Source organism: Dermabacter sp. (assembly GCF_032550575.1).
In the GTDB taxonomy this organism is placed as follows: Bacteria; Actinomycetota; Actinomycetes; order Actinomycetales; family Dermabacteraceae; genus Dermabacter; species Dermabacter hominis.
The window spans coordinates 1-57,671 of the sequence record NZ_JAWFZC010000009.1 but is presented as its reverse complement, the minus strand read 5'-3'; the positions used below and the strand labels follow the sequence as shown (position 1 = coordinate 57,671).

Sequence of the window (57,671 nt, the reverse complement as noted above, 5' to 3'; positions counted from 1 at the left end):
CGGCCCGGCGTCGGAGGCCGCGGCGTTGAAGTGGAGCGCACGAGGTGGTGTCAAGAGCGCGCTGATCGCGTCGAGCAACGTGGACTTGCCGGTGCCGGGACCACCCGTGAGGAAGTAGCCCTTCGAACTAATCTCGAGGTCGTGGGTGCCGTGGAAGGTTCCCCAGTTGCTCAGCTGCACGTGGTTGAGGCGCCATTGGCCCGGGTGCGGGTGCTCGGGGTCGCTCGGCTCGCGGCGGGGGTTTTCGGGGGCGGTTCCGACGCCTGCTTCGCCCAAGCCGTCGAGGGTGTTGTGCACGTCGCTGAGGGGCACTTCGCCGGTCGCGTTGCTCACTTCGCCTGCCCTTCGTTCGTGGCTCCGGGGTTGTCGAGCGCATTGGCTGCGCCCGTGATGTCGTCGCCCGCGCGCTCGTAGAGGTCGATAAAGGTGCGCGCCGTATCGGGGTTGATCATAAGTTTGAGAACGGGGGAAACCTCGAACGAGTCACCCTGTTCCTCGAGGAGGCCCGCGCGCTGAATTTTTGCGATTGAGGCCCGGATGTCCTTCGTGAAGCCGGCTTCATCGGTCGAGGTCGTGCGCCGATACGGGGCGATGTTGGCGATGAGTTCCGCCTCGCTCACAACGGCGCGCTGGCCGCGCGAGGACTGCGTAAGGAGGTGCTGACGCAGCACGAGGAGGAGGACGGAGTCGAGTCGGTTGAGGCCCGTGAGTCGACGCAGAAGCTTCGGGGCATCGGGGTCGTCCTCGCTCTGGCGCACGAATGCGACCTGCGCGTCGTCGTCGAGAACAAGTTCCAGGAACATGTCGGCGAGGCGCTGCTCGATGTAGGCGCGATCGCGAAGGAGCTGGCCGTAGCGCTGGGGGTCGCGTCGACCGTCCAGGTAGGGCCCTTGAAGCAGGGCAACGAGAACGCGGCGGGAGTCCTCGACGAGCGCTCCCCCTGTGGAGCCGGCGTAGGTGAGGTCTTCGTCGTCGCTTGCGAGCGCCCATTCGTCGCGGTCAGTGCTCGGCGTTGCCGCCGGAGCAGTGCGACCGTCGGTGGCGGTTTCCTCGTGTTCACGCATGCGCGGACCCTTCTCGTTTTCCACGCCCTCAAGCCTACCGGCCGCACAAGAGTTATCCACAATTTTCACCCGCCTCTATCTGGCCTGCGTTTGAGTTCATAGGTTGACTACGTCCGCTCACCTCACTCGAAGGAGCCGCCGTGTCCCTGCCCTCGCTTATAGCCGACAACCATCGCAGCCCCGCGAGGATCTGGGTCATTCTTGCGACGATCGCGCTCGTCTGTGTCGTTTTGGGGCCGCTCCTCGCCCCTGGCGCGATGTGGCTCGTGCCTGTCGCCCCCTCGTCTCCTGGGGACAGCAGTCCACTGGCGGGGCTCGACGAACTCCTCTCGCGCGCCGCCGCGTTTCTCTTCGTGTTCGGTGTGTTCTTCGGCGCAGGGAACTTCGCCGGGCTTACTGCGGTCCCGTTTGCGATCGTGGCACTGACGCGGTGCGAGGGTGCGGGGCGCATCGGTTTTGCTCTCACGGCGATTATCGTCTTCGTCCTCGGGCCGCTCCTCGCCGTTCTGAGCGCAGCCGCCATGGTCGCCCTCTCCTTGACCCTCCCGACCGAGGTCTCCAGCAATCCCGCCACAGGCGCGGTGAGGGCCGAGTGGGAAGGGCTCAGAGCTTTGCTCGTCTTTGGAACATTCGCTGTCCCGCTCGCCATCGATCTTGTGCGATTCGCCGTCCTGTCGTTTGCGGGGGTCATCGTTTACTCCGCTGATCCACGCTCTGACCCCACCGGCTCTGCTTTAGCGCGGTAACCGTCTGCCTCCCCCACCCCGCGCGCGTGCCGTAAGGTTGTGTACGTCACCTTCAATGATCCCAGGGAGGTAGCGTGACGGTGCCTGCACCCCCCTCACACCGACGCCCCACTGCGCTATGGATACTGTTCAGCGGTCTCGCACTGGCGATAATCCCCCTGCTGCCGATTGTTCTTGTCAGCTTTTCGCTCGACGATCCCGCCTCGCCCTTACCCAAGAGCGCCGGAAGTGTGGCCATCTACGCGCAGCAGTTCGATTATCTCGTGGAATACTTAAAATCGGTCGCCTTTCTCCTCATCATCGGGATAGTTGGTGCGAACCTTCTCGCTCTTTTCTCGTTCCCCTTTGCCCTCACCGCTCTCAAGCGGTGCACACGTCAAGTTCGCCAAAAGAACATTCACTCGCTCATATACTTCGTGTTGGGCCCTATTATCGTGGTCCTCAGCTTCATCGCGCTCGTCGTTCTCGACGTCGCGGTGATGAGTGTGGTCGATGCGGTCACGTCAAAAAGCGAGGCTGCGCGAAGCGTCGCGTTGCCTTTCGTGGTCGCCGTTTTCGTAATCCCCCCACTTCTCGACATCGCCAGGTTCGTGTATCTCTTCTTCGCGAGCATTCGGGTGTACCTCGTCAAACCCTCCGCGCTCGAGGAGGCGCCGTGATCGCTCCGGTTCACGCGTATACAGGCGACACTCATCGCGCTCCCGCTCGCGTGTGGGTTCTGATGACGTCTATCGCGGCCGCCCTTCTCGTTCTCGCGCCCGGCGTGGCACTCGCCCTCTTGGCGTTTCCCATCTTCATCGAGGACCCGCCGAACACGATGCCGGCCTTCCGAGGCGTGAACACCCTCACGTATACCGTTTTCCGCTCGGTCCTCGTGTGCGTCGTGGCGGCGCTGACGGCGAATGTGCTCGTCTTCGCGGCCACCCCCGCCATCGTTCGCGCCCTTAAACGCTGCCCCTCAAAGGGAGCGGCCCGATTCGGGGCGATCGCGGCGCTCCTTTTTCTCGCAGGCGCACTCGTGAGCGCGGCAATCTGGGCCCTGGTCCTCGCCCCGGTGGTTGTCGCTTTTTCACCGGATCCTGAGTCGCTTCGCGACCAACTTCCCCGGTTCAACCTGCTGTTGATTTTCGTGCCATTCGTGATCGATTCGGTGCGATTCCTCGTGATGCCGCTCGCGGGTATCGCCGTCGCGGGAGCGCGGCAACGAGGCGCCGCGCCTCCAGTCGAGCCCACTATGGCTCCGGTACCTCGCTGAGGAAGAAGAACGCGGGCACGCGCGCTGCGTAGTCCGTGCCACCTGCCTCAAGGGAATCTTCGCGCCAGCGCACGATCTCCGTGTCCCCCTCGCGAGCGTTCGCGTGTGCCGTTGCGAGAAACATGAGGCCGATGACGCTCGCAAGCCCCTGAGGTGCTCCCTGTTCGCGAACGACCTGCCCGATGCTCGCTTGACCTTTCGCGTGAACGACCTCGTTCACGGACGATGTGAGCCCCACGAGGTCAATGTCGTTCGTGCGGACAAGCTCATCCAGAACCTCGACGCTGAGACGCGAGGCATCGTGGACCTCGGCCTCTGGCGGCACGCCGGGATCGCTCGGATCCTTAAGAAGGTGCTGAGCGACAGAGCTCATCTGCGCGCGCGAAAGCCCCAGATCGACCTCTTCGGTCTTGCGGTGGCTCACACTGTCTTTTTGTGCGAGTGCGATGCCCTGTGCCTCTTGAAGAAGGTCGAGAAGGACGCGGTGCTGGCGGAAGTCCTGGCTGCGCACAAAACGCGCAAGTGAGCGATACAGCTCGGTCTTGACGTCGAGGACCTCTTGCGCGGGCTCGTACAGGTCGCTGAAGACGTTCGCGAGGCGGTCGCGTTCGCGGCGCGTAAGAGTGCGCGTAAAGTCGCGCGAAAGGAGGCGATCCACGAGGTCCTGGGCTCGCTCGTTTTGTTTGGGGTCGTTGAGCATCCTGAAGAACGCCGTGAAGGTCTTGCCCACCTTGGATTGACCGAGGAGGTCATCGCCCGCGAGGAGCTGCTCGAGGATTTCGCCGCGCGAGCCTTCGGGCGAAAGGATCTGCTCACGAAGATGCAGGTCAACGGCGCGAAGGTCCTCGCGGTACTGAAGGAAGTCTCCGCTCAGTTCGTCGGCGACCTGGAGGATATCGCGAAGGCGCTCCGCGGAATGCTCGGCCGGCGGGAGCATGAGTTCGCCTTCGCTCAGCGCCTGGATCTCTCTTTCGATCTGCGCGCGGCGAAGCTGCAGGCCGCGAAGGCGCACATCTCGATCGCCCTCGGTGTCCTCGGCAAGCCGCTCAAACTGCTGCATGACGAGCGTGAGGCGGGATTCCGTCGTCGTAGGTCGATGCTCCTCGAGGCTCGAAATGAAGCTGATCGCTTCCACGGTGGACACCGACAATTCGAAGGTCGTTTCGACCGTCGTGGGGTCGTCGCGTCGCGTGAGATAGCCTTCGCGCACCCACGAGTCGACGTACTCCGAAGCGCCGCGCTGAAGATCCTCGTCGCCGCGCAGGAGGTCGAGGTGGCTCGCCACGCGGGCCACGAGCTCGGAGCGGTCGAGCCGACGGTCGCCCGCGGGGAAAACCGTCTGCAAAATCGCGAGGGTCGCGGGCGCTTTCGTGGCGGATAGGAGCCGCCACGTGGACATGCGGCGAAGCCGCTCGTAAGCCTCGGCGCGCTCGTTCGCGCTATGCCCGCCGAAGGTTTGAAGATCGCTCACACTCACGCCTCAACACTATCGAAGCCGGGTACGGCCTAGCGGTACTCGCCGTAGTAGGCGCCCGTGCGCTCCTCGCGAAGCGCCTCAAAATCGCCGCTGAGAATAGCTGCGCGAATCTCCTCAACGAGACGCACAACAAAGCGCTCGTTGTGGATCGTGCACAGGGTCGAGGACAGCATCTCCTTCGCCTTGAACAGGTGGTGAATGTAGGCGGCCGTGTAGTGGGTGCACGTATAGCAATCGCAGTTGTCGTCGATCGGCGCGAATTGAGTGCGGTACTTCGCGCCCGTGAGGTTCACCCGCCCTCGAGCGGTGTACACGGCGCTGTTGCGCGCGACGCGCGAGGGAGAGACGCAGTCGAACGTGTCGGCGCCCGCGGCAATGCCCGCGAAGAGGTCGTCCATCTCCGAAAGGCCAAGGAGGTGGCGGGGCTTCTCCTCGGGGAGTTCATCGGTGACCCAGCCGACGATCGTGGAGAGGTTCTCTTTCTCGAGTGCACCACCGATGCCGAAACCGTCGAACTGCCATTCATCGACGGTCATTGCGCCGAGGTCGCGCGCGGCTTTGCGTCGAAGATCCTCGTACTGCGCGCCCTGAATGACGCCCCACAGCATCTGGTAGGGCTTGCCCTCGCGCTCTTCGGTAAGCCGCTTGTGCTCGGCGATGCACCGCTCAGCCCAGAGCCTCGTGCGCTCAAGCGCCTTCTCCTGATAGCCGCGAGAGTTCATGAGGGTCGTGAGCTCATCAAATGCAAACATGATGTCCGCGCCGAGTGAATGCTGGATCTGCATCGAGAACTCGGGGGTGAACCGGTGTTCGGAGCCATCGATGAAGCTGCGGAAATTCACGCCATCGTCGTCCACGTGGGCGAGGCGCTCCTTGCCGATCTTGGTTGCGTGGTCCGTGCCGTCGGGCGTGCTCGCGCGGTCACTGCCCGCGAAGGATTCGGAGAGCACCTTTTGAAAACCGGCACCGAGGCTCATGACCTGGAAGCCGCCCGAGTCGGTGTACGTGGGGCCATCCCAGTTCATGAATGCGCCGAACCCACCTGCCTCATCAATGAGGTCGTGGCCCGGCTGGAGATACAGGTGGTAGGCATTCGCGAGGATCGCCTGCGCGCCCAGCTGTGCCATTGACTCAGGAAGAACTGACTTAACGGTCGCCTTCGTGCCGACCGGGATAAACGCAGGGGTGTGAATGTCGCCATGCGGCGTGTGGATCACGCCCGCGCGGGCCTTCTCTCCGTGACGCGCGGCAATATCAAACCCCGCGCCCTCCTTTTCGCTCGTGCTCATTCCGCTATTTTCCCACGACCCCGCGCCCGCAGTCGACACGGCGAGAGGTGGCACCGCCGCCCGCACCCGGTAAAGTGCTGTACCGTTCCACAATTACTCCTCTGGAAGGGCACATGGCGAACGCACGCGGGCACCGTGCCCATTCACCGGGCGAAGACGCCCCCAGCTTCTCGCTTGAGGATTTCGTTCAAGACGCGCAAGAATCCGCGCTCGAGCCCCTCGACGACTTCTCGTGGGTGCAGGAGGCCGAAGAGCGCGAAAGCGAAGACATCGCCGCGTGGGGCGCCGCCGAAGACACCGGCGAGCCGTTCGTGTGGTACCAGGAACCCCAGGTTGCCGAGCAGGCGTCGGACTCCCCCGCCCCTGACACTCGCCCCCAGACCACTCCCGCGAACGCGTCCAAGCCCTCGCACTTCCGCCCCGAAATCGAGGGCCTTCGCGCCGTCAGCGTGCTCATGATCGTGATCTACCACGTGTGGCTCGGGCGCGTCTCTGGTGGGGTCGACGTCTTTCTTTTCATCTCCGCGTTTCTCCTCGGTTCCTCGTTTGCGCGGCGTCTCGATGCACGCAAGCCCTTCGGGCCGGTGCGGTACTGGCTGCGGACCTTCACGAGGCTCATGCCGCCCGCAACCATCGCAATCCTCGGTACGCTCCTCGGCAGCTTCCTGATCCTGCCCGAATCCTCGTGGCAAACCGTGATCTCGCACGCGATTGCGTCCGCGACCTACGTCCAAAATATTTGGTTGTCGATCACGAGCGTTGACTACTACGCGCTTGATGCCTCGACTGCCTCGCCGCTGCAGCACTTCTGGTCACTCTCGCTCCAAGGGCAGGTGTTTCTCACGTGGCCGCTCCTGTTCATCGCCGCTAAATTTGCCGCGAGAAAGAGCGCGCATCCGCGCCGCGTAGCCTTCGGATTCTTCTCCGTGATCGCGGCCGCGTCATTCGTCTTTTCTATCTACTACACGGCAACGCACCAGTCGGCAGCCTACTTCTCCACGCCCGCGCGCGCGTGGGAGGTCGCGTGCGGAACACTGCTCGCGCTCGCCCTTCCCACCCTCGATCGTCTGCTCGGGTCCGCCCGCCCCGGATCGCCCGAGGCACCCCGCCACCGCACGCTGCGCGCACTCGCCGGTTGGGCCGGCTTCGCCCTGCTCGTGTCGCTTGGGATCGTGCTCAACGTCCAGGGGCTCTTCCCCGGCTGGATCGCCCTGTGGCCGCTCACAGGCGCGGGCCTCATCATCATCGCCGGCTATTCCGGAACCTCGTGGGGATTCGACCGCGTTCTCACGATGAAGCTGCCGCGGGCACTCGCGTCGAGTTCCTACAGCCTCTACCTCGTCCATTGGCCGATCCTCATCCTGTGGCTCGCCCACTCCGGGCAAAAGCGCGCAGGCGCCCTCGACGGCCTCATCGTCATCCTCGGGAGCATGGCCCTCGCGTGGGTCCTCTCGACGATCGTCGATTCACGCTTCCGCAAGCCCGCGTGGAAGACCGCCCCCTGGTGGCGCTCCCTCACGGTGATCGGTACGTGCCTCGCGCTCGTTCTTGGCGGCGCTCTCGGGCTCCGTGGCTACCTCGCGAGCCAGCAAACGTCGGCCCCCATCACCGCCGGTGCAACCGAGAACTCGAACGCCCTCACGGCGACCTTCAACCCGAATACCCTTAGCCCGAAGGGCTTCGAGCTGGACGGCCAGTGGCCGAACCTTCCACACCTGTGCGATGACCCCTCGGGAGTGCTCGTCGCCACGAAGGACATTCCGTGTGAAACCCTCCGGCCGCTCGGCTCCAAAGCCAGCGCAACCGTACTCGTCGTCGGCTCGTCTCACTCACGCCAGTTCATCCCCACAATCCTCGACGAAGCGAAGGCCAAGAACTGGCAGATCATCAACTTCACCAAGAACGCGTGCCCATTCCGCGAAGACTCCATGCTGGGTGACGGCGAATACTGCAAGGGGTACTTCGACCAGGTCATGAAAGCCATCGATACACACCACCCCGATCTCGTACTCATGACATCGACCGCGGCGACCCCGACCGGGACGGAGGAAACCGTCCCACCGGGCACTCGCGAAGGCATCCAGGCTGTCCTCGACAAAGGCGTCAACGTTCTCGCCGTCCGCGATGCGCCGCGCTGGCCCACGAGCCTCTACACGTGCGCCGAAGCCGTTATTGACGCAGGCGGCACCCCGGAGCTCGCCGATCAAGCATGCGGCGCCGACCTCAGCACCAAGCTCGCATCGACCGACCCGAGCGAGGTGCTCGACAACATGAGCGGCGCGGGCGGGGCCAGGGTTTTCCGCATGGATATCAGCGACCTGATCTGCCCGGACGGGCACTGCGCCCCCATTCAAGGCAACGCCTACGTGTACATGGACGACAACCACCTCACTCGCGTCTTCACAAGCGGGATCGCGAAGGAGGTATCGGCCAGATTCGAGCAACTCGGAATCCGGCTCGGATCAAACACGGGAGGATCAGGGGCCGACGGTAGCAGGCCATAGATTCTGCCCAAGCAACACACGTCACCCTCGAGCTGACGGATTAATGCTGCCTGTAGCATGTACGCTCGTGCGTGGGCTTTGCCCCGCAGTTCGTTAACATTCACTATCCGAGGCGGCTCATGACCTGGCAACCACTCCTGCTCCCCGCGATCGTCGCGTGCCTGTGGGTGACCATGCCAGGTTTTCTCGTGAACATCGCGCTCGGATGCCGCCGTATCACCGCCTTTTTGCTGAGCCCGCTTTCATCCGTAGGACTCATTGTTGCCGCCGCAATTCTTGCGCCGTTCGCCGGCATAGGCTGGGGCCCCCTCCCCGTTGGTCTCCTTACCGTCGTGTGCGCTCTAAGCGGCTTTGGCCTCCGTCTTCTCCTGCAGAAGAAACGGGGAATTCCCGTGACGAGCCGACGTAAGGTTCGAGCCTCTTGGCGCACCCGCCTGCTGTCTCCACCTATCCTCGCGCTCATCACAATCGTGGGATCGTTCGCGCTCATGCTCCGCCACGTGAGGAACATCCTCGGCACTCCCTACGCTTTTTCGCAGGCGTTCGATGCGGTCTTCCACCTCAATGAAGTGCGGTGGATTCTGGAGCATCACAATGCTTCGAGCCTCGACGCGCAGGCGATGACATCTGCAAGCTGGGCATCGCACTTTTATCCTGCGGCCTGGCATGGCATTGCCTCACTCATCGGCCTCACCACCGGCGTCCACCACGTCTCGCTCCTGACCAATGCCACGATCATCGCCACCGTGTGCGTCATTTGGCCAGTTTCGATGATGGCCCTCGTATACGTTCTCACCCCTGGAAACTTGCTGCGTTACACGCTCTTGCCAACCGGAGTCGTGCTCGCCGCTCTTCCGGCATTTCCTCTGACGTTCGTGGAGCATGGTGTTCTCTACCCGAATCTTCTGGGCTACTGCCTGCTCCCCTCTCTCTACGTTCCCTTTCTGGCTCTTGTAGGGCAGGCGAAGCGTCTCAATATGTCAAAAATCCAGGTCTTTGGCATCGGTGCGCTGGGTTCTGCCGGGGCTGCGTTCGCCCACCCGACAGCAGCACTCATGATGCTCGTGGGGTCAACACTCATAGCCGTCTACTTAGGCGTGCGTTTTGCCGTGAACCGTCGTCCCTTGCGGCCAACCCTATTGCTTTCCGGGACCGCCCTACTATTGGGGGCGATCACCGTGATTGCATGGATCAAAATTCGCCCGCCCGGTGAGGCCGCCGAAACCTGGGGCCCCATCACTGATACCGTCGGTGCGGTAGGTTCAACCCTTATCCATAACACTGTCAACGGAATCCCCCAACACATCGCCTTAATCTTGACAGTGCTCGCGATTGTTGGCGCGCTCCGGACTCGGTTCTACCTCCCCCTTATGCTTTGGGCAGTTTCGGCCTTCCTCTGGGTTGTCGCCGCTTCGTGGCCTATGGGTCCCGGCCGCCGCGCCCTCGTTGGAGTGTGGTATTCGGATGTTCCTCGCCTGTATGCGCAGATGGGGCTCTTCCTCATTCCCGCTGCCGCTATTGGCGTGGGATACGCATGCAAGTGGATCGCGAGAACTTCGCGGGTCATCGCTCGCACTCCCTTACGACGCACCGGCCTCGCGGCGGTCGTTGCTGCCGTTCTCGTCACCACCTCGCAGGCGAACCCGATGATGGACTCGTTCATTGATCGAGTCGAAAAAACCTACACCCTCGGAGCAAGAACCAACTCGGTCAACCGACAAGAGCTGGTTTTTATGACTCAACTCCCGGGAGTCGTGGGGCCGAACGATAAAATCTTTGCGAATCCATGGCGCGGTGAAGCCCTTTCGTACGCGTTCTCCGGCGTCAACATTTCCACGCGTCACTTATTGGCGTATGAGTCCCGCGCTGACGTGTACCTCGTCAAACACCTGAACGAAATCGATACCGATCCAATCGTGTGCGAGGCCCTCAAAGCGGGCGGTTACACTCATGTCATGTACTTCTCCGGTCCCGAGATTGACTTCACCTATGCCGCCTATCCTGGCCTGCAGCATCTGGAGAAGGCCAAAAAACTCGAGCTCGTTCTTCAGAACGGCAACGCATCCCTCTATAAAGTGACCGGCTGCAATGCCTGATACACCCTACGAATTTTTGTCTTCACAACATTTTGGAGTCGAACATGACAGTTGACATTCTGTTCCCTTTCTACGGTGATGTCGCGCTGATGAAGCAGGCAGTCCGCTCGATCATTGGGCAGACCAACCCCGACTGGCGACTGGTTGTCGTTGACGATGGCTACCCTGATGACTCGATCCCCGGCTGGTTCGAGTCCCTCGACGATTCCCGCATTACCTACATGCGCAACGAGAAGAACCTCGGTGCGAACGGGAACTACACAAAGGCCTTGAGCTTCGTGGAAAATGACCTGGTGACGGTCATGGGTGCCGACGACGTGATGCTCCCGAACTATATTGACTGGCTCGTTGAAGCTGCGTCTGCGAACCCCGACGCCGAAATTTTCCAGCCCGGCTGTGTGGTGATCGATGAGCACAATGCTCTCTCGAACACTCTCGTGGAGCGAGTAAAAGACCATTACCGCCCGTCGACGGCTGTGGTGCTGCGCGGCGAGGAGCTCGCCACGTCAATTCTGCGTGGCAACTGGCTCTACTTCCCCTCGCTTGGGTGGAAGGCAAGTACGATCACCAAGATCGGCTTCCGTAAGGGCCTGAACGTTGTTCAGGATGCAGCTCTCGTGCTTGATGTCGCTATGCATAACGGTGGCCTGTTCTACGATCCGACGGTTGCTTTCATGTATCGCCGTCATGGCGGTTCGGATTCGTCGTGGCGCGCCCTCGAAGGTACCCGCTTCGACGAGGAGCGGGCGTTCTTTAACCAGATGGCTGATGAGATGACCGCGAAGGGCTGGCCTAAGGCCGCACGAGCAGCGCGAGTACACCTTTCGTCGCGACTTCACGCTCTTAGGCTCTTGCCGAAGGCCGCTTTGGCTAAAAAGTGGCAGGGCGTCAAGAACCTCGCCACGCATGCCGTCAAGTAAGAGCGACACTCCCACTGTCACGAAGCGTGATTCTGCCGCAATTCTGGTCGCGTCAGCGTGCGCAGCAGTCTCCGCTCTCCTGGCCACATGGCTCGCGAACCGGTATCTCGAACCGGCCGAAGTCACCGAGTTCCTCCTGTTTTGGTCGGTGCAGTTTGGGATTTTTGGTGTCGTTGCCGGAATTCAGCAGGAAGTCACTCGTGCAGTAGGAGCCGCGCGCCTTTCACAATCAACCGATGGAGCTCCTGTCGTTTTGGCAGCGGCAACGGTCGGCGGTCTATGCGCGATCGCGACGATAGCTACTTCCCCGTTGTGGGGAAAATCCACACTGCCAACAAACACCACCGCATCGGTCGCGCTCTTGGCGCTAGGAGTCGCACTGTATGCGTTTCATGCTGCGTTTAGTGGGGCGGCTGCGGGTTCTCAGAAGTGGCTCCTTTTTTCTATTTTTGGTGGTGGGGAAGCGCTTTGGCGCCTCGCCGCGCTCGCGGCTGTCTCTCTCCTCGCTGCTTCGCTGCTTGGGATGGAGGCGGCGGCGATCTCGCCAATTCTGTTGTGGGTCGCGCTGGCAGCGGTGCATCCGGGCACGCGAAAGATCATTCGTGCGCGCGCTGATGTCCCTTATGGCAGGCTCATGCGAAATGTCTTCATCGCTATGGGGTCGTCCACGGCTTCGGCTGTCTTGATGACTGGGTTCCCGGTCATTCTCAACGCGAGCGAAGATGCACCTACGGGTTCGCATACGTTCCTCGTCATGGGGGCACTGATCCTAGCCGTGTCGATTTGCCGGTCTCCGATCATGATTCCGCTCCAGGCATTTCAGGGTGTCGCTATCGCGGCGTTTTTGCGCCAGCGCCACCGCCCGCTTGCGGCGTTCGCTCGTCCGGCTGGCGCGCTGCTTGGTGTTGGTGCTGCCGGGGCGCTTGCCGCGTTCTTTTTGGGTCCTTGGCTTTTCCTTCTGATCTATCCACCGAAAGCAGAGGCAGAAGCCGCTTATCTTTCGGTCGCCAACGGTCCTGTGCTCGCGGCGCTTACGTTCGGTTCTGCGATCATGGCCCTCTTGGTACTGTCTGGGACCGCTGTGCTCGCCCTCGATCTTCACCGGATCTATCTCACTGGCTGGGTCATTGCTGCTCTCGTGACGACGGTCCTACTTTTTGCGGTGCCGGTCGGCATTATCCCGAAGGTTCTTGTCGCCTTGTATTGCGGGCCTGCGGCAGGGTTTTTGACGCATCTGGCAGCGATGAAGAGGGCGTCCGGCAACGCCCATAGCTTGGATCTAGCAGCGAGTTAGACCGAACGCATGTTTACGCCATAGCGGCGTTTAATATAGGCCCCGTAGAGAATTCTGTAGAGAGACGGCGAAACTTTGAGTAGTAGCGCTGCGGCACCGAACACTGGGCGCACTTTGAGGCAGGTCAGCGCTTCGCGAAAGGAGATTCGCTGGCGGATTTCCTTGAGTGCGGTACCGGAAGAGTCCGGCGCAGCTACGAGTACCTGTTGAGCATTGTTGAGGTAAGTCAGGACCTTCGAGACAGTCAGCGCATCGTGTAGCTGCGGAGCATCTACACGTGTGCGTGTAGCATCCGCCATGAGCGCGATCAGACGGTCACTTTCGGCAACCGGGGTTACTCTCCCCCACGTGAGCCCTCCCGCATCAATCGAGTAGCGATAAAGCGGGTTTTCGATGACGCTAACTCGCCGCGCGTTCATAAGCGCTTGAAGCACAAAGAGCGCGTCCTCAGCGCGATGAATCTCTTCCGAAAACCGAAGCCCCTCAATAATGCGAGAGCTAAACAGCTTGTCCCACAGGAATGGCGTGAACGAACCACTAAGCATTTTTGTGGCCGCATGCAAACCCGTACACCCCCCCAGTTCCACAGGCTCCCGAAGCTTTTGCCCCCCGTCAGCACCAATAACTTTATGCCCGCACGACACAATATCCGCGTTCGCTACTCGAGCTAGTTCGTGGAGATCTGCGAGGAAGGTAGGCTCATAAGTGTCATCTGAATCAAGAAACGCAACCCACTCTCCAGCAGCATTACTCAGCCCCGCATTTCGCGCTGCCGACACGCCACGGTTTTCCTCGAACACGATGACCTTCACACGAGCATCCGGCATGTCATGGAGATGTTGCATGATCTTCTCAAGTGCATCATCTGGAGAAGCGTCAACCACTACTACTAGCTCCCAATCCTCGTCCGTCTGGGATTGAACAGAGGCAATTGCGGGAAGAACGCTCGGCCCCGTTTTGTAAACGGGCATAATTATCGAGGTTCGCGGACTATTCACCGTCGTCACCACACCTTGTTATCAAGAAGAACAATTTCTCGACCTGGAAATCCAGGACCCAAAAGACCCTAGTACCTACAGAAATGTTTTACGGTCTGAATTTAACCAAAGAAAGTTCATTCCTTCTTGCGAGTCATGATTCTTGAGAAACACCATACTGTTTTCGCGCATAAGTGGAATATAACGAACCATACAGTCGAGGACTCACCTTCATGAGCATCGCAGCTACCGCAAACGTTGGGCGTTTTCTTGTGGTTCTCGCGATCGCTGCGAAGTTCAACCTCTGTCTGAGCTCCTTCATGTACCTCTGCTGCTCGCTACCTTCAAGGAGGCGCAGCGCTGCGTGTCCTGCATTGAGGTAGGTATTGACCCAGCACGTCGAATAACCAGGCTCAACGTCGCCAGAGCCCCGCTGGTTCTTGAGGACATCCCGCAGATAGTCAAGAAACTTGGCTGACTCACCCATTGGCGGCACCGAACTCCAGGTAATCGAATTCTCGTTCACAGTGTAGAGATGAAGCGCGTCATCGATTACACGGACGTTTCGCGCCAATCCGAGAACCTTCGCAGTGTAGCCGGCATCCTCGAGACGGTTAATGATCGGAAACTCTGCCTCAACAACCGCAGATCTACGGAAAATTTTGTCCCACGCATACTGCGAGAACCGATCGATGAGCAACAGATCCTGCGCTTGCTTTCCAGCGTAAATTCCCGGGTCGCCTTTAAGTCGATCTCGCTTTGGCTGCCCATCAAGGCCGACAACGGTGTGCGCGCAAGTGACGATATCAACGTCAGACGAAGCAGCCTCATGCATGCGCTCAAGGAAGGTCGGGCGGTACGCATCATCGGAGTCTAGGAACGCTAGCCATTCTCCACGAGACTCACGAATTCCAACATTGCGCGCGCCAGGAAGAGTCAAGTTCTTCTCGTTCTCGATAAACCTGATTCGTTCATCACCGCACGTACCAAGGTAGTCAAGGATGACGCTTCGGGCGTTATCCGGACTGCAGTCGTTCACAATGATCAGTTCCCAGTCGCTATCCGTCTGGGCTTGCACAGACTCAATCGCACGCACCACCGTAGCCTCGGTGCCGTAAACTGGCATGATAATAGAGGTGCGCGGGGCTGGATTCTGCTGACTCTTTTGCACGACGGCGAGTCTACCGGAGAGCCGCATGCGTGACGCGATGTGCCTTGTGCACCCTCGGCCGTGCCGGCACGCCTACCACCTCCAAGGAGTTCAACCTTGACCGCCCACAACATTGAAGCCGCAACTGTTTTTGCCACCGAGCTCGGACAGTTCGTGACCCAGTCTCCGAGCTCGTTTCACGCTGTGGCAACCGTAAGCGAATCCCTGGTTGACGCGGGGTTCACCGAACTTAGTGAAGGCGAGGATTGGGCCGGCATCGCTCGTGGTAGCCGATACCTCGTGCGTCGCGACGGTTCGGTGATCGCTTTCGATATTCCCTCGGGCGCAACCGAAACGACGCCTCTGCGGATTTTTGGCGCCCACACCGATTCCCCGGCGCTCAAACTCAAACCCAAAAGCTCGATCGCCGCGCACGGTTTCACTCAAGTTGGTGTCGAGGTATACGGCGGGGCGCTGTTCAATTCATTCCTTGATCGCGACCTCAAACTGGCCGGCCGCGTCGTTCTCACGAACGGTGAAGAAGCCCTCGTCCACACGGGACCATACCTTCGAGTTCCGCAACTTGCCGTCCATCTAGATCGGGCGGTGAATCGCGAAGGGCTCAAGCTCGACCCTCAAAAACACCTTCAACCCATCACGGGGCTTGCGGAGGGCGCTGAGCACGACGTGCTGGCCGATCTCGCCGCCACTGCAGGCGTAAACCCACAGGACATCGCTGGATACGACATCGTGACTGTCGATGCCCAGGAGCCGCAACTCATCGGCGCACGCAAGGAGTTCCTCGCGAGCGCACGGCTCGACAATCTCCTTTCGACCTTCGCCGGCATGCGCGCAATGGCTGAGCATAAAAGCCGCGACGACGCGCCGATTGCGCTTTTCGTTGCCAACGATCACGAGGAGGTCGGCTCAGCGAGTCGATCCGGAGCTGCCGGCCCGTTCCTCGAGGACGTTCTCGCCCGGCTTTACGCCGCACTCGGCGCAAATGATGAAGAACGCAGGCGCGCATTCAACCGCTCGATCGTGGTCTCGTCAGATGTCGGACATTCGATCCACCCGAATTACCCCGAACGTCACGACCCGGCCAACCAGCCCGTTGCTGGACGGGGCCCCATCCTGAAAATCAACGCCGACCAGCGCTATGCTACCGACGCTCACGGCGCCGCATTTTGGGCTCGTGCATGCGCCCATGCCGGCATCCAATACCAGGAATTTGTATCCAACAATTCCATGCCGTGCGGCTCGACGATCGGCCCCATCACCGCGACACGTCTCGGCATGACGACGGTCGATGTCGGTGTTCCGATCCTCTCAATGCACTCGTGCCGCGAACTCACAGCGGTCTCAGACCCGTATGATCTGTACCTGGCCGCAAAGGCGGTCCTCTCCCCCGAGGTCCTCTTCACCCCGTGATCTCAAGCGGGCAGCCCCACTCCCTACCGAAACGTGTTCATGTCTAATACCGCAACGTCATCTCCCACGCATCGAGCTGACCTCCCGAAGGAACAGCGAGTCTTTCGAACTGACGTCCACGGGCTCAGAGGGCTCGCGGTCTTCCTCGTTGTGATCTACCACGTTTTCGTGGGGCGCGTTTCCGGCGGAGTTGACGTTTTCCTCTTCATCTCCGCTTACTTCCTCACCGGAACATTCGTGCGCCGTATGGAGACCGGAAAGCCCATCGCTGCCGTTGGGTATTGGGGCAGGACGTTTAAGCGGCTACTTCCACCAACGGTCGTCGTGACCTTCGCAATCTTGGCAGCAACCTACATCTTCTTGCCGCCAAGTTCGTACGTACCGATGCTCAAGGATGCGTTCTTCACTCTCATTCAGGGTGAGAACTGGTGGCTGATCAATCAGGCAACCGATTATTACGCTGCCGACCGCACTGCCGCTAGCCCGTTCCAACACTTCTGGTCGCTCTCCATCCAGGGGCAGGTGTTCCTTGCCTGGCCGCTGCTGTTCGCTCTTTTGGCACTTGTCCTCAAGGCATGGGAGAGGCGTTTCCCGCCAAAGAGCCAGCACCAGCACAACATCCGCGTGTGGGGCACAAGTGGCATCGCGATCGGCGCCATTACTCTCGCAAGTTTCATTTGGTCGGTGATTGAAACTTCCGCGGACCAGCAAACCGCCTACTTTGACACGTTCGCCCGCTTCTGGGAATTCGGCCTCGGCGGGCTCGTGGCAATCGCTCTCCCCCTGATCGCCGAACGCACCGACACGCTCCACCCCAACAGCCCGAAAGGGCGGCCGTGGCGGTTCGCCTTGTCAATGCTGGGCGTTCTCGCGCTCGTCTCGATGGGAATGCTCGTGGACGTCGCCGGGAAATTTCCCGGGTGGCTTGCGATCTGGCCACTCTCGGCAGCAGCATTCATCATGGTGATGGGCTACAACCCCATCCTCAGCTCAAAGCCCCTCCAGAAGCTTGGGGGCATTTCGTACGGGCTCTACCTCGCCCACTGGCCGCTGCTCGTGCTGACGCTACAAGTTCTCGAGATTCCCAAGGCGCCGTTCTGGCTAGGTGTAGTCCTCGTGATCGCGAGCCTCGCGCTCGCGTGGCTCATCACGAAATTCGTGGACACCCCATTCCGACGGTGGAAGTGGGCTGGCGCCAAGACCCACAGGTCGGTCGCGGTCGCGCTGGTGACTGTAGCTATTGGTCTGACCCCCGTAGTCATCGCGCAAAGTGTTCTCGACGCAAAGGCAAAGAAGCTTGAACTTGCCGCCGAGATCAACAACCCCGGTGCAGAGGTACTCAACGACGAAAATCTCTACGACCCTACAAACGACCCTAATGTCACGATTTTGCCAACCGAAGCGGACCTTCCCAATGACTGGTTTGATGCGGGACCGCCCTGTCAAAAAGAGGGGGCACCCGATACCAAAGAATGGAAGGGCGCCTCGTGCAACACTTCGCGTCAAGGTCGAATCACGGGCAACAACATGCTCGTAGTCATGGGAAATTCGCGCATGGAGCAAACTTCCGCCGCAATTCTCCCCACTGCACACAAACACGGCTGGGACGTCATGGAACTTACCGCGCCTGGCTGCGCAGTTGGAATGAATAACCACGACCGGTGTGAGCCGTTCACGACGCAGGCAACGGCTTACCTGCTCTCACTTCACCCTTCGGCGGTTGCCCTTCAAACGACTTACGTTGATGAAAACGGCGATGAAGTCGTCAATCAGGGCGCTCTCGACATCGCGGCGAAATTGCGGGACGCGGGGATCGCGGTTATCGCCACGCGAGACATTCCGCGACTCAAGACCAATCTCTCGTCGTGCGCAATCGAGCACGCGGAAGCCCCGAGCGAAAACTGCGTTGAGGAGATCGATCCCTCGATAATCTCGGACCGGCCTGACGGAGAAGCTATCGCAAACGGTGGGTTTTTCGCTCTCGACCTGAACCAGAGCATCTGCCCCGACGCACAGTGCAAACCGATCATCGGGAACACATACGTGTTCCTTGACGAGCGCCACGTGACCGCCACCTACGCAGCGACAATGGCCGGCATCGTGGATGACCAGCTGTCGAACGAAGGGTTCGCCTGGTAGCTACGCCGCGTTTTCGATCGCGTCGCGCGCCGCATCCGCGCGCTCGACTATCGACTCATCACCGGAGAGGTCCCGCACGCGGCGGGCGTCCTTGGTGAGCTCGTCGATCTGGTAGAGGGCGCTATCGAGCAGCCCCTCGGCGGCACACAGGAGCGCCAGGTCGATGCGCGCATGGATCACCTCGGGGGTGTCGTCCCCATGGACGAGGAGCGCGGGAAGCGACGCGAAGGCGCTCGCGCTTGAAGCGGCGGCCGTCTCGCTCAGGAGTGCGCGCAGGCGCTCGCTCGCACCCTCGCTCATCTCAACGCGGTCGTCAAACATACTGGTCTCCCTGCGTCGTGGACTGAGCGGCCTGCCGCGCCTCGGCGGCTTGCGTCGCGTCCAGTTCGCGGCGCATGTTCTCCATCGTGGCAACGGTCATCGGCGGACGTTCGAGGCCGTCTGTTGTGGGCGCGGTCGGTTCCGACGGCGCCCCGGTCCCATCGACGCTTAGTGTTCCCGAGACGTCCACCCCGAAAATTGTGTGGACGGCTTCGAGGAACTGATGAGCCTGGCCGGTCTTGGCGAGCTCTTGCGCGCGCACCATCGGGGAATGAAGGAACTTGTTGTAGACGCGCCCCAGCGAGCGTTGCACCTGTTCGGCTGCGGCTTCGCCGGAGGTTCGGCGCACCTCGTCCACTTCGAGAACGATCATCTCCTTGACGCTTCGGCGCAGGGCGCTCACGGCGGGGTCGACGGCGCGGATCTGCTGGCGTTCTTCGAATCGTACGACGCCGGTGTCGATCAGTTCGCGTGCGCGCGTGATCTCGCCGTGGCCGCTTTCGCCGGCTCTGATCGATTCGAGCGGGATGACGCGCACGCCCGGGAGTGTTGCCGCTGCGGGCTCGATGTCGCTGTGAAGCGCGAGGTCCAGCATTACGAGGTCTTCGCTCGTCGCCCGCTGTTCAAGGGCGCGGGCGAGCATGGGAGCGTCGATCGAATGCGTGCCGCCGCCGGAGGCGGCAATGACGACGGTGGCCTTTGCGAGTGTCGCTTCGAGATTCTCGGGCGCTACCGGCAGGGCACCGTGCGAATCGGCAAACTGTTCGGCGCGGCCGCTGGGGGAAAACACGTGAAGGCTGCCGACTCCCCTGAGGTGGAGCTCGGCGCTTGCCACGCGGGCCATGGCACCGGTGCCGATCAGGAGAGCGTCGCGCCCCTCGAGCTCGGTCCGAAAGAGGTGCGCGGAGTCGAGGGCGACCGCGACGGAGCTTCGCCCGGCGGCTCCAACCTTGGTTTTCGAGGTGACTTGCTTTGCGGTGCGCAGCGCCCCCTGAAACAGGTCGTTGAGGAGCGTGGTGGTGTGCCCGGCAGCGAGGGCGTTCGTGAAGCTCGCCCGTACTTGGCCGGTGATCTCGGCCTCACCGAGCACCTGGGAGTTCATGCCTGCGGCAACCTCGTACATGTGCCGAGCCGAGATGATGCCGGCATCGACAACGAGCATGCGAGCGACCTCCTCGCGCGGCAGGCCGCTCGTGTGGTGAACGGCGCGGGTGACGAGATCGATGGCGTCGTGGAAGAGGTCAACATCCGCGTAGATTTCAAGCCTGTTGCACGTCGCGAGGCACACCCAGCCGGTGAGGGGCTGTTCGGGGTGGCCCTCGTTAAGGGCGGCAAGCTGTTCATCGAGCTGCACCGATCCGCGGGTGACGCGCTCGAGTCCATCGAGCCCGAGATTGTCGTGGGTCGCTCTCAGGGCAATCAGCATGCACCTAGCCTAAGTCAGCTGGGACGTCTTTCTCATCGACATCGGGCACAATAGAGGCGATGACCACGCTACTTTGCTTCTCTCTCACCGTTCACGTGATGCCATGACAGCTTCGATTTCGCCGCGCGAGAGCGCTCTTGTGCAACGCCTAGCCGGGCGAGGGGCAGCCGTTGCTGATGCGCCGCCAAGTGTGTGGTTCATGCGCCAGGCGGGGCGCTCCCTACCCGAATACCGCAAGGTTCGCGAAGGCATCGGCATGCTCGAGAGCTGCCTCATGCCCGAGCTTGCCGCGGAAATCACACTTCAACCGGTGCGCAGGCACGGTGTCGATGCCGGGATTTTCTTTTCCGACATCATGGTTCCGCTCAAGCTTGCGGGCATCGACGTGAGCATCGAACCCGGTGTTGGGCCCGTGCTCGCCCACCCCGTGCGTTCAAAAGCGGATATTGACAAGCTCCCCTCGGTCGACGACGTCTACCGCACCGCTCTCGAGCCGATTCGTGAGGCCGTGCGCCTTACCGTCGCGGAACTCGGTTCCACCCCTCTGATCGGTTTCTGCGGTGCCCCATTTACGGTCGCGAGCTACATGGTTGAGGGGCGCCCGAGCCGCGACCACCTGCGCACCCGCGCACTGATGAGCGCCGAGCCCGAATTGTGGGGCCGCCTCGCCCAGTGGGTCGCTGATATCTCGGGCGAGTTTCTACGCGCCCAGATCGAAGCTGGTGCGAGCGCTGTCCAGCTTTTCGACTCGTGGGCGGGGTCTCTCTCCGAAGCCACCTACCGCACCCACGTCCTGCCTTTTTCCACGCGTACCTTCACCTACGTCCAGGACCTCGATGTTCCCCGGACCCACTTTGGCGTTGGCACGGGGCACATGCTCACCGCCATCCTCGAGGCAGGTGCGACAACCGTCGGACTCGACCACCGCACCCCCATTCCCACCGCCGTTGAAACCCTCCCGGCGGGCACGGGCCTGCAGGGAAACCTCGACCCGGCCCTCCTGTTCTCCTCGGAAAAAGCCCGCTTCACCGAGGCCGAGCGCATCGTGCGCGAGGGCCGCGCCGCTGCCGGGCACGTCGTCAACCTCGGCCACGGGGTACCCCCTCAAACGGACCCGCATGTCCTCACCGATCTCGTGGCCTTCATCCACGAGCAGTAGGAGTACCTGCAATGCGCACGCTTGACACCGTTGTCGTCGGTGGTGGAGTTTCTGGGCTTATCTACGCGCGTGAACGCGCGATGCGCGGCGACACTGTTGTTCTTCTCGAGGCCAGCGACCACGTTGGTGGAGCCGTGTGGTCGCACACACTCGAGGGAATCGAGGCGAACACGGGGGCGGAGGCCTTCGCTGTCGGCGGCGGGAACATGCTTTCGCTCGTGAAAGACCTCGGGCTCGAAAAGCAGGTCGTGTCCCCGGCGACGGGGTCGAGCTTCATCGTTGGAGACACGCACGCGTACGCCTCCCCGCGCAATGCCGTTCTAGGGATGCCCGCCCGCCCACTCGCCGCGGATGTGCGTGAGGCCCTCGGGTTCTGGGGAGCGCTGCGCGCGTGGTGTGAGCGTTTCGTTCCCGCCTCTCGCGCCTCGGAAGAGTCCGTGACAGTCGCAGAATTCGTCACCGCGCGCTACGGCAGAAAAGTCCTCGAGCGCCTCGTCGCTCCCATCATTCGTGGCGTGCACTCCGCGGACCCGGAGAAACTCGAGCTGCGCGCCGTCATGCCGAAACTTCCCGAAAGGGTGCAGGCGCTCGGGAGCGCGCGCAAAGCGATCGAGGAGATCCTCGAGAAGCGAGGGGTGCGCTCAAGCTCCGGTTCTGCGGTGCATTCGCTCGCGCCGTCGATGGCGGAGCTGCCGAAAGCACTCGCGCGCGACATCGAAGAGCACGGGGGCCAGATCTTCACCCAGACCCCCGCGCTTGGACTGCGTGCGTCGAGCACCGACGGCACCTGGACCGTGACTGCCGGGACCCGAGCGGCAGCTTTCACGCGCGAGTTCAAGGCACGCAGCCTCGTAATCGCCACGGGACCCGAAATCGCGCGACACCTGTTGAGTGCACCCGCACCCACCATTGCGAGCCTCATCCCTCTCGCGTCTGCAACCCCGGTTCGCCTCGCCACGCTCGTGCTCGATAACCCAGAATTGAATGCGAAGCCGCGCGGCAACGGCGTCCTCGTCGCTCCCGCCGCCACCTCGATCCGCGCTAAGGCCCTGACTCACGCGAGCGCCAAGTGGGAGCACATCCACCGGGCCTCGGAGGCCTCGAAACCAGGGCGAAACGTCGTGCGGCTCTCCTACAGCCCGGGCCCCGACGGCACCCTGCCAGGGGCCGAACGGTTCCCCGAGCTCGCCATTCACGATGCGGCCGCGATTTTTGGCCTGCAGGCGTCGGACCTCACCGTTGCTGACTGGGCCCTCACCGACTGGACCGGCACGATGCGCCAATCCGGCCCGGGCCACACAGCCGCCCTCGAGACACTCGCAAACGCTCTCGAGCGCGATACGGGAGCGGGCGCCGCCCTCCCCCACCTCGAGCTGACCGGCGCGTGGCGCGCCGGCAACGGACTTGAGGCCATCACCCGTTTCACACGCGAGCTCGCCTCGCGCTAACAACCAACGCACAAAACTAAGAAAGGACTCACTCATGAGCGAGGACGTCACAGAAGAAATCCGTTTCACCGCCTATTCCGTCTACCGCAAGATCGGCGGGCTGAACGATGAGGGCATCGTGAGCCCCGAACAGGTGCTCGAGGATCTCGAGCGTACCGTCGCCTCACTCGCCGGTGCAGACGTCGAGGTGCTCGGCTTCTACGATGTTTCCGGTTTCCGGGCGGAGGCCGACCTCATGGTGTGGCTCGCCTCCGAGCGCCCCGAGGCACTCCAGGAAGCCCTGCGCCTGTTCGAGAACTCGATCGCCGGCACCTACCTCGAGAAGGAATGGCAGGCGATGGGCGTGCACCGCGGCCACGAATTCTCGCGCAGCCACAAGCCCGCATTCATGGAGGCCGATAAGGAGCGCAAGGACTGGATCACCGTGTACCCGTTCGTGCGCAGCTACGACTGGTACCTCCTTGAGGAAGATGAGCGCCGCGAGATGATGAAAGAGCACGGCATGTACGGCCGCGAATACCCGAACGTGTGGGGCAACACCACCGCAGCCTTTGCGCTCGGCGACTACGAGTGGCTCCTGAGCTTTGAGGCCGACACCCTCCCGGAGCTCGTCGACATGATGCGCCACCTGCGCTACACGAAGGCACGCCTGCACGTGCGCGAAGAGCTCCCCTTCCACACGGGCCACCGCATCGCCGAGCTCGACGAGGTCGTGGAGGTGCTTCTGTGACCGAGGCGGCAGTGACCGAGAACGGCGGCGCCTACACGGCAGTGCTCTTCTCCTCGTTCGGCGGGCCCGAAAAACACGAGGACGTGATCCCGTTCCTGCGCAATGTTACGCGCGGGCGCGGCATCCCCGATGAGCGCCTCGAAGAGGTCGCGACCCACTACCGCGCGCTCGGCGGGAAGAGCCCGATCAACGAGCAAAATCGCGCCCTCATCGCGCGTCTCGAAGCAGAGTTGAAGCGCCGCCGCATCGACCTTCCCGTGTACTGGGGCAACCGCAACTGGGAGCCCTACGTCGCCGATACCGTCCGCGACATGCACAACGATGGTCACACGAAAGTCGTGGGTCTCGTGACGAGCGCGTACTCGAGCTACTCGAGTTGCCACCAGTACCACGAGGATTTCCGCAAAGCCCTCGACGAGACCGGGCTGATGGGGACGCTCGCGATCGATAAGGCCCGCGTGTACTACAACCATCCGGGATTCCTCGAGCCCGTCGTCGACGGCGTGAAGAGCGCCCTGGAGGCGCACCGCGCAAACGGACACGAGCCCGAAGCGATCGAGATCCTCTTCTCGACGCACTCGATTCCGACGACGATGGCGGATGTGTCGGGCCCGAAGAGTTCGTGGGAGAAGGGCTCGGGCGGCTGGTACGTCGCTCAGCACGAAGCAGCGATCGAGTACGTCATGGCCCGCGTGCGTGAGGATCTCGGGGCCGAGCAAACCCCCGAAAACTATCAGCTCGTTTATCAGTCGCGTTCGGGTGCGCCGCACGTGCCGTGGCTCGAGCCGGATATCAACGACGTCATCGACGAGCTCGAAGCTCGCTCCGCTGTCGTTGTCGTGCCGATCGGGTTCGTGACCGATCACGTCGAAGTCGTGTGGGACCTCGACACCGAGGCGAAGGAAACCGCCGAAAACAAGGGCCTCGCCTTTGTGCGAGTGGCGACCTCGGGCAGCGACGACCGCTTTATCGGCGCCCTCGCCGACCTCGTTCAGGAAGCTGTCACGCCCGGCTTTGAACGCCGAGCCGTGATCGACCTTCCCGGAGCGCTCGAGAACGAGAAGCGCACCGGTGACTGCGGACTCGAGTGCTGCCTCGTGCGCACCCCGGAAGGCACGTTCGCATGATGCGGCTCGGCACTCGCGCCTCCGCGCTCGCTCGCACGCAGTCCGCGTGGGTTGCGCGTCAGTTGGTAGCAGGGGGCGAGGGAGATTCCGACGGTTTCCAGCTCGTCAACGTCTCCACTCACGGGGATCGCGACCGCACGAGCCCGCTCACGCGCATCGGCGGCACCGGCGTGTTCGTCTCCGCCGTCCGCGAGGCTCTTCTTGCCGGCGAGGTCGACGTCGTCGTCCATTCGCTCAAGGACCTTCCCACGCTGCCAGCCGACGGGATCCGCCTCGCGGCGGTTCCCGTGCGAGAAAACCCCGCCGATGCTCTCCTCACTCGCGCTGGGGTTGCGAGCCTCGACGCGATCCCTCGGGGCGGCCGCGTGGGCACCGGGAGCCCGCGACGCGCAGCGCAGCTCATGCTCGCGAGGCCCGATCTCGAGGTGGTTCCGATCCGCGGCAACATCGAGACACGTATGGCGTATGCCGAGCGGGGAGAGCTCGATGCGGTTGTTCTCGCCGCGGCGGGCCTGCATAGGCTCGGGTTTGAGGACCGCATCGCCGAATCGTTTGATCCGTGGCAGTTTCTGCCCGCGCCCGCGCAGGGGGCGCTCGCGGTTGAGGTTCGCGAGGATCTCGACCGCGAAAGCGACCTCGCTCGCGCGCTCGACGCGCTCGATCACCGTCCGACCCGGTTCGCGACCATCGCCGAGCGCACTCTCTTGCGCGCGCTCGAGGCGGGGTGCTCTGCGCCGGTCGCCGCATTCGCCGAGGTCACGGACGATAATCGACTCGTTCTCAAGGCCGGGGTATACGGTCGAAACACGCATCTTGTTCGCGAAAGCCGCACGGATACACCGGTGACGGCGGCCTCGGCCGAGGCCGCGGGCAGGGCGCTTGCGGAGGACATGCTCGCCGCTGGCGCCCGAGATCTACTTGCTGAGGAGTGGCTAGCATGACAGCACCCGTTCTTGTGACGCGCCCCGAGGGGCGCGGCGCTGGCCTCGTCGCGGAGCTCAACGCTCGCGGTTTTGAGGCCGTGCATTCTCCGTTCACGGAGTTCTCGTTCGAAACGGACGCCGACCTGCGCGATGCCCTGAGCGACCTTGCCCACGGCGAGTTCGATTGGCTCCTTCTCACGTCGGTCACGACTGTCAAGGCGCTTCGAGCATTGCCCGAATGGTCGGAGCTTCCCGCCGTCCAAGAATTCAAGGCCGCCGCGGTCGGCGAAGCGACGGCAGCTGCCGCGCGCGAAGCGGGCCTCGAGGTCGAGACAATCGCACAAGGAAGCGCCGCCTCTCTCATCGATGTCTTCCCCGTCAATCAGCAGGGTGGGGACGGACTCGCTCAGCGCATCTTCTATCCCGTGAGTTCCGCTGCCGCGCCGCAGCTCGAGCTCGCGCTCCGCATGGCCGGATACGACGTCCAGCGCGAGACCGCCTACCGCCCCAAGACGATCCCGCAACCGCGCGACGTCATCGACAATCTCGCCGCAGGCGGCTTCAGCGCCGTCGTCGCGACGAGCCCCATGATCGTGCGCGCTCTCTCACAGCTCGCGATCCACGAGAGTACGAAACTCGTCGTGATCGGCAAGCCGAGCGAGGAAGCGGCGATCAGCGTGAATCTCCCGGTTGCAGCGGTCGCGAAAGATCCAAGCGATCGCGCGCTCGCTGAAGCCGTTGCCGAAGTACTGGGAAAGGACACCGAGTAATGACCGTGAAGCGCCCCTTCCATCGCCCCCGCCGCCTTCGCGCGAGCGACGCGATGCGCCGCCTTAATCGCGAGACGACCCTGCGCAGCGCCGATTTCATTCTTCCGGCATTCGTGCGCGAGGGTGCGAGCGAGACTCGCCCCATCGCGGCGATGCCCGGCGTGAGGCAGCACTCGCTCGATTCCCTCGTCACGGCCGCCCGCGAAGCCGCCGAGCTCGGTCTTGGCGGCATCATGCTGTTTGGCATCCCCGAGAAGAAGGATGCCGTCGGATCCGGCGCAACCGACCCGAACGGGATCCTGAACGTCGCTATCTCGCGCCTGCGTGACGAGCTCGGCGATTCGCTGCTGGTGATGGCCGATCTGTGCCTCGATGAATTCACGGATCACGGCCACTGCGGAGTCCTCGACCAGGATGGTGGCGTGGACAATGACGCGACGCTCGAGGTCTATCGCGAGATGGCCCTCGCTCAGGCGCGCGCGGGTGCCCACGTTGTTGCCCCCTCGGGCATGATGGATGGCCAGATTGCCGCTATCCGCGACGCGCTCGATTCGGAAGGCTTCACGAACGTCGCGATTTACGCCTACACCGCAAAGTACGCCTCCGCGTTCTACGGGCCGTTCCGCGAAGCCGTCGATTCGTCACTGACGGGCGATCGCAAGACTTACCAGCAGGATCCTGCGAACGGGCGCGAGGCGCTTCGCGAGCTCGAGCTCGACCTGGGCGAAGGCGCCGACATGATCATGGTCAAGCCCGGGCTCCCCTATCTCGACGTGCTTGCTGACGTTGCGGCTGCGAGCCCCGTTCCCGTTGGCACCTACCAGGTTTCTGGCGAGTACGCGATGATCGAGGCGGCGTGCGAGAACGGCTGGCTTGACCGAGATCGCGCAGTGCTCGAATCTCTCCTCGCGTTCAAGCGAGCGGGGGCCGCCCACGTGCTCACCTATTACGCGCCGTACGCGGCGAAGCTCCTCGCCGATCTTCCCCCTCACCTTCGCGAATTCGCCTGATCACCGCTCAAAATAGGAGGTCTTGATGCCCACGAACGCCGAACTCTTCGCCCGCGCGCAGCACGTCATTCCCGGCGGGGTGAATTCGCCCGTGCGCGCCTTCGGGAGCGTGGGCGGCACTCCCCCGTACCTCGTGAGTGGCAACGGTGCGCTCCTCACGGACGCTGAGGGAAACGAATACGTGGACCTCGTGGGCTCGTGGGGGCCCATGATTCTCGGCCATGCCGAGGCGACCGTCGTGAACGCCGTCACTGGAGCCGCGGCGCACTCGCTGAGCTTCGGCGCTCCACACGAGGGCGAGATTCGCCTTGCCGAACTCGTGATTGACCGCGTCCCCGCGGTCGAAAAGCTTCGCATGGTGAACTCGGGAACCGAGGCAACCATGAGCGCACTGCGACTTGCGCGCGGTTTCACGGGGCGCGATCTCATTGTGAAGTTCGCGGGCTGCTACCACGGCCACGTCGATTCGCTGCTCGCGGAGGCAGGTTCGGGCGTTGCCACGTTCTCACTGCCGGGTTCTGCGGGGGTCACGGATCCGACGGCTGCCGAAACTCTCGTGCTTCCCTACGGCGACCGCGAGGCGGTGCGCGAAGCGTTCGCCGAACACGGAGAGAACATCGCCGCGGTGATCACCGAGGGAGCCCCGTGCAACATGGGCGTCATCGACCCGGGCGACTTCAATGCATTCCTCCTCGATGAGGCGCACGCGGCCGATGCGCTCCTCATTGTCGACGAGGTCCTGACCGGCTTTCGCGCGAGCGCGACGGGCGCCCACGGGATCGATGGCGTCGTGCCGGATCTCGTGACCTTCGGCAAGGTCATCGGCGGTGGCATGCCGGTAGGCGCCTTCGGCGGCCGGGCTGACATTATGGAACGCCTCTCCCCCCTCGGCCCCGTCTATCAAGCGGGCACTCTCTCGGGTAACCCCCTCGCAACCGCCGCGGGCATCGCGACGTTGAGCCAGCTCGATGACGCGCTTTACGCGCAGCTCAACGATTCGGCAACAACCCTCATTTCTGCATTCGACGACGCGCTGAGCACAGAAGGCGTGCCGCACTCGATCAACCGCTTCGGCACCCTCTTCTCCGTGTTCTTCACCGATCGCGACGTGCGCTGCTATGAGGACGCAAAGTCCCAGGACACCGATGTCTTCGCTCGGTTCTTCCACGCGATGCTCGCCCAGGGCATCTACATGCCGCCGAGCGCGTTTGAGGCGTATTTCGTCTCTAGGGCCCACACTCCCGATATCCTTGAACGCATCATCGCCGCATTGCCCGCCGCAGCAAAGGCAGCGGCCTCACCGAAGGGATGACCTCATGAGCGAGTCGCAGGACTGGAACGCCCAAGGCTACGGTGCCGACGCGTTCGCGGCTTTCCCGCCGAACCTCGACACCGACGCCGAAGGCGCGGCTTTCCTCGCCCGCCTCGGTCTGCTTGGCGCCCTCGCGGGCGTCCTCGCAGGGCTTGCCGCCTCGCAAATCACGTGGTGGCTTTCGCTCGGACTTTTCGTCGCATGGGTGATTGGCGCGCTCGTTGCGGGATGCATCGCGGGCATCGCCGCAAAGAAACACCGCGCGGGAGTGGGGTACCCAGCAGACGGCGAGGCGTGGCTGCGCACATTCGCGCGCACGTTCATGATCGTCGGCATCGTCCTTGGCGTAGCCACCGTCGGGGTTGCCGTGGCGCTCACGCTCGCGCTGCAACCGGAGACCGAGCCCGCAACGCGAAACTACACCCCAGCGATCCTGCTCGGCATCGTGTCAATCCTCGCGGTCGCGGGAATGCGCTGGATCGCAACCACGCGCCCAACCTGGCTGCTGTACGGCACGAAGAAGTAGCGCGCACCCCTCTTCGCCTTTCGTTTATTACGATTTCACTACGATTTGCTCCAGAAGGACCCCTTCATACCGGAAACGCGCAGCGGTGACCTAGCATAAAGACGTTTCCTATCCCCTAAGCGAGGTCCCGTGTACCCCCTCTCCTCTCTTACCGGCCGACGCATCTCGGCAGCCCTCCTCGCCGCCGGCGTCACCTTCACCCCGCTCGCCGTGCAGGCTTCTCCCTCCGATCCAGCCGACGAACCGACCCTCTCGACGACCGAGGCCCCCACGCCGACCCCCTCGGAACCGGCCTCCTCTGAAACCCCTGTTGAGGAAACCCCGGCCGATCAAACTCCCGGCACGGAGGCTCCCAGCGAAAACAACACCGACGCGCCGCTCGAGGCCCCTACATCCACGGACGATACCCCGGCCCCTGCGCCTCGCGAATCGGCACCCGCACCACGCGACTCCACAACCACCTCCGTGGAGGAATCCACCACCGATGCGCCCGCAGAGAAGCCCGCGCCGAGCATCCAAACGTTCAGCGCGACCCCCGAACGCACGCCACGCTTCGCCATCGTCGGCGCGATGCGCGGCTATTGGGACGAGACCGGAGGCGCGGATTCTTGGATTGGTAACCCCACGTCCAACGAGCAAAAACTCAACGGCGGTGGCTACGTCCAGCACTTCGAGAATGCCGACCTCTACTGGTCCCCGGGCAACGGTGGAGCACACGCCGTCAACCGCGGCGGCGCCTTCGAAACGTTCTGGAAGCGCAGCGGCCATACCCGCGGATGGCTCGGATACCCGTCGACCGATGAGATCCGAGTGCCCGGCGGCGTTACGCAAAAATTCACAGGGGGAACCCTGTACTTCGACTTCGCCACGAAGAATGTGTGGGTAACCAAGGGCGGCATCGGTGGCCACTACGACTCACTGGGTGGGGCGAACAGTTGGCTTGGCCTGCCCACGGGGAACGAAACCAAGACTCGAGGCGGCTATTATCAGCGCTTCCAAAACGGCCACGTGTACTACTCGGGGCGCCCAGGTGCGCATGCCATTTCCCGCAAGGGTGCAATTTTCGGCATTTGGGCCCGGCACGGTTACGAACGTGGTGAACTTGGCTTCCCCACGTCGGAGGAGTACTCGGTACGCGGCGGCCGCGCGCAGAACTTCCAAAACGGCACGATCTATTGGAACTCCCGCAACGGCATCACCGAGGTCACCAAGCATGCCATCCACGCAAACTACGTAAGCCTGGGTGGGCCGAAGAGCGCCTTTGGGTTGCCTCGCACCGGTGAAATCACCCTCAACAATGGAGTCGTTATCCAGTACTTCGAGAACGGGCAGATGTACTGGCATCCGCGCACGGGCGCCTACGGCGTCCATTCGGGCATGCTCAACCAGTACGCCAAGCGCGGCTTTGAGCGGGGCTTCCTCGGTCTTCCCATCTCGAACGAGTACACCTACAAGGGGCAGTTCCGCCAAAACTTCGAGAACGGAGTTCTGTACTGGACGCGTTCGAATGGGACAGGGGTCGTGGGCTGGGAGCCCGCGAATCCCTACTACTTCGGCCCCACGAATAATCCCACGACCTCTCGCGGCGGGCACAACCTCACCAAGGGCTGGAACGGCGTTCGCGTAGCCGCTGTCCAAAAACGCCTCGGGATCTACTCAAATGGCCACAGTGCAACGATGAACGCGAAAACGATCCGAGCCGTCAAGTCTTGGCAGCGCAAGCGAGGTCTGCCCGTAACCGGTGTCGTGGATAAGCGCACGTGGGATTCGCTAGGCACTGGCGTGAGCTGGTACGCGGATGGCTTCACTGTGAAACCCAAGGTAGGAATCACTGCAAGCCGTCAAGAGCGCATCGACACCATGGTGAATTTTGCGCGTTCGCAGGTAGGCTCGCCCTACACTTGGGGCGGTGCCGGCGGCTACAAACTAGGCTACGACTGCTCAGGCATCGCTATCCAGGCAATGAATGCCGCCGGTCTCGAGACGGGGGTAACGCCCGAACAACATGCCGGTGCAAACTGGCTCTCGACGCACTACTTCTACAACTCCAAGAAGTTCCGCAAGGTGCCAATCTCGCAGATTCAGCGCGGCGACTGGATCTTCTACCGAGACTCCGGCGGCACCATCCGTCACATGACGATGTATCTGGGCAATGGTCAGATGCTGCATTCCTGGGGTCCTGGCGTTCACATTCGCTCGTACACCCGGAACCTTCCCGGTCGCAACGCTGACCCGTACGTTCTGAGGCCCTTCTAGTGCAACAGGTGACTCGCCGGGTCGTGTGTGCAACGGCCGCCCTGCTCGTAAGCGCGTGCGCAGCGTGCTCGGGCGGCTCCGCACCCGAACCGGATTCGCGTTCCGAAAGCGCCACGGCAACACAAAGCGCTACGACTATCCCCGAAGAGGGGCGCGTGAGCGAATCCGAAGCGTCGCCGGGTGACGGATACGTGCCCTCAAAAGCTGACCCAGACGGAAAGTTTGACGAGTCACTCTTCACGCCCGAGGCCGCGAGCCTGCCCGGCTCTCGCACACAGGACACCCCTGAAATGTGGGAGACCTACGCGACAGCCGGGGCGCGCAGGTATGAGGAAGATTCCGCAGCCCGCGGTACCTTCCCGGAAGGGGTGCTCGACTTGCACAAAGATCCGACGGGTGATGGCTCGGCATATATGAAGGCCTTCGGCGAGGTCATTTCCGATGTCGAGACGAGCGCCGATCGCGCCGCGGCAAATCCACACGACGCCGAGGCGGCGATCGTTAACCGCTATGAGGGTTCGGTGCTGATCCGCGTCCTCCACGATGAATCCGGTGAGAGCTACGTGGTTGCCCAAAGCACCGATACGCAGCACGTCATCACCTACGCGGCCAAGATCTAATCCCCTCTACTCGCCCCGGATAGCACGTCGGTAAAGGCTCACAAAGTCCTCGCTCGCGGCTGCCCACGAATGCTTTTCGGCTTCGGCCCGTGCCGCCGCTGCGACGCGCAAGCGAAGCTCTTTCCCGCTCGTGCGTGCGAGGGCATCGAGAATCTGCTCAAGCTCATTTTCGTCGCCAAAGAGGAACCCCGTGTCGCCATCAACAATTTGCTCCATCGTCGGGCCTGAGCGTGCGGCGAGCGGCGGCAGGCCCGAGGCCATCGCCTCCAGTAGCACGAGGCCAAGCGTCTCGGTCACGGAGGGGAATATGAACAGGTCGTGCTCGCGGTAGGTCTGCGCGAGCTTCTCGCCGCGGAGAACTCCTGCGAAACGCGTGCGGGTCCCGCGAAAGTCGCGTTCGAGGTTGGCGCGCTGTGGCCCATCGCCCACGAGCGTGAGCTCTAGATCATCGCGGCGGTGCATGAGGGGCACGAGTCGGGTGAGGTCTTTTTCGGCCGCAAGCCGCCCGACGAAAAGCAGCCGCAACCTGGAATCTTGGTTGTCGCAAGGCAAAGCGGCCGTCGGGCTATCACCGGGGTGGAAGAGGCGCGTGTCCACTGCCCTGCGCACGACGTGCACGTGCTCGAGCCCGAGTGCACGAGCCTCGCTGCGCATGGCCTCGCTCGTGACGGCATTGATCTGGGCATCGCGGTGCATGCGGCGGGTTGCGCGCGCGATGAGTGGTGCGCTCCACGCCCATGCGCGGTAGCGCGAAAGATAGGCGGGAAGATTCGTGTGGTAGCTCGCGACGAGAGGAATGCGGTGTCGGCGGGCGGCGCGAACGGCCGCGCGTCCCAGCAGGATCGGCTGAGCGGCGTGAATGACGTCGGGGCGAAACTCCCGCACCACTCGCTCGGTCATGCGGTGCACCGAGGGTGTGGGGAGCGACCAGGGCCGACTCGGGTAAAAGGGCACGCGCACGGTTGAGGCGCCGTGAATGGGGGCGCCAGGGCTCCGGCGTGAGTTCTTGGGGTCCGACGCTGCCTCGTATTCGTCGATGCCGAGCCCCGGCGCGATGATCTCCACCTCGTGCCCCTCGCTAAGGAGATGATCGACGAGGTGGCTCAGGCGCGTGACGACCCCGTCGACGCTCGGCACGAACGTCTCGGTCACGAGGAGCACGCGCATCCGGCCGCGGGCGGCGGAGTCTGCTAGCGCCACGTCACGCTCGGGAGGATCAGCTCGTTCCTCACACGCCCCGCATGTGTGCGGGCCACCTCGAGAATCTCGGCGAGCACACCCTCCGTAAGAAGGTGCGGCTCAAGGCCGAGGTCAATGAGGCGAGTGTTGACCGCGTTGTAGTAGTGGTTGTACTTCTCGACGCGCGGGTTCTCGACGTGATTGATCTGAGCATCGATCCCGAGCGTCGAGGCTGCTGCGACGACTTTGACGGCGAGTTCCTCGACGCTAAAGGACTCGGTGAACTGGTTGAACACGCGGAACTCTCCAGGCTGCGCGGGGTTCGTGCACGCGAGTTCGATGCACCGCACGGTGTCCTCGATATTGAGGTACGCACGTGTTTGGGAGCCTTCCCCGTACACCGTGAGGGGGTGGCCGACGGCGGCCTGAATGAGGAAGCGATTGAGCGCCGTGCCGTACACCGCGTCATAGTCAAAGCGATTTACGAGGCGGGGGTCCATGCGGGTCTCATTCGTGTGGAGCCCGTAGACGATGCCCTGGTTGAGGTCGGTTGCGGCGATATTCCAGATCTTGCACGCGAACATGATGTTGTCGCTGTCGTGCACCTTGGAGAGGTGGTAGAAGCTGCCCGGCTGTTTCGGGAACGGCAGTCGGTCAGTGCGGCCGCGATGCTCGATCTCGATGAAACCTTCCTCGATGTCAATGTTGGGCTGGCCGTATTCGCCCATCGTCCCGAGCTTCACGAGGTGGCATTCGGAGGCGTAGTCGCGGATCGCCCAGAGCACGTTGAGCGTCCCCTCGACGTTCGTACGCTGCGTGTAAATGGCATGCTCGCGGTCGATCATCGAGTACGGGGCGCTTCGTTGTTCGGCGAAGTGCACGAAGGCCTCGGGTTGCACCTCGGTCACGATTGCGCTCAGAAAGTCGTAGTCGCTAAGATCGCCGATCCGAACGTCGATACGTGCGCCCGAGACTTCCTCCCATGCGGCAACGCGCTGCTCGAGAGGGAGAATCGGGGTCACTGAGTTCGAGCCGAGTTCGTCATCGATGTCGCGACGCACAAGGGAGTCAATAATCGTGACCTCGTGCCCCTGCTTCGAGAGGTACAGCGCCGTAGGCCAGCCGCAAAAACCGTCACCGCCCGCGACAATAATGCGGAGCCCTCGGTCCCTAGCCTCGTTGATGGCCTGCTGCATTGCTCGTCCTCTCGCCTCGTGTCGTCACTCCACAATAGTGACCTAATGAACACTATTGCTGTTCAGGAACGAGCTCGCGCCGCGCGAACGAGGGTGTCGTTGAGAGCGGGCCACACGCCGGCGTGCTCCTCGCCAAACGGCTTCGACGACAAAAATGCCGCGCTGAGCCCACCCGGGATCGCTTCCGGGTCAACCCAGAGGAACGACCCCGACTGCCCGAAGTGCCCGAACGTGCGGGCCGAGTTGAGCGCGCCCGTCCAGTGCGGCTCCTTCTTCCCCTTGATCTCCACACCCAGACCCCAGTCATTCGGGCTTTGACGGCCGTAACCGGGAAGCACACCGGAAAGGCCCGGGAAATGGGGGCGATGCGCTGATTCAGCGAGCTCGGAAGAAATGAGCGTGGGAGTCAAGAACTCCCGGCCAAGTACAAGAAGATCCTCGATGCTTGCGCGGTAATCCTTGGCGGGCGAGCCGGCTACCTCGACGGTCTCCATCCCGAGCGGCTCCGTCACGCTCTCGCGCACCCACCGGTCAAAGTCCGTTTCGACGGCGCGCGCGACGACGCGCCCGAGCTGCTCGATGCCCGCATTCGTGTACATGCGGCGCTTTCCCGGCGCGGCAAGGAACTCCCCGCCCTCGAACGCGTAACCGGCGGCGTGGGCGAGCAGGTGTTCGACAGTGCAGCCCTGCGGAGTCTCTTCACCTGCAGCGTCATCAAGGGCAAGGGCTCCGCGATCGATTGCGACGAGCGCGGCGTACGTCGCGATCAGCTTCGAGACACTCGCGAGCGGGAACACTCGGTCAAGATCCCCGTACGCGGTGATTAAGCGACCGTCGGAACTGATGAGGCCAACGGCCGAATCAAAACTCAAGGACGAAAGAAGCGGCTCAAGAGACTCCGGATCAACGTGGGCGGGATTCGCGTGCACATCACTCATGCACCAATCCTCCACCACATCATTACATCTGAACGAATCGTGCGTGCATGACACGCGATAGACTCGCGGCGTACGACGTTTACCCAAGGAGACCCACGTTGAGTTTTCTCGACCGAATCGAGCGCAGCCTCGACCGCGGAGTGTCGAACGTGTTCTCGCGCGGCGGCAGCATCAAGCCACTCGACCTCGCCCAAGGGCTCAAGCGCGAATGCGACGATCAGATTCAGGTCCTCGACCGTGCCCGCACGCTCGCACCCAACACGTACTCCGTGTACCTCAACTCGGTGGATTACGAACGGTTCGCCTCGTGGGAGGACACCCTCGTTGATGAACTCCAGCGGATCCTCGTCGATCACGCCGATCAGCAGAAATACCTGTTTGTGGGGAACGTAACCGTCGCGCTCAAGCGCGACGATGACGTCAAGGCCGGGCGCTTCGAAACCGAATCGAGCACCGAGCGCTCCTCGCTCGCACCGGCGACGACGGGCGGCGAAAACTTCCAGCCGATCCTCGAAATCGACGGCCAGCAGTACCTCCTCACGGGCCGCGTCACCGTGATCGGCCGCGGCGGCGATAGCGACATCATCCTCGACGACACGGGCGTGAGCCGCCACCACCTTGAACTCCGCGTTGACGGCACATCGATGACCGCAACGGACCTCGGCTCCACGAACGGCACCTTCGTGAACGGCGAGCGCATTACGACCCCCACCGGGCTCCCCGACGGCGCGACGATCCGCATCGGGCGCACGCGTCTCACCGTCATTTTGCCTACGGGCGCGCCCTCCGAGTGGTGAGGTCCGCGTGAGCGAGCTAACCCTCATCGTCCTGCGCTTCGGTTTCGTCGTTGCGCTGTGGCTTTTCGTGATCGTTGCGCTCCTCGTCCTGCGCAATGACCTCTTCGGAACCACGGTCATCACGCGCGGCGGAAGCGGGCGAAAAGCAGGCGCCGAGAGACGCACGGTGAGCGACCCTTCCGCTCTCCAGCAGGGTCAAAAAACCACCGATCCGAACGCCGTTCAAACCCAGCTGGTCGTCACCGCAGGCCCCCTTCGCGGCACCACGATCCGCCTCGCGGCCTCGCCGATCCTCATCGGCCGCGCCCCGGAATGCACCCTCGTGCTTTCCGACGAATACGCCTCTAACCGCCACGCGCGCGTATTCCCTCACGACGGCGAGTGGTACGTCGAGGACCTGGGCTCAACTAACGGCACGACCCTCGCTGGCAAGCCCCTCGAAGGAGCCTCCGCTCCCTTCAAGCCAGGCGCCGCCATCACGATCGGCAACACTCAGATTGAATTGAGGCGAGGCCCCCGATGACCATCGCGTTGCGCTACGCAGCGAAAACAGACGTCGGGCTCGTACGCTCGAACAACCAGGACTCCGGTTACGCCGGCTCCCACCTCCTCGTCGTCGCCGACGGGATGGGAGGCCACGCCGGTGGCGACGTCGCCAGCTCAGTCGCCGTGGGCACGCTTTCGGAGCTCGAAACCGACGCACCTGGAACCGACATCGTCGCCGCACTCGAGGGCGCCGTCCTTGACGCAAACGATGCCATCCTGCGGCGCGCTCGCGAAGAACCCCTTCTCGCGGGCCTCGGCACGACCGTCACCGCGCTCTTGCGCGCGGGCAATAAGTTCGCGCTCGTCCACATCGGTGACTCGCGCGCCTACCTTGTGCGCGAAGGCACGTGCACCCAGGTCACGAAAGACCACACGTTCGTGCAACGCCTCATCGACGAAGGGCGCCTCACCCCGGAAGAAGCCGAACGCCACCCGCAGCGCTCCATGATCATGCGCGTGCTCGGTGATGTCGACGCCGATCCCGAACTCGACCTGAGCCTCAAACCAGCCGTCCCAGGCGACCGCTGGATGCTGTGCTCCGATGGCCTCTCGGGACTCGTCTCGTTCGAAACCATCAGCGACGTCCTCTCAAGCATCGACGACCCCGATGAATGCGCCGAACACCTCGTCGAACTCGCCCTCAAAGCGGGTGGCCCCGACAACATCACGTGCGTCATCGCCGACGTCATTGACATCGACGACCTTCATAAGGGCGATCCCGGCCCCTCGAGTGGGAACATCGTCGTTGGTGCCGCCGCGCGCGACCGCCATCGCCCCACCGCCGCGACGGGACCCGCCGCACGCGCCGCCGCGCTCACGCGCGAAGAGGCGCCGTACGAAGACGAAGACTACGAAGAGGAGCCCCCGAGGCGCTCGAACTGGCCGGTGGCGGCACTCTTCACCCTCATCGCCGCATTTCTCGTCGGTGGTGCCTGGTTCGCCTACAACTGGACGCAAGATCAGTACTACGTCGGCACCAACGGCTCACAGGTCGTCATCTACAAGGGCATCGCGCAGGACCTCGGCCCCCTCTCGCTCTCCCACGAAGAGGCCGTCACCGATGTGGTCCTCAGCGACCTTCAGCCCGTGACTCAAACCCAGGTCACAAACACCATCAGCGCAAAGAACAGAGACGACGCCGACCGCATCGTCGCGCAGCTCGCGGCGGAGGGGCGCCTCTCGAAAGACCCGCAGGCCGGCGCAAGCGATAGTGGCGGCGGGGCCGAAACCGGCCAGGCTCCCTCGGACGGCGGGCGCTAATGGCGACGGTCATCAGCTACCAGGCACGAACACGGCGCATCTTGCACCTTGTTCTGATTCTGGCTGCCTTCGCGATCGGTCTCGGCGCGAACGTCCTCGTCGACCTCGGGCGCAATGAACAGATCGCCACATCAACCTGGTGGCAGATTGGCGGGCTCGGTGTCGGGGCGCTCATCGTGTACATCGTTGCGGCAGCGCGCATCTCGTATGCCGATCCGCTGCTCCTGCCCACCGCTCTCCTGATCAACCTCATCGGCCTCGCCACGATCAAGAGCGTGGATCTCGTCTACGAGAAATACACGTCCTGGGGGCATGGCTTCGCCTCGCGCCAGGTCATGTGGACGGCGCTCGGCCTCGCGTGCGTCGCCGTCGTGCTCATGCTCATGAGGGATCACCGCCAGCTCCGTCGCTACACCTGGATCACAGGTGCCGTCGGACTCCTGTTCCTACTCCTGCCGCTTGCCCCCGGCATTGGCGCCGCCAACTATGGCGCACGGATTTGGATCCGGATCGCGGGCTATTCATTCCAGCCCGCCGAAGTCGCGAAGATCCTCTTCGCGATGTTCTTCGCCGGCTTCCTCGTCTCGAGGCGCGACACACTGGCCCTAGCGGGACCGCGCGTCCTTGGCATTACCCTGCCCCGCTGGTCGGATCTCGGCCCGCTCCTGTTCGCGTGGGCCGGCGCGACCGCCGTTCTCGTCTTCCAAAATGACCTTGGCACGTCCCTGTTGTTCTTCGGGCTCTTCGTCGTGATGCTGTACACCGCAACGGACCGCCTGAGCTGGTTCATCATCGGCGCCCTCATGTTCGCACCCCCGGGAATCTACTACGTGCTCAAGCTCGGTCACGTGCAGCGCCGCTTCGAGTGCTGGCTCGACCCCATGGGCAGCGGAAACTTCAGCAACTGCGGGCAGATTAACAACGGCATCTTCGGCATCGCGAATGGCGGCCTGTTCGGCGTCGGCCTCGGCGAAGGCCGCCAGGACACCGTTCCGTTCGCGCAGTCTGACTTCATTTTCGCGTCGGTCGCCGAAGAGGTGGGGCTCGTGGGCGTGTTCGCGCTTCTCACGCTCTACGCGATTATCGTGCAGCGCGGGCTGCGCGCAGCGGTCGGCATTTCCGACGGTTACGGGAAACTCATCGCGGCCGGGCTCTCGTTCACTCTGGGCCTTCAAACGTTCATCGTCGTGGGTGGCGTGACGCGCGTGATTCCCCTGACCGGCCTCACGCTTCCCTTCATGGCCGCGGGCGGCTCAAGCCTCGTGGCCAACTGGATCATCGTGGGGCTCCTCATGAAACTGAGCGACGCCGCACGAAGGCCCGCGGCACGCAGCCTTGGCGAAACCGAAAAGCACGTCGCGGCCGATCAACGCGCGCCGCACGCGATGAGTGCGGAGGTCACAGCATGAACAAACCGCTTCGCCACGTCTCGCTCGTGCTCACCGTATTGCTCCTCTTCCTCTTCGGCTCCACCACCTATTTCCAGGTCATCAAAGCGGAGGAACTCAACGCGAACGGCCGCAACGCGCGCACGATCTACAACGAGTTTGGGCGGCCGCGCGGGCCGATCGTCGTCGACGGTGTTGCCGTTGCCTCCAGCACGAAAGTCAACAACCGCTACGGGCTCAAGCGTGAATACGCTGAGCCGGGCCTGTACGCACCCGTCACGGGCTACTACAGCGTCGTGTACGGCTTCGGCGGCATGGAAAAAGCCATGAACGAAGAGCTTTCGGGCAAGGCCGATTCTCTCTTCTACGACCGCCTCATGACCGTGCTTTCGGGCCACGACCCCCAGGGCGCGCAAGTCGAACTCACGATCAATGCGAAGGCGCAAAAGGCCGCCTACGAGGCTCTCGGCGACCATCGCGGCGCGGCCGTTGCAATCGACCCCGATACAGGCGCGATTCTCGCGATGGTCTCGACCCCGAGCTACGATCCGAACGCCCTGGCTTCACACGATTCGAAGTCTGTCCGCAAGGCGTGGTCCAAACTCAATGACGACCCAAATAAGCCTCTGAATAACAGGGCGATTGCGGGTAACCTCTACCCGCCGGGCTCGACGTTTAAGCTCTTCGTCGCCGCGGCAGCGCTCGAATCCGGCAGCTACACTCCCGAATCGGAAATTCCCGGGCCCGGAAGCTATCAGCTCCCGAACTCGTCCACGTCGATGTCGAACCACCCGAACGGCGATACTTCCCCGTGCGGCCCGAACGACGTGTCGAGCTTGCAGTCGGCGCTCCAGCAAAGCTGCAATACCTCGTTCGCGATGCTCGGCGTCCAGCTCGGCGAAGACGCTCTGAAGAACAAGGCCGCGGAATACGGATTCGGCACGAAAATGCAGATCCCGCTTTCGGTGACACCATCGTCGATGGCCTCCGATATGGACGATGCACAACTCGCCCTGAGCTCGATCGGGCAATACGAGGACAAGGTGACCCCCCTGCAGATGGCAATGATGGCGGGCTCGTTCGCCAACGACGGCATCGTCATGGAACCCCAGCTCGTCAAGTCTGTTCGCACGGGCGACCTCAAAGAGGTCAAGGCACTCGCTCCGCGCGAGAAGAGCCAGCCGCTGTCCGCCGCTCACGCCGCGCAGATGCGGCAAATGATGGAAGCAACGGTGACGGATGGAACGGCAAAGCGCGCTCAGATCGACGGCGCCGAGGTCGGCGGGAAAACCGGAACGGCGCAGTGGGCGAAAGGGAAAAAGCCGCACTCGTGGTTCGTTGGCTATGCCATGAAGGGCGATAAGAAGGTGGCGGTGGCCGTTGTCGTCGAGGAGGGGGGCTACGGAAGCGCCGTTGCCACCCCCATCGCGCGAGACCTCATGAAGGCAGTGATCGAGGAATAGCATGAAAACACGTAAAGGACTCGTTCTCGAAGGACGCTACGAACTCACTCGCCTCATTGCCACGGGTGGCATGGGCCAGGTCTGGGAAGGCAAGGACCAGGAGCTCGACCGCCCCGTTGCCGTCAAGGTTCTGCGCGAAGAGTTCGCGGGCGAAGAGGGCTACCTCAAGCGTTTCCGCGCCGAGGCGCGCCATACCGCCGCGCTCGCGCACGACGCGATCGCCGGCCTCTATGACTACGGAGAGCTTGACGGGCGCGCCTATATCGTCATGGAGCTCGTGAAGGGCCGCCCTCTCTCCGACATCATCGAAGAAAACCCAGACGGCCTCGACGAAGATCGCGTGATCGCCGTGCTCAAGGAACTCGCGAAAGCGCTGGATGCCGCGCACGTCAAAGGCGTCGTCCACCGCGACGTCAAGCCGGAGAACGTTCTCGTGGACGACACGAACGACTGGGCGCTCAAGATCACCGACTTCGGGATTGCCCGCTCCAACGACCAGGCGAAGCTCACGAAGACCGGTCTGGTCATGGGCACCGCCCAATACCTGTCTCCCGAGCAGGCCATGGGCAAGCAAGCTACGAGTCTTTCCGACATTTACGCGCTCGGCATCGTCGCCTACGAAATGCTGACCGGTTCACGCCCATTCACGGGCACGAGCCAAGTCGAGATTGCGATGGCCCAGGTTAAGGAGGCGCCACCGGAGCTTCCCGAGCGCATCAACCCGGACCTGCGCCGTCTCGTCATGATGATGCTCGCGAAAGCGCCCGCCAATCGCCCTAGGTCGGCAGCGGTTGTCGCCCGCATTCTCGATTCGATCGAACGAGGCGAGGAGCCCCGGTTCGGGACGAGCAGCGTGCGCGCCTCTGGCGGGCGTTCCGATGCCTCCGCCTCCGCCTCCAAGCGCGACAGCGGCCATTCGAGCCGCAAAATCACCTCGAAAGCCAACTCGCGCACGGCGAACCCGATTTCGCCCACTGGAACCCGAACGGCGGCGATGCCGCTCGCGGGCGTCGGCTCAAAGCCGGTCACCATCAGGTCCTCGTCCACGGCAGCGTCGGCACCGAGCGCGCGTTCGGCGGCGAGCGCTAACTCTGCGAGTAGCGCAAGTCGTGATCACAGGGCAGCAGCGCGGCGCGGAACATCCACGGGACAGAGTGTCGGTAGGGTCAGCTTGCCACTTCTGATCGTGATCGCCGTCGTTGCGATCGCCATTATTGTGGCGATTCTCGTGGCAACCGGAACGGTATCCCTTGGTGCGAGTACACACTCATTAGAATGGACGGGCGCTGATGTGAGCGCACTCTTGAGGAAGGCTACGGTGGCATCGTGAGCGAAGACCGCATGTTACTCAGTAACCGCTACGAGATTGGGCGTCTCCTTGGGCGTGGCGGCATGGCTGAGGTGTATCTTGCGCGCGACACGCGCTTGCATCGCACGGTCGCCCTCAAAGTGTTGCGCTCGGACCTCGCGCGCGATCCCCACTTCCAGGAACGCTTCCGCCGTGAGGCACAGTCGGCCGCGGGTCTCAACCACCCCACGATCGTGGGCGTCTACGACACTGGCGAGGACCACCGCACTGAGCCCACGGGCGAAGAGGTGACGATCCCCTACATCGTCATGGAGTACGTCGAGGGCGACACGCTTCGATCGTTCATCTCGGCGGAAAACCCCATGAGCGAGCAACGCGCGTGCGCGATTATGGGGGGTGTGCTGGGCGCCCTCCAGTACTCACATAACGCGGGAATCGTTCACCGGGACATCAAGCCCGGCAACATCATGATCACGAAGAACAACGAGGTCAAGGTCATGGACTTCGGTATCGCACGCGCGGTATCCGAAGCGACCGCGGCCATGACCCAGACGCAAGCCGTCATGGGCACTGCACAGTACCTCTCGCCGGAGCAGGCGCGTGGCCAGCAGGTGGATGCGCGCAGCGATGTGTACTCCGCGGCAGTTGTTCTCTACGAGCTCCTCACGGGTCGCCCGCCCTTCACGGGCGACTCGCCGGTGTCGATCGCGTACCAGCATGTGCGCGAAACTCCGGTGGTCCCCTCGACCTACAACCCGAACATCAGCAAATTCATGGATGCCGTCGTGCTCCACGGCCTCGCGAAGGACCGCGAGGTGCGGTATCAAAGCGCCTCTGATTTCGCGAAGGATATTAGCGACGCTGCGGCGGGCCGCGAGCCGCGGATTCTTGGCACCCTTGCCGCAGGCGCTGCGGGCCCCGCTAGTGCCGAAGCGGCAACCCAGGTGCTGAGCCCCACGGAGTTTGAGAACACGACGGCGTTCCAGGACCAGGAAACCCAGGTCATTCCCACGCATACGGCTCCGATGGCCCCGTCCGCTCCTGCAGGCGCGGCGGAAGCGTCGCCCACGCCGCAGGGGCCGAGAAGCGCGCTCGATGAGATTGCGCCGGAAGAGGAAAAGAAACGCCACGTGGGCGCGTGGGTCGCCGGATTGATCCTCCTGCTGCTTATTGTGGCGGGCGCCGCGTGGTGGTTCATCGCGCAGCAGAATCGCGAGCCCGAACAGGTGAGCGTACCGTCGGTCGTGGGCATGGCGGAAGACGATGCGAAGCGCACCCTTACCGAAGCAGGGCTCACCCCGAAGTTCACTGAAAAGGCGAGCACAGAGGTTGACGAAGGGCTCGTCATCTCAACCGATCCTGAAGCAAAGGCCCAGGTCGTCAAGGGCTCTACCGTCAACGTTGTAGTCTCGAGCGGCCCGGACTCCGCCAGCGTGCCTAAGCTCGAAGGGCTCACGAAGGATGAGGCACAGAAGGCTCTCGAGGACGCCGGCTTCACGATGACCGTTGCCGGCACCGAAGATTCAACCGAGTTCGATAAGGATGTTGTGATCCGTTCCGAGCCGGGCGACGGCGCGAGCGCCCCGCAAGGCAGCGCCGTTAAAGTCTGGATTTCGAGCGGTCAGCTCACCGTCCCGAGCGTGGTTGGGTTCACTCAGGCCGACGCCGAACAGGCTCTCAAGGATGCCGGGTTCGAGGTCACCGTGGCGAGCCGCGAGGCAAAGGATGGGGAAACCGTCGGCACCGTTCTCGAACAGACGCCCGCCGACGGCACCGCAATGAAGGGCTCGACCGTGCGCCTCGTCGTCGCGGCTGAAGCCGGCCCCGTGACCATTCCGAATGTCGTGGGTCAAACTCTCGAGGAAGCGCGCACACGCTTGAGCGTCCCTGAGCTTAATCTCGGCACGCAGGTGCAGGAGGAGTTCTCCCCGACTGTTGAAAAGGGCCGGGTGATCCGCACGAATCCGGAGGTCAACTCCGAGGTAAAGTCCGGGTCGAGCGTCACGATCATCGTGTCGAAGGGCCCTGAGCCCACGCCTACCCCCACGCCGACCGCGACGACAACCCCCGCCGCGCCTTCGGTCACTCCGGTCGACGGTGAAGGAAACGGCAATGGCAACGGCAACGGAAATGGCAATGGAAATGGAGCCGGCAACGGGCGAGGCCGCGGCAATGGCGGCAACTGACCCCACCGGCACCTCGTGCCGCATCCTCGTGGTCGATAACTACGATTCGTTCGTGTACACGATCATCGGGTATCTCGAGCAGATGGGTGCCGAGTGCATAGTTGTCCGCAACGACGCAGTATCTGAAACCTCGTCCGGCGTCCCCGATCTTTCGGGATTTGACGGCGTTCTCATCTCCCCAGGTCCTGGCAACCCCCTCACCGCCGGGCGAAGCCTCGACGTGATCGGTGAATGTGCCCGCACGTCGACTCCTATGTTTGGGGTATGCCTCGGGCTTCAGTGTCTCGGCCATTACTTCGGGGCGACCGTGACGCATGCGCCGCAGCTCATGCACGGCAAGACAAGCCTCATCCACCACGAAGGCCAAGGGCCGTTTGCGTCGCTGCCCTCACCGTTTCAGGCGACCCGCTACCACTCGCTCGCTGTCGTGCCCGACACGGTCGACGAGGCAGTTCTCGAGATCACGGCTCGCGCCGACGACGGCAGCATCCAGGGGCTTTCACACAGGAGCCTCCCGCTCCACAGTGTCCAGTTCCACCCGGAGAGCGTGCTTACTAACGGCGGGCACACGATCCTCGCGCACTTCCTCGAACTCGCAGAAGGTCGAGACGGAACGGGGGCTGGCGAGCGAGCCCGCACTCTCGCGCCGCTGCTCACCTCTGCGGCCCCTCACTGAGGGGGAGGAAAGGGAGGTAGACCCCGTAAAGCAGGGACTGCCTATGCCGTTGTCGACGCCGCGGCTACAGGGCGCCGAGCGCTGAAATCGTACCCTGGTTGACCTGGTTAAACGGCATGTACGGTGCGATCACGGGGAACACCCACCCGAAGAGCAGCACGACAATCGCCGCGAACACGATCAAAAGCACCAAGACCTTGACCCACCACGGGCCAGGAATAATCCGGTAGAGCCAGCCGTACATTACTTCTTAACCTCCGCGAGCTCTTTCGGGATTCCCTTGCTGCGATCAACCCAGTGGTCATACTTCGCGTACGTGATGTACCGCTCCGCAACCGAATACATGGGGTGGCACGCCGTCATGGTGAGCATCCGTTCCGTTGGCTCCTCCCCCGGCTTATTCGGAACCGGGGCGATCACCTGCACATCGTTCGGCTTCACAATTTCCGATCCCGTTACGTAGTACACGTAATAGGCCTTCGGCCCCTCAACGATGACCGGGTCACCGGGCTGAAGGCGCGCGATGTCGTGAAGTGGACGCCCATATGTAGAACGGTGGCCCGCAAAAGCGAAGTTCCCCACTTCACCCGGGAGGGCCGTGCCGGGGTAGTGCCCGTTGCCGATCACATTAAGGACCTTCTCCATGCTCACGCCCTCGGCCATGGGAGACGTGACCTTATCGAACTTCGGCACGTGGAGTTCCCCCCACACCTCGTTTTCTTTGACATTCTCGATCTTCGGCGGTTCGCCCTTTTCAGGTGGCGCGACCGTCTTCGGCGCAGGCCCGCCCCACTTCGACTGGAGCTCCTGGATGATCACGGCATGCTCGCGGTCAGCGATGACATCCGTCCACCACAGCTGCCACACAACAAAAAGAAGGAGGAAAGCTCCGACGGTAATCAACAGTTCACCGAGCACACCGATGATGCTCGAGGCCACGCTCCGTTTACGCTCGGGCGCTCGCCTATGGCGGGAAGAAGGCACAATGTCTCCGATTCGGCAGGGGGTTAATCGGCAGGCGTCGGAATAACACCAACCTATTCCTCCGCGCACTGTACCCTAATATATGCCGTTGCCGGCACCGCACCCACCCCTCGGGGCGGCCCGGCGCATCCGTGACTGTTGTGAAAGGTGCCCCATGGCCAAGAAAGTTCGGCGTTCCTCGACTATCCCCACCCAGCAGAACCAGCCTGCACGGGATCGAGTGACTCGCGCCGAGGCCGAAACCCGCCGCTCACGCCGCGCTCAAGAAAGCGCCGCGGAAGCCTACAAGCCAAGCCCCGCCTGGCTCGTGCCCACCGCCGTCACTCTCCTCATCCTCGGAATCCTGTACATGGTCGTGTACTACATTTCGAGCGCGCAGTACCCGCTCCCCATTGGCGACTGGAACCTCGCCGTTGGCATCGGCATCCTTCTCGCGGGCGGCGGGCTCCTGACCTTCTGGAGGTAGCATGAGCAGCATCCCAACCACCCCCCTCCATCCGTGGCGGCGATTCGTCGCCATCGGTGACTCATTCACGGAAGGCATCGGCGATCCCGATCCGAACGTGCCCGGAGGGGTTCGCGGTTGGGCAGATCGCGTCGCCGAAGAGCTCGGGCGCACATGCCCCGATTTCGCCTACGCAAACCTCGCGATCCGCGGCCGGCTCTACAAACAAATCATTGACGAGCAGCTCGAGCCCGCGATTGATCTCAAGCCGGATCTCGTGAGCTTCTTTGCGGGAGGCAACGACGTGATCCGGCGCGGCGATCCCGACGAGATCGCTTCCGAAATCGACGTCGCCGTCGCGCGCCTCGCTGAGACAGGCACCGACATCATCCTGTGGACCGGGCCCGACGTCGGCAACACCCCCGTTCTCAACCTCATCCGTGGGCGCTCCGCGATCTACAACGAAAACATGCGCACGATCGCCAAACGATACAACGCGTTCGTCGTAGATATGTGGGCTGCGCGCCAGCTCGTTCACGAAAGCATGTGGGCCGAGGACCGCCTGCATTTTTCACCTCTTGGGCACCACACGATTGCGCGCGAAGTCCTCGCCGTTCTCGACGTCCCGAATAACCTCCGCGAATTTACGCCCCACGACCCGCCGCAGCGCACGTGGCGCCAGGCAGCAGAAAAGGACCTCGTGTGGGCGCGCGATCACCTCGGCCCCTGGGTAATGCGGCGCATCCGCGGCGAAAGCTCGGGAGATGCCGTGCATCCCAAACGCCCCGAAGCCTCCCCCGTCTTCGGCGAGGGCATGCCGCCTGGCTCAGCTTCACGGGAAGGCGAAGAATAAGACCATGGTTGTGCGATAGGGTACAGCCGCGCCCGTCCCTTTACACGCAAGGTCTCCCCATGACGACGACTCAGTCGAACCCCCTGAGAAAGTTCGCTGCGCTCTTAGTGATTCCTTTTCTCCTCCTCATCGCCGGCTGCGGGGACCTCAAAGCAACCATGACAGTGGAAAGCGCCGACAAAGTTGTCCTCGAAGGCGTTGCTCGGGGGTACAGTTCGATGCTTGAAAAATACGGCATGAAACCCGCGGGTGTTTGTACCTCGAAAGATACGACGGGTGCTGGTGGACCAGCCTTCGAAGGCACACTCAAGACCAAGCTGACCGAAACAGGCGACATCTTCGAGTGCGAATTCACCACTACGATAGAGGATCCCGAACAGCTCAAGCAGATCCTCACTTACGACAAGGACTCGAACACCTACACACTGAAGGGGATCATGCCTGCCCCTGAAATCGCCGAGCGGCTCTCTCTCGGCGCCTTCATGACTAGCGTCACCATCGTCATGCCAGGCAAGGTTACTGAATCGAACGTCGGCAGGATCAGCGGCAACAAGGTTCAAATCAGCAGTATCGAGAGTTTTCTCTCGGACTACGAGATCAAGTCCGAGGGCCCCGGGTTCCCGTGGCTCATTGTCGTCATCACTATCGCGGTGGCACTTGCGCTCCTCTTCTTTGCGGCTCTCGCCATCACGGCTCTCATTGTCATCGCTCGCAAAAGGAAAAAGAGCCCTGCCGCAAACGCCCAAACGTTTCAAAACGGCTCATCTACGCAACAAAGTAGGCCAGGCCAGCAGCCCGAGATACGCGAGCCAAACTCCCGAAGTCCCGAAGGCGCCGATTCTCGACATTACAAAGGCCAGGCCAGTATCGATAGCGACCCCCAAAGCCCCGGTTCCGCAGGCCGCTGAAGTACCCACAGATTTGTCCACCACATTCCGGATTCCACGAAAGTAGAGGTTCCCTGTGACAGCACCAAAGGCCAACCCTTTGAAGAAGATCGCAGCGTTGATGCTCATCCCGTTCATGCTCGTCGTTGCGGGCTGCGGCAAACTCGACGCGACGGTCACCGTCGAGAGCCCCGAAAAGATCACCCTCGAGGGTGTCGTCTCAATAAAGAAGTCCTCACTCGAGGAAGTGGGCATGACCCCCTCGCAGTTCTGCGGCGATGAAGCTCTTGAGGAATTTACTGGTGAGACCAAGCCGGATCTCAAGCTAGAGGAGAAAGACGACGAGGTCGTGTGCACCTTCTCTGGCCAGAAGGACGAAAAGAACCCAATGGGCGATGCCTTGAAGTACGACGAGGAATCGGACACCTACACCTACCACGAAGACTCAAAGGGTTCGTTTGGCGACCAGGCAGCTGCCGCTGGCTTCAAGGTCGATTTCACCTTCGTTTTCCCCGGCAAGGTCACCGACTCTAGCGTCGGCAAGATCGACGGCAACAAGGTCCACATCACCGACACGAAAGAATACTTCTCAGAGATCAATATCAAGGCCGAGGGCAGCAGCTTCCCCTGGCTCATCGTCATCATCGTGGTCGTTGTTGTTCTTCTCCTTGTCCTTGCGGCGGTCGTCATCGGCGCCCTCGTGTTCATGAAGCGCAAGAAGAAGTCCGGTGCCGGACAGGCAGACTTCTCGCAGCAGGGCTTCAACCAGAGCCCGGCGCAAGGTTCCTTCCAGCAGCAGGGTCAGCAGGGCTACGCGCAGGGCCAGCAGAGCTTCGGCCAGCAGCCCTCGCAGGGTTCCGCGAACGACTTCCAGCAGCCGAGCTTCGACCAGCAGCCCTCGCAGGGCTCCTCGAACGCGCCCCAGCCGCCGAGCTACCAGGCTCCCCAGCAGGGCAGCTACGAAGCACCGCAGCAGGGACAGCAGCCTCCTCACCAGGGATTCCAGGAGAACCCGTTCGGCGACCCTGGCAATCAGGGCCCCCAGGACAATCCCGGCCAGACCTTCGGTAAGCAGTAACCCCTCCGCGCCCTGAGCGCATCGCAGCCGAGGGCTCGTGACTAGACTCACGGGCCCTCGGCTCGCACTTCGGGCGGTACCGGAGTAAAGTAATACAAGTCAGTTCGAGAGAACAGACAAAAAGCGCCCGTAGCTTAACGGATAGAGCATCTGACTACGGATCAGAAGGTTGGGGGTTCGAATCCCTCCGGGCGCGCCAGCAGAAAGGCCCTCCATTTCGGTGGAGGGCCTTTTTGCGCTCTCCATCGTCGATACGTGAATCTGTGCCCAACGTTTGTGGCGGAATGCGACCGGATACCGCCACAAACGTTGGGTTTAGTTTCCTAGACCAGGAAAAGGGCCGAGAAGCCCGGGCGGAAGAGGTGAGCCGGGCCGGAGGGGTGGCCAGCGGGCAAGGCGATATGTGCATGGCGGGTCCGCGGTGCCGGACCGGGATCCGACGCTTGCCCTCCCCCATCGCCCCACAAAGAAACGCCGCACCCCACCCCGTATGGGCGAAGGCGCGGCGTTTTCGTGCAGCTTCAATGGCCGCGAGGCAAGCGTCAGGAAACGATCTTGCCGGGGTTAAGGTTCTTGCCCGGGTCCTGAGTCTCGTAGAGATCACGCATCATCTTGACGCCGATCGGGCCGACCTCTTCTTCGATCCAGGGCTGGTGCTCGGTACCCACGGCGTGGTGGTGCGAGAGCGTACCAGCGTGCTTCTGGAATTCACCCTGCACGGCGTGCTTGATCGCCGTGTACTGCTCAAGCATGACCTCGTTGTTCTCGTACGGCACCGCGAAGGTGAAGTACAGGCATGCACCCTGGTGGTAGCTGTGGCTCATGTGGCAGAAGAAGAAGCCGGGAATCCCTAGCTCATCGAGCTTCGCGTAGAAGGCGTCGTACACCTTCGAGTGCATCTCGTTAATCCGTGCCCACGTCGTGCCCGTATCGGAGACGTCGCCGAACACGTTGAGCCCGAGAAGGAAGTCGCGAAGGTAGGGGGTATCGAACTTCTTCTGATCGTAGATCGCCCCGGGGCCCGCACCGAGGGTGATACCGCCGGCCTTCTTGACGATCTTCTTCACTGCGGCCTGCTCGCGGCTGATCTGGGATTTCGACCCCTCGAAGCACACGTAGCTCATGCACATCTCGTTCTCGGTGTCCCAGCCCTTCTTGCGCAGATACGCGAAAAGGGTGTCCTGGACCTTGCGGGTGATCTCGCCCTTTTTATCCTTGGGCTCTTTGAGCATCGACAGGCTGAAGGCGGTCTCCGGGCCATCGCTCAGGCGCGTGAACACGGGGTGGACTTCGCTACGGGCAATGGCGTGCATGCCGCGGATGCCGGATTCCCAATCGGGGAACATGTACGCGATGACGACGCGGTTTTCTGCCATGCGGTGCACGCGCACGGTGCATTCCGTGATGATACCGAGACGACCTTCGGAACCGAGGATCATTTCGTGGATGCTCGAACCGGAGTCGCGTCCGGGGATCGGCTTGGTCTCGACAATGCCGTCGGGGCGCACGACCCTAAGACCCCGCACGATGTCCTCAATGTCGCCGTAGCGATCCGACTGCATGCCGGTCGAGCGAGTCGCAGCCCAGCCACCGAGCGTCGAATAGGTGAACGAGTCGGGGAAGTGCCCCATCGTCCAACCGAGCTCGTTGAGCTGCTCTTCGAGATCGGGGCCGTACACGCCGGCCTCAACGCGGGCGAGGCCGGAGGTATCGTCGATCGAAATGACCTCGCGCATACGGCCGAGGTTGATCGTGATGATGGGGCGTTTTTCATCAACGTTCGGGGTGACGGATCCGGAGATCGAGGAACCGCCGCCGTACGGGATCGCCACGAGGTCGTGGTCGACGATGTAGGCGAGGATCTGCTGGACCTCATCGTCGCTCTTCGGGTAGATCACGGCGTCGACGATGCGAGCAAAGTCCCCGGTGCGCGCGCGGAACAGGTCGATTACGGAGCGGCCGAAAGAGTGAACGACGCGGTACTCGTCGTCATCGAGAAAGTTGTCTTCGCCAACGATGCCGGCGAGAGCGGCGCGGTCTTCGGCGCCAAGGCGGCTCGCGGGAACGTCGTAGTCGCTCAGCTGCGGCTCCGGTGCCGGCGTGAGCTTCTCGAGGTCCATGCCGATCTTCGACTTTGCGAAGCCGGGGAAAGCGGGCTTGTTGTCCCAGCGGAAGGTGATGTCGTCAAGACCCCACCCCCACCACTTGTGTCGTTTGACCTCGCGTGCCGAAATGGGGCTGTTCATGACGCTTGCTCCTCGGGTGGTTGGGTTCCCATGATGGCTTCGTAATTGTGGGTTTTTAGGGTTCGGACGGCCGCCTGAATCCTCGCGTTGAAGCTGAGTGCGCTCTCGCCTTCCTCAGCTCGAAGGGGCGCACCAAAGACGACCCCGACCGGGGGCCTTCCCGGCTTTGGCCAGCTGCGACCTTTGGGCATCGCTTCATGCGCACCGATCAGTGCAGCTGGAATGACGGGCACGTTTTCGCTGATGGCGAGTGACGCGGCGCCGGGTTTGAACTCGGCCATCTTCCCCGTCTTCGACCGTGTCCCCTCGGGAAAAACAAGCACGGGGATGCCCGCGGTGAGCAGTGTTCGCGTGATGCCCGAGTGCTTGCGGGAGCCGTCGCGGTCGATGGGGAAGGCATTGAAGAGCGCTCGCACGAAGATGCGGCGATACCAAATGTCAAAGAAGTACTCTCGCGCGACGCCCGTGGAGAGGTATTTTCCCTGGGTAAAGGGGAGGCCCTGCGCCAGCATGGGCGCATCGAGGTGGCTCGAGTGGTTTGCGACGAGCAGGTAGGCACCGCGTACCTTTTTCACTGCGGGATCGACGACGATCTTCTGCGTCACGGCGCTCTTCACGACGCCCTTGAATCCGACTCGCACGAGCAGCGCGCGAAGATACGCGCGCCAGGTCGAGCGGTAAAGGGAGGGGTCGTGATACCTGCTCACTTGCTTCCCTTCGTGGCGGATTGAGAAAGCGGCTTCTCGCTGTTGCGCCGTTTCGTGAACCACGCCGCGATTGAATGCATGATGTTCCGGGGAGCGATCCGGGCGAGGAAAGCGAGCACTTTAAAACGCTTTGAGGGGACCGAGATGAGCTTTCCGCGCGCCACATCCTGCAGGCACTCCCTCACGAGACGCTCTGGCGAGAGCCACAGGAAATCGGGGATCGAGGAGCCGGAGATACCCGCACGCTGGTGGAATTCGGTACGGACCCAGCCCGGCTGGAGCGAGGTCACTTGCACACCGCTGCCCGCGAGACGAACCGCGAGCGCTTCGGTGTAGGTATTGCCCCACGCCTTGATCGCGGAGTAGTTGTTTTGCGGGAGATACCCGGAAACGGAGTTCACGTTGATGATCCACCCTTTACCGCGGCGAGCCATGGCGCGGCCGGCTGCGTTAGAGAGGTGAAGGACGGCCCTGATCATCACCTCGATACCCGAGTCGTGACGCGAGAGATCCTCGCCGAGGATGTCACTACGCACGCTGAAGCCCGCGTTGTTCACGAGGATGTCGACCGCCGGGTACTCGCTGCTTTCTTGGGCCAGACGCGCTTCGACGCGATCGCGATCTGCGACAACTTCGAGATCGCACACCATTTCTTCAACATCGATGTCGTAGCGGCTGCGGAGGTCTTGTGCGAAACGCGAAAGACGATCGGCGTTGCGGGCGACCAACACGAGGTCGACACGCCGCTTGGCGAATTCGCGCGCGAAAGCGGCCCCGATACCAGAGGTGCCGCCGGTGATGAGGGCCCTATGCATGGCCTCTACGATACACTAGGCGCGCATGCCCACGCGGGCGCCCCAATACTTTCACCATTGCTCGATCGCGAGGATTTAACCGCATGTCTGTGCCCTCTACCAGCGCAAATACCAAGTATCGCGAAGTTCTTCTCACGGGGGCGACAGGCTTCCTGGGCCAGGCTGTTCTCCAGGCTTTCCTCGAGCATTTCCCCGAGGTTCGCGTGACGGCTATCGTGCGCCCGAAGGGGACGCTCACGGGTAAGAAGCGGCTTGCAACCTTGCTGCGCAAGCCATCGTTCACCTCGTGGAGTGATCGCGTAGGCGAAGACGCCGTGCGCAAAGCCTTCGAGGAACGCACCGGCGTCATCGAGGGTGACCTGACGAATCTCCCCCCGCTTGAGCGGACGTTTGATGTCGTTGTGCACTCGGCGAGCTCGGTGAGCTTCGACCCGCCCATTAACGAAGCCTTCGCCACGAATGTGGGTGGAGCGAAGAACCTGTATGAGGCTCTCCTCGAATCGAAGAAGACGTTGCCGGGCGGCCAGAATCCCCACGTCATTCACGTGTCCACCTCGTACGTGAGCGGTCTCGCCAAGGGGCTGTGCCGTGAAGGCCGCCTCACGCACGACGTGAACTGGCGCGAAGAATACGACGCCGCGTTTGCGGCGGCACGCGAAGTCGATGCACTCTCGCGCACGCCCGAACAGATCAAGAAGAACCTGCGCCTCGCCGAGCTGAAGAGCGGCAAGATGGGCCCGAAGGCAATCGCCTCGGTCGCGGAGGACGCTCGCCGCGCGTGGGTGCGCGCCCGCCTGCAGGACTACGGCCTCCAGCGCGCGAACTCGCTTGGCTGGACCGACATTTACACGTTCACGAAGGCCATGGCCGAGCGCGTCGGCGAAGAGATGTGGGCCGATTCCGGCCACCGCCTGAGTTTCGTGCGTCCCGCCATCATCGAATCTGCTGTCTCTCACCCCGTCCCCGGCTGGATCGACGGGTACAAGGTCGCCGACCCGCTCATCATGGCCTACGGCAAGGGTCGGCTCTCGGAGTTCCCGGGCCTGCCCGATTCGATCCTCGACATCATCCCCGTCGATCACATCGTCGGTGTCATCCTTGCGCTGGCAACTCAGAACGTTGAGCGCACGGGCGATGAGGCGTACTACCAGGTCGCCTCGGGCAACTCGAACCCACTCCCCCTCCACGAGATGGTGAGCATCGTCCACGACTACTTCGTGGAGAACCCTCTGACGGACGACAAGGGCGAGCCGATCGCGGTTCCCATGTGGACCTTCCCGTCGGTCGATTTGGTAGAGGCGAAGTTCTGGGCCACAAACACGGCAGTCAAGGCAGCCGAGGTTGCCGTCGGACGCCTCCCCGGCACTCGCACTACCCGCGCCTGGGCTGGCAAGCTCCACAAGAGCTCCTCCGCCCTCGACACCCTCAAGAAGTTCATGGGTCTCTACAAGGCGTACACGAAGACCGAAATGGTCTTTGACGACGCGAACACGCGCGCGCTTCGCGAATCGCTCCCCAAGGAGTTCCTCGAGAGGTACGACTTCGACATCACGGATCTCGACTGGACCTCCTACTTCCGCGATCACCACCTGCCCGCTGTCACCGAGCTTACGAACGCCTACTCACGCCAAAAGGCGGCCCGCAAGGCTCGAGCCGAACGCAAGCCGAGTGAGCTGACCGCCTCGAGCGACGCTCTCGCCGTGTTTGACCTCGACGGCACCGTGATCGCGCAGAACATCGTGCAGCAGTATCTCGCGATCGTGAAGGAGACCCGTTCAAGCGCCGATGGCGCAAAGGAAGTCGTCAAGCTCGCGGGGGCGCTCCCCCAGTACCTGCGCAATGAGCAGCACTCGCGCTCGGAGTTCATTCGAAGCGTCATGCGCCGCTACCGCGGTTTTACCACGGCGGAGCTCAAGGACGTTCTCGCGGGTGAGCTCGGCGAGAAGGTTCGCGGCCAGATTAGGGCCCAGGCACTCGAACGCCTCAAGGAACACCGCGCCGCCGGGCACCGCACGATCCTCATCACGGGAGCCCTCGACATCCTGGTGGAGCCCCTCGCGGATCTCTTCGACGAGGTCGTGGCAACCCACATGCACGAAGAAAACGGCGTCCTCACGGGCTATCTCGCCACTCCCCCGGTGGTCGGTGAAGCCCGCGCAAATTGGCTAAAGAAGTACGCGCAAAACGGGAACTACGATCTCGCTCATTCCTACGGTTACGGTGATTCGCATGCCGACGCCGCCTGGCTCGGGGTGCTCGGGAACCCCACGGCGATCTCGCCCGACCTGGGCCTCTACGCCGAGGCGAAGAAGAACCGCTGGCCAATCGTCGAGTGGAAATAGCCGCCAATTTCCACTAAAGCTGGGGCGAAGGCGTAGGCTAGACCCAAGGCGCATAATGCGCCAAAGGTCCCTTTACCCCTGATCCCTAAAGGAGACGTCCCGTGGACGACCTCGCAAACAAGATTAATATTCCGCCTGCGCCGGCCATGGCAAAGGCGGTCGAAGACGGCATGTACGCGAAGGCCACGATGCCGGCCTGGAAGATTTTCTGGCTCGGCCTCACCGGCGGCGCCTACATCGCTTTCGGCTTCATCATGTTCGTGACCACTCAGCAGGGTGCTCCCGGCGAGTGGCCGCTCGGCATCACGAAAATGATCGGTGGCGCGTTCTTCGCGACCGGCCTCATCATGGTCATCAACTCCGGTTCTGACCTCTTCACGGGTACGACGCTCAACATCATGCCGCTCCTGTCGAAGCGCATCACGGCAGGCCAGCTGTTCCGCCACTGGGGCCTCTCCTACGTCGCGAACTTCATCGGTTCGGTGACGATCGCGATCCTCGTGTTCCTCGCGAACACCCCGGCCACGAACAAGAGCGCGTGGGGTCTCATCGTCCTCAACGTTACGAAGGGCAAGCTCTCGCTTGACTGGGGCAATGCTTTCGTGCTCGGTATTCTCTGTAACTTCCTCGTGTGCATGGCCGTATGGCTCACCTTCGCGGGTCGCTCGTTCCTCGATAAGGGCCTCGCGATCGTCGTTCCGCTCGTGATCTTCGTGTCCACCGGCTTCGAGCACTCGGTCGCAAACATGTTCATGCTCCCGATGGGCTGGCTCATCAAGACCTTCGGCGCGGATTCTTTCTGGGCCGGTGAAGCCATCACTAACGCCGGCGTGACTGCCGCCGATTTCGACATGATCACCTGGGGCAAGATCATCTTCGGCAACCTTCTCCCCGTGACCCTCGGCAACATCATCGGTGGCGCCCTGTGCGTCGGCTGCTACTTCTGGGTGGCCTACCGCAAGGATGCCATCAAGGCTGAGCGCGAGGCCGCTGTCGCCGCGAAGTAACAACGGCGCGTTCCTCGCACGCTAAAGGCGAAGGCCCGGTTCCCTCACTGAACTGGCCCCCGAAAGTTGGACTGGTTTAATTCTAGGCGGTTAGGGCTTCAAGGGTCTGATTTCGATATTGCATCGGGGTCAGACCCTTGAGTCGTTGTTGGATGCGTTCGGTGTTGTACCACTGGATGTACTCGTCGATCGCCTGGTTGAACTTTGCGACGGTGTCGAAGACTTCTCCGTGGTACATCTCGCTTTTCAAGTGTCCGAAGAAATTTTCCATGACCGCGTTGTCGTAACAGTTGGCTTTACGTGACATCGACTGAACACCACCGTTGTCATGAATGAGGTTGCGCCAGGTTGAATGCTGGTACTGGAAACCTTGATCGGTGTGGATCATCCACCCAGGTTCAGGCGCACACGTGTTAATCGTCTGAGTTAGAGAATCGGCGGTCAACGCTGTCGACGGCGATGTAGCCACGGTGTGGGCAACGATTGAACGGTCGAACAGATCCATCACCGGTGACAGGTAGACCTTGCGGCCTGCGACCCTGAACTCGGTGACGTCGCTGGCAAAGACGGTATTGGGCTTATCTGGGGTGAACTTGCGGCCAAGGGTGTTGTCGGCAATGTGGCTGATTGTCCCGCTGTAGGAAACACATGGCCTGCGCTGGCGGACTTTGGCTCGAAGCCCCATCTCGCACATGAGTTTGTAGACGAGCTTGTGGTTGACCACCCACCCCTGGTTGCACAGGTCAAGTAGCACTCGTCGGTAGCCGTAGCGATGCTTGTTACGCTCGAAGCTTTCCCGGATCGCGTCTTTGAGCGCAGCGTGCTTATCCGGCTCGCTGAGTCGTTTCTGGTGGTAGAAGAACGTCGATCTCGGCATGCCTGCCGCATCCAAAAGGTATTGCAGACGATGCTGTGACTTGAGGATGACAATCGCCTGGACTTTCAGGCGCGTCCCTGATTCCTCAAGTCCCGCAATTTTTTTAGATAGGCGTTTTCCGCTTCCAACCGTGCGATTTGGCGTCGCAGCTTCTCTTCCTCCGAGAGCGGCTTCGGCGCGACCGAGCCTTTGGGTCTGCCCTTCGGCTTCGGTTTTAATGCCTCATCGCCACCTTTACGCCATTTCCACGACCACGCTCTGACTAGCTGCTCTGATGACAGGCCAAATTCGCGCGCAAGATCCATCGCTGTCTCACCAGCACGGTGGCGCTCGGCCACTTCCTTCTTGATTTCGAACGAATACTGCTGGTTAGTTGGTTTCTCCACAAGACATAGCCTGCCATGCAGCTTAAACCGACGACAGTGGGGTTACCCGCAAATCGTGGACACGTAGTGGAGCTACCTAGTGGTTAGGCAGCTATTTCTTTTCTGCTAGTGATTAGACCAATTTGGTTCTCAAAGT

General features: G+C 62.4%; 50 protein-coding genes, 1 tRNA gene and 1 pseudogene (1 of these 52 running past the window's edge). 35 read left to right on the top strand and 17 right to left on the bottom strand.

Annotated features, from left to right (window positions below):
* Positions 1-333 carry the 5' end (the start) of an ATP-binding protein gene (locus tag E6X30_RS09460; protein WP_316336096.1) on the bottom strand. The gene continues 3,087 nt to the left of window position 1, outside the view, so 333 of the gene's 3,420 nt are visible here — the first part of the coding sequence; the start codon lies at positions 331-333; its stop codon lies off the left edge, out of view.
* The gene (locus tag E6X30_RS09455) at positions 330-1,088 is read right to left on the bottom strand and encodes a DUF4194 domain-containing protein (RefSeq protein WP_232049678.1); all 759 of its coding nucleotides are present in this window, start codon (positions 1,086-1,088) and stop codon (positions 330-332) included. The genes E6X30_RS09460 and E6X30_RS09455 overlap by 4 nt, the downstream gene beginning before the upstream one ends.
* A 116-nt stretch (positions 1,089-1,204) precedes the next feature.
* Here E6X30_RS09455 and E6X30_RS09450 point away from each other — a divergent pair, with 116 nt between their 5' ends.
* The 3 genes from E6X30_RS09450 to E6X30_RS09440 all read left to right on the top strand — a co-directional run bounded on the left by E6X30_RS09450 (position 1,205) and on the right by E6X30_RS09440 (position 3,065).
* Positions 1,205-1,810 (top strand): hypothetical protein, encoded by a 606-nt coding sequence (locus E6X30_RS09450; protein ID WP_016663310.1) that lies wholly within the window; start codon positions 1,205-1,207, stop codon positions 1,808-1,810.
* An 80-nt stretch (positions 1,811-1,890) separates the two neighbouring features.
* On the top strand, positions 1,891-2,469 hold the full coding sequence (locus E6X30_RS09445) for a hypothetical protein (RefSeq protein ID WP_141740561.1): 579 nt from the start codon (positions 1,891-1,893) through the stop codon (positions 2,467-2,469).
* Complete coding sequence (locus E6X30_RS09440; RefSeq protein WP_016663312.1) at positions 2,466-3,065, top strand: hypothetical protein; 600 nt, start codon at positions 2,466-2,468, stop codon at positions 3,063-3,065. Before E6X30_RS09445 ends, E6X30_RS09440 begins: the two co-directional genes overlap by 4 nt.
* Here the strand turns inward: E6X30_RS09440 and E6X30_RS09435 are convergent.
* Both E6X30_RS09435 and tgt read right to left on the bottom strand, forming a co-directional pair.
* Entirely contained in the window at positions 3,043-4,542 is a 1,500-nt protein-coding gene (locus tag E6X30_RS09435) for a DUF3375 domain-containing protein (RefSeq protein WP_316336094.1), read from the bottom strand. The two genes, E6X30_RS09440 and E6X30_RS09435, sit on opposite strands and share 23 nt — an antisense overlap.
* A gap of 29 nt (positions 4,543-4,571) precedes the next feature.
* Positions 4,572-5,831, bottom strand: coding sequence for a tRNA guanosine(34) transglycosylase Tgt (gene tgt, locus E6X30_RS09430; protein ID WP_141740562.1), 1,260 nt, complete (start codon positions 5,829-5,831; stop codon positions 4,572-4,574).
* A gap of 113 nt (positions 5,832-5,944) precedes the next feature.
* On the opposite strand from tgt, the gene E6X30_RS09425 reads away from it, so the two are divergent.
* From E6X30_RS09425 to E6X30_RS09410, 4 genes are all read left to right on the top strand, one after another.
* Positions 5,945-8,335 (top strand): acyltransferase family protein, encoded by a 2,391-nt coding sequence (locus E6X30_RS09425; RefSeq protein ID WP_016663315.1) that lies wholly within the window; start codon positions 5,945-5,947, stop codon positions 8,333-8,335.
* Positions 8,336-8,454: 119 nt separating this feature from the next.
* Positions 8,455-10,431 (top strand): DUF6541 family protein, encoded by a 1,977-nt coding sequence (locus E6X30_RS09420; protein ID WP_016663316.1) that lies wholly within the window; start codon positions 8,455-8,457, stop codon positions 10,429-10,431.
* 44 nt (positions 10,432-10,475) lie between these two features.
* Positions 10,476-11,351, top strand: a complete 876-nt coding sequence (locus E6X30_RS09415) for a glycosyltransferase family 2 protein (RefSeq protein ID WP_016663317.1) — start codon at positions 10,476-10,478, stop codon at positions 11,349-11,351.
* A 253-nt stretch (positions 11,352-11,604) separates the two neighbouring features.
* Positions 11,605-12,645 (top strand): hypothetical protein, encoded by a 1,041-nt coding sequence (locus tag E6X30_RS09410; RefSeq protein WP_316336093.1) that lies wholly within the window; start codon positions 11,605-11,607, stop codon positions 12,643-12,645.
* On the opposite strand, the gene E6X30_RS09405 is transcribed toward E6X30_RS09410, so the two are convergent.
* Both E6X30_RS09405 and E6X30_RS09400 read right to left on the bottom strand, forming a co-directional pair.
* On the bottom strand, positions 12,642-13,652 hold the full coding sequence (locus E6X30_RS09405; RefSeq protein WP_083287987.1) for a glycosyltransferase family 2 protein: 1,011 nt from the start codon (positions 13,650-13,652) through the stop codon (positions 12,642-12,644). The genes E6X30_RS09410 and E6X30_RS09405 overlap by 4 nt on opposite strands.
* Before the next feature lie 124 nt (positions 13,653-13,776).
* Positions 13,777-14,793 (bottom strand): glycosyltransferase family 2 protein, encoded by a 1,017-nt coding sequence (locus tag E6X30_RS09400; protein ID WP_168161666.1) that lies wholly within the window; start codon positions 14,791-14,793, stop codon positions 13,777-13,779.
* A gap of 96 nt (positions 14,794-14,889) precedes the next feature.
* Here E6X30_RS09400 and E6X30_RS09395 point away from each other — a divergent pair, with 96 nt between their 5' ends.
* Together E6X30_RS09395 and E6X30_RS09390 are read left to right on the top strand one after the other, a co-directional pair.
* Positions 14,890-16,203 carry a M18 family aminopeptidase gene (locus tag E6X30_RS09395; protein ID WP_016663321.1) on the top strand — a complete coding sequence of 438 codons (1,314 nt, stop codon included), beginning with the start codon at positions 14,890-14,892 and terminating at the stop codon, positions 16,201-16,203.
* 39 nt (positions 16,204-16,242) lie between these two features.
* Positions 16,243-18,342: an acyltransferase family protein gene (locus E6X30_RS09390; protein WP_016663322.1), complete on the top strand. Its 2,100-nt coding sequence runs from the start codon at positions 16,243-16,245 to the stop codon at positions 18,340-18,342.
* Here E6X30_RS09390 and E6X30_RS09385 read toward each other — a convergent pair whose 3' ends face one another.
* A complete protein-coding gene (locus E6X30_RS09385) occupies positions 18,343-18,663 on the bottom strand; it encodes a hypothetical protein (protein WP_016663323.1) in 321 nt (106 codons plus the stop codon).
* On the bottom strand, positions 18,656-20,089 hold the full coding sequence (locus E6X30_RS09380; RefSeq protein ID WP_016663324.1) for a glutamyl-tRNA reductase: 1,434 nt from the start codon (positions 20,087-20,089) through the stop codon (positions 18,656-18,658). Before E6X30_RS09380 ends, E6X30_RS09385 begins: the two co-directional genes overlap by 8 nt.
* A gap of 103 nt (positions 20,090-20,192) precedes the next feature.
* Here E6X30_RS09380 and hemE point away from each other — a divergent pair, with 103 nt between their 5' ends.
* The 11 genes from hemE to E6X30_RS09325 all read left to right on the top strand — a co-directional run bounded on the left by hemE (position 20,193) and on the right by E6X30_RS09325 (position 31,970).
* Positions 20,193-21,248, top strand: a complete 1,056-nt coding sequence (hemE, locus tag E6X30_RS09375; RefSeq protein WP_016663325.1) for a uroporphyrinogen decarboxylase — start codon at positions 20,193-20,195, stop codon at positions 21,246-21,248.
* Between the two features lie 11 nt (positions 21,249-21,259).
* Positions 21,260-22,696, top strand: coding sequence for a protoporphyrinogen oxidase (gene hemG, locus E6X30_RS09370; RefSeq protein WP_016663326.1), 1,437 nt, complete (start codon positions 21,260-21,262; stop codon positions 22,694-22,696).
* Between the two features lie 34 nt (positions 22,697-22,730).
* Entirely contained in the window at positions 22,731-23,426 is a 696-nt protein-coding gene (gene hemQ / locus E6X30_RS09365) for a hydrogen peroxide-dependent heme synthase (RefSeq protein WP_016663327.1), read from the top strand.
* On the top strand, positions 23,423-24,553 hold the full coding sequence (locus E6X30_RS09360; protein ID WP_016663328.1) for a ferrochelatase: 1,131 nt from the start codon (positions 23,423-23,425) through the stop codon (positions 24,551-24,553). Before hemQ ends, E6X30_RS09360 begins: the two co-directional genes overlap by 4 nt.
* The gene (hemC, locus tag E6X30_RS09355) at positions 24,550-25,494 is read left to right on the top strand and encodes a hydroxymethylbilane synthase (protein WP_016663329.1); all 945 of its coding nucleotides are present in this window, start codon (positions 24,550-24,552) and stop codon (positions 25,492-25,494) included. Before E6X30_RS09360 ends, hemC begins: the two co-directional genes overlap by 4 nt.
* The gene (locus E6X30_RS09350; RefSeq protein ID WP_016663330.1) at positions 25,491-26,246 is read left to right on the top strand and encodes a uroporphyrinogen-III synthase; all 756 of its coding nucleotides are present in this window, start codon (positions 25,491-25,493) and stop codon (positions 26,244-26,246) included. The genes hemC and E6X30_RS09350 overlap by 4 nt, the downstream gene beginning before the upstream one ends.
* On the top strand, positions 26,246-27,256 hold the full coding sequence (hemB, locus tag E6X30_RS09345) for a porphobilinogen synthase (RefSeq protein ID WP_016663331.1): 1,011 nt from the start codon (positions 26,246-26,248) through the stop codon (positions 27,254-27,256). Before E6X30_RS09350 ends, hemB begins: the two co-directional genes overlap by 1 nt.
* A gap of 25 nt (positions 27,257-27,281) precedes the next feature.
* Positions 27,282-28,568, top strand: coding sequence for a glutamate-1-semialdehyde 2,1-aminomutase (gene hemL, locus E6X30_RS09340; protein WP_016663332.1), 1,287 nt, complete (start codon positions 27,282-27,284; stop codon positions 28,566-28,568).
* Between the two features lie 4 nt (positions 28,569-28,572).
* Positions 28,573-29,094, top strand: a complete 522-nt coding sequence (locus tag E6X30_RS09335; RefSeq protein WP_016663333.1) for a hypothetical protein — start codon at positions 28,573-28,575, stop codon at positions 29,092-29,094.
* A 129-nt stretch (positions 29,095-29,223) separates the two neighbouring features.
* Entirely contained in the window at positions 29,224-31,350 is a 2,127-nt protein-coding gene (locus E6X30_RS09330) for an NlpC/P60 family protein (protein WP_016663334.1), read from the top strand.
* The gene (locus E6X30_RS09325) at positions 31,350-31,970 is read left to right on the top strand and encodes a hypothetical protein (protein WP_016663335.1); all 621 of its coding nucleotides are present in this window, start codon (positions 31,350-31,352) and stop codon (positions 31,968-31,970) included. The genes E6X30_RS09330 and E6X30_RS09325 overlap by 1 nt, the downstream gene beginning before the upstream one ends.
* A 6-nt stretch (positions 31,971-31,976) precedes the next feature.
* On the opposite strand, the gene E6X30_RS09320 is transcribed toward E6X30_RS09325, so the two are convergent.
* From E6X30_RS09320 to E6X30_RS09310, 3 genes are all read right to left on the bottom strand, one after another.
* A complete protein-coding gene (locus tag E6X30_RS09320; protein ID WP_016663336.1) occupies positions 31,977-33,170 on the bottom strand; it encodes a glycosyltransferase in 1,194 nt (397 codons plus the stop codon).
* Positions 33,161-34,345 carry an NAD-dependent epimerase/dehydratase family protein gene (locus E6X30_RS09315; protein WP_016663337.1) on the bottom strand — a complete coding sequence of 395 codons (1,185 nt, stop codon included), beginning with the start codon at positions 34,343-34,345 and terminating at the stop codon, positions 33,161-33,163. Before E6X30_RS09315 ends, E6X30_RS09320 begins: the two co-directional genes overlap by 10 nt.
* Positions 34,346-34,407: 62 nt before the next feature.
* On the bottom strand, positions 34,408-35,283 hold the full coding sequence (locus E6X30_RS09310; RefSeq protein ID WP_016663338.1) for a serine hydrolase: 876 nt from the start codon (positions 35,281-35,283) through the stop codon (positions 34,408-34,410).
* A 47-nt stretch (positions 35,284-35,330) separates the two neighbouring features.
* On the opposite strand from E6X30_RS09310, the gene E6X30_RS09305 reads away from it, so the two are divergent.
* The 8 genes from E6X30_RS09305 to E6X30_RS09270 are packed head-to-tail and all read left to right on the top strand — an operon-like array spanning position 35,331 to position 44,908.
* Complete coding sequence (locus tag E6X30_RS09305; protein ID WP_051120598.1) at positions 35,331-36,080, top strand: DUF3662 and FHA domain-containing protein; 750 nt, start codon at positions 35,331-35,333, stop codon at positions 36,078-36,080.
* Positions 36,081-36,087: 7 nt separating this feature from the next.
* Complete coding sequence (locus E6X30_RS09300; RefSeq protein ID WP_016663340.1) at positions 36,088-36,603, top strand: FHA domain-containing protein; 516 nt, start codon at positions 36,088-36,090, stop codon at positions 36,601-36,603.
* Positions 36,600-37,886 carry a PP2C family serine/threonine-protein phosphatase gene (locus E6X30_RS09295; protein WP_016663341.1) on the top strand — a complete coding sequence of 429 codons (1,287 nt, stop codon included), beginning with the start codon at positions 36,600-36,602 and terminating at the stop codon, positions 37,884-37,886. Before E6X30_RS09300 ends, E6X30_RS09295 begins: the two co-directional genes overlap by 4 nt.
* Entirely contained in the window at positions 37,886-39,295 is a 1,410-nt protein-coding gene (locus tag E6X30_RS09290; RefSeq protein ID WP_016663342.1) for an FtsW/RodA/SpoVE family cell cycle protein, read from the top strand. The genes E6X30_RS09295 and E6X30_RS09290 overlap by 1 nt, the downstream gene beginning before the upstream one ends.
* Entirely contained in the window at positions 39,292-40,737 is a 1,446-nt protein-coding gene (locus E6X30_RS09285; RefSeq protein ID WP_016663343.1) for a penicillin-binding protein 2, read from the top strand. The genes E6X30_RS09290 and E6X30_RS09285 overlap by 4 nt, the downstream gene beginning before the upstream one ends.
* Before the next feature lies 1 nt (position 40,738).
* Positions 40,739-42,067 (top strand): serine/threonine-protein kinase, encoded by a 1,329-nt coding sequence (locus E6X30_RS09280; protein ID WP_016663344.1) that lies wholly within the window; start codon positions 40,739-40,741, stop codon positions 42,065-42,067.
* Positions 42,064-44,232, top strand: coding sequence for a Stk1 family PASTA domain-containing Ser/Thr kinase (pknB, locus tag E6X30_RS09275; protein ID WP_141740563.1), 2,169 nt, complete (start codon positions 42,064-42,066; stop codon positions 44,230-44,232). Before E6X30_RS09280 ends, pknB begins: the two co-directional genes overlap by 4 nt.
* Entirely contained in the window at positions 44,219-44,908 is a 690-nt protein-coding gene (locus tag E6X30_RS09270) for an aminodeoxychorismate/anthranilate synthase component II (protein ID WP_040386722.1), read from the top strand. Before pknB ends, E6X30_RS09270 begins: the two co-directional genes overlap by 14 nt.
* Positions 44,909-44,972: 64 nt before the next feature.
* On the opposite strand, the gene E6X30_RS09265 is transcribed toward E6X30_RS09270, so the two are convergent.
* The gene (locus E6X30_RS09265) at positions 44,973-45,152 is read right to left on the bottom strand and encodes a hypothetical protein (RefSeq protein ID WP_016663347.1); all 180 of its coding nucleotides are present in this window, start codon (positions 45,150-45,152) and stop codon (positions 44,973-44,975) included.
* Positions 45,152-45,847 (bottom strand): class E sortase, encoded by a 696-nt coding sequence (locus E6X30_RS09260; protein ID WP_016663348.1) that lies wholly within the window; start codon positions 45,845-45,847, stop codon positions 45,152-45,154. Before E6X30_RS09260 ends, E6X30_RS09265 begins: the two co-directional genes overlap by 1 nt.
* 199 nt (positions 45,848-46,046) lie before the next feature.
* Here E6X30_RS09260 and E6X30_RS09255 point away from each other — a divergent pair, with 199 nt between their 5' ends.
* The 5 genes from E6X30_RS09255 to E6X30_RS09235 all read left to right on the top strand — a co-directional run bounded on the left by E6X30_RS09255 (position 46,047) and on the right by E6X30_RS09235 (position 49,354).
* The gene (locus E6X30_RS09255; RefSeq protein ID WP_016663349.1) at positions 46,047-46,358 is read left to right on the top strand and encodes a cell division protein CrgA; all 312 of its coding nucleotides are present in this window, start codon (positions 46,047-46,049) and stop codon (positions 46,356-46,358) included.
* Between the two features lies 1 nt (position 46,359).
* Complete coding sequence (locus E6X30_RS09250; RefSeq protein WP_016663350.1) at positions 46,360-47,190, top strand: SGNH/GDSL hydrolase family protein; 831 nt, start codon at positions 46,360-46,362, stop codon at positions 47,188-47,190.
* A 59-nt stretch (positions 47,191-47,249) separates the two neighbouring features.
* Positions 47,250-48,098, top strand: a complete 849-nt coding sequence (locus E6X30_RS09245; RefSeq protein ID WP_016663351.1) for a hypothetical protein — start codon at positions 47,250-47,252, stop codon at positions 48,096-48,098.
* A gap of 55 nt (positions 48,099-48,153) precedes the next feature.
* Positions 48,154-49,155, top strand: a complete 1,002-nt coding sequence (locus E6X30_RS09240) for a hypothetical protein (RefSeq protein WP_016663352.1) — start codon at positions 48,154-48,156, stop codon at positions 49,153-49,155.
* A gap of 123 nt (positions 49,156-49,278) precedes the next feature.
* Positions 49,279-49,354 (top strand) — tRNA-Arg (locus tag E6X30_RS09235).
* A 343-nt stretch (positions 49,355-49,697) separates the two neighbouring features.
* Here the strand turns inward: E6X30_RS09235 and E6X30_RS09230 are convergent.
* Genes E6X30_RS09230 through E6X30_RS09220 form a run of 3 tightly spaced genes read right to left on the bottom strand, consistent with a single transcriptional unit; the run spans position 49,698 to position 52,923 of the window.
* Entirely contained in the window at positions 49,698-51,401 is a 1,704-nt protein-coding gene (locus E6X30_RS09230) for an FAD-binding oxidoreductase (protein ID WP_016663353.1), read from the bottom strand.
* Positions 51,398-52,108, bottom strand: coding sequence for a lysophospholipid acyltransferase family protein (locus tag E6X30_RS09225; protein WP_016663354.1), 711 nt, complete (start codon positions 52,106-52,108; stop codon positions 51,398-51,400). The genes E6X30_RS09230 and E6X30_RS09225 overlap by 4 nt, the downstream gene beginning before the upstream one ends.
* Positions 52,105-52,923: an SDR family oxidoreductase gene (locus tag E6X30_RS09220; protein ID WP_016663355.1), complete on the bottom strand. Its 819-nt coding sequence runs from the start codon at positions 52,921-52,923 to the stop codon at positions 52,105-52,107. The genes E6X30_RS09225 and E6X30_RS09220 overlap by 4 nt, the downstream gene beginning before the upstream one ends.
* An 83-nt stretch (positions 52,924-53,006) precedes the next feature.
* Between E6X30_RS09220 and E6X30_RS09215 the strand changes: the two genes are divergently transcribed.
* A complete protein-coding gene (locus E6X30_RS09215) occupies positions 53,007-55,265 on the top strand; it encodes an HAD-IB family hydrolase (RefSeq protein ID WP_016663356.1) in 2,259 nt (752 codons plus the stop codon).
* Positions 55,266-55,366: 101 nt separating this feature from the next.
* Entirely contained in the window at positions 55,367-56,272 is a 906-nt protein-coding gene (locus E6X30_RS09210; RefSeq protein ID WP_016663357.1) for a formate/nitrite transporter family protein, read from the top strand.
* An 82-nt stretch (positions 56,273-56,354) separates the two neighbouring features.
* Here the strand turns inward: E6X30_RS09210 and E6X30_RS09205 are convergent.
* A pseudogene (locus tag E6X30_RS09205) lies at positions 56,355-57,544 on the bottom strand (IS3 family transposase); the annotation flags it as partial.
* Positions 57,545-57,671: the final 127 nt, after the last annotated feature.

Coding starts and splice junctions, on each gene's coding strand:
- tgt (WP_141740562.1), bottom strand. CDS start 5,831: ATGAGCACGAGCGAAAAGGAGGGCGCGGGGTTTGATATTGCCGCGCGT.
- E6X30_RS09425 (WP_016663315.1), top strand. CDS start 5,945: ATGGCGAACGCACGCGGGCACCGTGCCCATTCACCGGGCGAAGACGCC.
- E6X30_RS09420 (WP_016663316.1), top strand. CDS start 8,455: ATGACCTGGCAACCACTCCTGCTCCCCGCGATCGTCGCGTGCCTGTGG.
- E6X30_RS09415 (WP_016663317.1), top strand. CDS start 10,476: ATGACAGTTGACATTCTGTTCCCTTTCTACGGTGATGTCGCGCTGATG.
- E6X30_RS09390 (WP_016663322.1), top strand. CDS start 16,243: ATGTCTAATACCGCAACGTCATCTCCCACGCATCGAGCTGACCTCCCG.
- E6X30_RS09385 (WP_016663323.1), bottom strand. CDS start 18,663: ATGTTTGACGACCGCGTTGAGATGAGCGAGGGTGCGAGCGAGCGCCTG.
- E6X30_RS09380 (WP_016663324.1), bottom strand. CDS start 20,089: ATGCTGATTGCCCTGAGAGCGACCCACGACAATCTCGGGCTCGATGGA.
- hemE (WP_016663325.1), top strand. CDS start 20,193: ATGACAGCTTCGATTTCGCCGCGCGAGAGCGCTCTTGTGCAACGCCTA.
- hemG (WP_016663326.1), top strand. CDS start 21,260: ATGCGCACGCTTGACACCGTTGTCGTCGGTGGTGGAGTTTCTGGGCTT.
- hemQ (WP_016663327.1), top strand. CDS start 22,731: ATGAGCGAGGACGTCACAGAAGAAATCCGTTTCACCGCCTATTCCGTC.
- hemC (WP_016663329.1), top strand. CDS start 24,550: ATGATGCGGCTCGGCACTCGCGCCTCCGCGCTCGCTCGCACGCAGTCC.
- E6X30_RS09350 (WP_016663330.1), top strand. CDS start 25,491: ATGACAGCACCCGTTCTTGTGACGCGCCCCGAGGGGCGCGGCGCTGGC.
- hemB (WP_016663331.1), top strand. CDS start 26,246: ATGACCGTGAAGCGCCCCTTCCATCGCCCCCGCCGCCTTCGCGCGAGC.
- hemL (WP_016663332.1), top strand. CDS start 27,282: ATGCCCACGAACGCCGAACTCTTCGCCCGCGCGCAGCACGTCATTCCC.
- E6X30_RS09335 (WP_016663333.1), top strand. CDS start 28,573: ATGAGCGAGTCGCAGGACTGGAACGCCCAAGGCTACGGTGCCGACGCG.
- E6X30_RS09315 (WP_016663337.1), bottom strand. CDS start 34,345: ATGCAGCAGGCCATCAACGAGGCTAGGGACCGAGGGCTCCGCATTATT.
- E6X30_RS09310 (WP_016663338.1), bottom strand. CDS start 35,283: ATGAGTGATGTGCACGCGAATCCCGCCCACGTTGATCCGGAGTCTCTT.
- E6X30_RS09305 (WP_051120598.1), top strand. CDS start 35,331: ATGACACGCGATAGACTCGCGGCGTACGACGTTTACCCAAGGAGACCC.
- E6X30_RS09295 (WP_016663341.1), top strand. CDS start 36,600: ATGACCATCGCGTTGCGCTACGCAGCGAAAACAGACGTCGGGCTCGTA.
- E6X30_RS09290 (WP_016663342.1), top strand. CDS start 37,886: ATGGCGACGGTCATCAGCTACCAGGCACGAACACGGCGCATCTTGCAC.
- E6X30_RS09285 (WP_016663343.1), top strand. CDS start 39,292: ATGAACAAACCGCTTCGCCACGTCTCGCTCGTGCTCACCGTATTGCTC.
- E6X30_RS09280 (WP_016663344.1), top strand. CDS start 40,739: ATGAAAACACGTAAAGGACTCGTTCTCGAAGGACGCTACGAACTCACT.
- E6X30_RS09270 (WP_040386722.1), top strand. CDS start 44,219: ATGGCGGCAACTGACCCCACCGGCACCTCGTGCCGCATCCTCGTGGTC.
- E6X30_RS09265 (WP_016663347.1), bottom strand. CDS start 45,152: ATGTACGGCTGGCTCTACCGGATTATTCCTGGCCCGTGGTGGGTCAAG.
- E6X30_RS09255 (WP_016663349.1), top strand. CDS start 46,047: ATGGCCAAGAAAGTTCGGCGTTCCTCGACTATCCCCACCCAGCAGAAC.
- E6X30_RS09250 (WP_016663350.1), top strand. CDS start 46,360: ATGAGCAGCATCCCAACCACCCCCCTCCATCCGTGGCGGCGATTCGTC.
- E6X30_RS09245 (WP_016663351.1), top strand. CDS start 47,250: ATGACGACGACTCAGTCGAACCCCCTGAGAAAGTTCGCTGCGCTCTTA.
- E6X30_RS09230 (WP_016663353.1), bottom strand. CDS start 51,401: ATGAACAGCCCCATTTCGGCACGCGAGGTCAAACGACACAAGTGGTGG.
- E6X30_RS09220 (WP_016663355.1), bottom strand. CDS start 52,923: ATGCATAGGGCCCTCATCACCGGCGGCACCTCTGGTATCGGGGCCGCT.
- E6X30_RS09215 (WP_016663356.1), top strand. CDS start 53,007: ATGTCTGTGCCCTCTACCAGCGCAAATACCAAGTATCGCGAAGTTCTT.